The organism is Terriglobus albidus (genome assembly GCF_025685425.1).
Classification (GTDB): domain Bacteria; phylum Acidobacteriota; class Terriglobia; order Terriglobales; family Acidobacteriaceae; genus Terriglobus; species Terriglobus albidus.
The window spans coordinates 1-40879 of record NZ_JAGTAS010000035.1 but is presented as its reverse complement, the minus strand read 5'-3'; the positions used below and the strand labels follow the sequence as shown (position 1 = coordinate 40879).

Annotated in this window: 43 protein-coding genes, 1 tRNA gene and 1 pseudogene; 25 read left to right on the top strand and 20 right to left on the bottom strand. The window is 59.0% G+C overall.

Annotation, left to right across the window (positions count from 1 at the left end; genetic code table 11):
• The 7 genes from OHL21_RS07285 to OHL21_RS07255 all read left to right on the top strand — a co-directional run.
• On the top strand, positions 1-212 hold a 212-nt coding region (locus tag OHL21_RS07285), incomplete at its 5' end, for an EF-Tu C-terminal domain-related protein (RefSeq protein WP_449649502.1).
• A gap of 371 nt (positions 213-583) precedes the next feature.
• Positions 584-733 carry a 50S ribosomal protein L33 gene (gene rpmG / locus OHL21_RS07280; protein WP_147649427.1) on the top strand — a complete coding sequence of 50 codons (150 nt, stop codon included), beginning with the start codon at positions 584-586 and terminating at the stop codon, positions 731-733.
• A gap of 57 nt (positions 734-790) precedes the next feature.
• Positions 791-866, top strand: a tRNA-Trp gene (locus OHL21_RS07275).
• 21 nt (positions 867-887) lie between these two features.
• Positions 888-1148 carry a preprotein translocase subunit SecE gene (gene secE, locus OHL21_RS07270; protein WP_263416591.1) on the top strand — a complete coding sequence of 87 codons (261 nt, stop codon included), beginning with the start codon at positions 888-890 and terminating at the stop codon, positions 1146-1148.
• Between the two features lie 29 nt (positions 1149-1177).
• Entirely contained in the window at positions 1178-1795 is a 618-nt protein-coding gene (gene nusG, locus OHL21_RS07265) for a transcription termination/antitermination protein NusG (RefSeq protein WP_263416590.1), read from the top strand.
• Between the two features lie 126 nt (positions 1796-1921).
• Entirely contained in the window at positions 1922-2356 is a 435-nt protein-coding gene (gene rplK / locus OHL21_RS07260; RefSeq protein ID WP_147649430.1) for a 50S ribosomal protein L11, read from the top strand.
• A 56-nt stretch (positions 2357-2412) separates the two neighbouring features.
• Positions 2413-3405 (top strand): SDR family NAD(P)-dependent oxidoreductase, encoded by a 993-nt coding sequence (locus tag OHL21_RS07255; RefSeq protein WP_263416589.1) that lies wholly within the window; start codon positions 2413-2415, stop codon positions 3403-3405.
• Between the two features lie 24 nt (positions 3406-3429).
• On the opposite strand, the gene OHL21_RS07250 is transcribed toward OHL21_RS07255, so the two are convergent.
• Both OHL21_RS07250 and OHL21_RS07245 read right to left on the bottom strand, forming a co-directional pair.
• The gene (locus OHL21_RS07250) at positions 3430-4293 is read right to left on the bottom strand and encodes an SDR family oxidoreductase (RefSeq protein ID WP_263416588.1); all 864 of its coding nucleotides are present in this window, start codon (positions 4291-4293) and stop codon (positions 3430-3432) included.
• A 763-nt stretch (positions 4294-5056) separates the two neighbouring features.
• The gene (locus OHL21_RS07245; protein WP_263416587.1) at positions 5057-5623 is read right to left on the bottom strand and encodes a TetR/AcrR family transcriptional regulator; all 567 of its coding nucleotides are present in this window, start codon (positions 5621-5623) and stop codon (positions 5057-5059) included.
• A 185-nt stretch (positions 5624-5808) separates the two neighbouring features.
• Between OHL21_RS07245 and OHL21_RS07240 the strand changes: the two genes are divergently transcribed.
• Genes OHL21_RS07240 through OHL21_RS07230 form a run of 3 tightly spaced genes read left to right on the top strand, consistent with a single transcriptional unit; the run spans position 5809 to position 6922 of the window.
• Positions 5809-6372, top strand: coding sequence for an RNA polymerase sigma factor (locus OHL21_RS07240; RefSeq protein ID WP_263416586.1), 564 nt, complete (start codon positions 5809-5811; stop codon positions 6370-6372).
• 3 nt (positions 6373-6375) lie between these two features.
• Positions 6376-6759 (top strand): periplasmic heavy metal sensor, encoded by a 384-nt coding sequence (locus OHL21_RS07235; protein ID WP_263416585.1) that lies wholly within the window; start codon positions 6376-6378, stop codon positions 6757-6759.
• A complete protein-coding gene (locus tag OHL21_RS07230; RefSeq protein WP_263416584.1) occupies positions 6752-6922 on the top strand; it encodes a hypothetical protein in 171 nt (56 codons plus the stop codon). Before OHL21_RS07235 ends, OHL21_RS07230 begins: the two co-directional genes overlap by 8 nt.
• A gap of 383 nt (positions 6923-7305) precedes the next feature.
• On the opposite strand, the gene OHL21_RS07225 is transcribed toward OHL21_RS07230, so the two are convergent.
• Complete coding sequence (locus tag OHL21_RS07225) at positions 7306-7923, bottom strand: HD domain-containing protein (RefSeq protein ID WP_263416583.1); 618 nt, start codon at positions 7921-7923, stop codon at positions 7306-7308.
• Between the two features lie 402 nt (positions 7924-8325).
• Between OHL21_RS07225 and OHL21_RS07220 the strand changes: the two genes are divergently transcribed.
• Positions 8326-8859 carry a helix-turn-helix domain-containing protein gene (locus OHL21_RS07220; protein WP_263416582.1) on the top strand — a complete coding sequence of 178 codons (534 nt, stop codon included), beginning with the start codon at positions 8326-8328 and terminating at the stop codon, positions 8857-8859.
• A gap of 94 nt (positions 8860-8953) precedes the next feature.
• On the opposite strand, the gene OHL21_RS07215 is transcribed toward OHL21_RS07220, so the two are convergent.
• The 3 genes and pseudogenes from OHL21_RS07215 to OHL21_RS07205 all read right to left on the bottom strand — a co-directional run bounded on the left by OHL21_RS07215 (position 8954) and on the right by OHL21_RS07205 (position 11299).
• Positions 8954-9541, bottom strand: a complete 588-nt coding sequence (locus OHL21_RS07215; protein ID WP_263416581.1) for a DJ-1/PfpI family protein — start codon at positions 9539-9541, stop codon at positions 8954-8956.
• Between the two features lie 8 nt (positions 9542-9549).
• Positions 9550-10911: pseudogene (locus OHL21_RS07210) on the bottom strand (NAD(P)/FAD-dependent oxidoreductase); the annotation flags it as partial.
• Positions 10912-11098: 187 nt separating this feature from the next.
• A complete protein-coding gene (locus tag OHL21_RS07205) occupies positions 11099-11299 on the bottom strand; it encodes an allantoinase (RefSeq protein WP_263416579.1) in 201 nt (66 codons plus the stop codon).
• Positions 11300-11386: 87 nt separating this feature from the next.
• Here OHL21_RS07205 and trxB point away from each other — a divergent pair, with 87 nt between their 5' ends.
• The 3 genes from trxB to OHL21_RS07190 all read left to right on the top strand — a co-directional run bounded on the left by trxB (position 11387) and on the right by OHL21_RS07190 (position 13618).
• Entirely contained in the window at positions 11387-12340 is a 954-nt protein-coding gene (gene trxB, locus OHL21_RS07200) for a thioredoxin-disulfide reductase (RefSeq protein WP_263416578.1), read from the top strand.
• Between the two features lie 391 nt (positions 12341-12731).
• Complete coding sequence (locus OHL21_RS07195) at positions 12732-13145, top strand: VOC family protein (RefSeq protein ID WP_263416577.1); 414 nt, start codon at positions 12732-12734, stop codon at positions 13143-13145.
• A 2-nt stretch (positions 13146-13147) separates the two neighbouring features.
• Positions 13148-13618, top strand: coding sequence for a DUF4188 domain-containing protein (locus OHL21_RS07190; RefSeq protein WP_263416576.1), 471 nt, complete (start codon positions 13148-13150; stop codon positions 13616-13618).
• 368 nt (positions 13619-13986) lie between these two features.
• Here OHL21_RS07190 and OHL21_RS07185 read toward each other — a convergent pair whose 3' ends face one another.
• Positions 13987-14256: a hypothetical protein gene (locus OHL21_RS07185; protein ID WP_263416575.1), complete on the bottom strand. Its 270-nt coding sequence runs from the start codon at positions 14254-14256 to the stop codon at positions 13987-13989.
• A 165-nt stretch (positions 14257-14421) separates the two neighbouring features.
• Entirely contained in the window at positions 14422-14751 is a 330-nt protein-coding gene (locus OHL21_RS07180; protein WP_263416574.1) for a DMT family protein, read from the bottom strand.
• Positions 14752-14778: 27 nt separating this feature from the next.
• On the opposite strand from OHL21_RS07180, the gene OHL21_RS07175 reads away from it, so the two are divergent.
• The 3 genes from OHL21_RS07175 (at position 14779) to OHL21_RS07165 (ending at position 16443) form a co-directional block, all read left to right on the top strand.
• On the top strand, positions 14779-15471 hold the full coding sequence (locus tag OHL21_RS07175) for a YggS family pyridoxal phosphate-dependent enzyme (RefSeq protein WP_263416573.1): 693 nt from the start codon (positions 14779-14781) through the stop codon (positions 15469-15471).
• Positions 15468-15770 (top strand): DUF167 domain-containing protein, encoded by a 303-nt coding sequence (locus tag OHL21_RS07170; RefSeq protein WP_263416572.1) that lies wholly within the window; start codon positions 15468-15470, stop codon positions 15768-15770. The genes OHL21_RS07175 and OHL21_RS07170 overlap by 4 nt, the downstream gene beginning before the upstream one ends.
• Before the next feature lie 67 nt (positions 15771-15837).
• A complete protein-coding gene (locus OHL21_RS07165) occupies positions 15838-16443 on the top strand; it encodes a DUF882 domain-containing protein (RefSeq protein ID WP_263416571.1) in 606 nt (201 codons plus the stop codon).
• 249 nt (positions 16444-16692) lie between these two features.
• Here the strand turns inward: OHL21_RS07165 and OHL21_RS07160 are convergent, their stop codons facing one another.
• On the bottom strand, positions 16693-18420 hold the full coding sequence (locus OHL21_RS07160) for a L,D-transpeptidase family protein (RefSeq protein ID WP_263416570.1): 1728 nt from the start codon (positions 18418-18420) through the stop codon (positions 16693-16695).
• A gap of 153 nt (positions 18421-18573) precedes the next feature.
• Between OHL21_RS07160 and OHL21_RS07155 the strand changes: the two genes are divergently transcribed.
• From OHL21_RS07155 to OHL21_RS07140, 4 genes are all read left to right on the top strand, one after another.
• Positions 18574-20004 carry a sodium:solute symporter family protein gene (locus tag OHL21_RS07155; protein ID WP_263416592.1) on the top strand — a complete coding sequence of 477 codons (1431 nt, stop codon included), beginning with the start codon at positions 18574-18576 and terminating at the stop codon, positions 20002-20004.
• 100 nt (positions 20005-20104) lie between these two features.
• Complete coding sequence (locus OHL21_RS07150; RefSeq protein ID WP_263416569.1) at positions 20105-20431, top strand: hypothetical protein; 327 nt, start codon at positions 20105-20107, stop codon at positions 20429-20431.
• Between the two features lie 18 nt (positions 20432-20449).
• Entirely contained in the window at positions 20450-20908 is a 459-nt protein-coding gene (locus tag OHL21_RS07145; RefSeq protein WP_263416568.1) for a DUF1440 domain-containing protein, read from the top strand.
• A gap of 1 nt (position 20909) precedes the next feature.
• Complete coding sequence (locus tag OHL21_RS07140; RefSeq protein ID WP_263416567.1) at positions 20910-21206, top strand: DUF503 domain-containing protein; 297 nt, start codon at positions 20910-20912, stop codon at positions 21204-21206.
• A gap of 242 nt (positions 21207-21448) precedes the next feature.
• On the opposite strand, the gene OHL21_RS07135 is transcribed toward OHL21_RS07140, so the two are convergent.
• The 5 genes from OHL21_RS07135 to OHL21_RS07115 form a co-directional block, all read right to left on the bottom strand.
• A complete protein-coding gene (locus OHL21_RS07135) occupies positions 21449-21934 on the bottom strand; it encodes a Rid family hydrolase (RefSeq protein WP_263416566.1) in 486 nt (161 codons plus the stop codon).
• A 68-nt stretch (positions 21935-22002) separates the two neighbouring features.
• Complete coding sequence (locus OHL21_RS07130) at positions 22003-23595, bottom strand: flavin monoamine oxidase family protein (protein WP_263416565.1); 1593 nt, start codon at positions 23593-23595, stop codon at positions 22003-22005.
• Between the two features lie 201 nt (positions 23596-23796).
• A complete protein-coding gene (locus OHL21_RS07125; RefSeq protein ID WP_263416564.1) occupies positions 23797-24171 on the bottom strand; it encodes a four helix bundle protein in 375 nt (124 codons plus the stop codon).
• A gap of 41 nt (positions 24172-24212) precedes the next feature.
• Positions 24213-25118, bottom strand: a complete 906-nt coding sequence (locus tag OHL21_RS07120) for an Fpg/Nei family DNA glycosylase (RefSeq protein ID WP_263416563.1) — start codon at positions 25116-25118, stop codon at positions 24213-24215.
• An 18-nt stretch (positions 25119-25136) separates the two neighbouring features.
• Complete coding sequence (locus OHL21_RS07115; protein WP_263416562.1) at positions 25137-29813, bottom strand: DEAD/DEAH box helicase; 4677 nt, start codon at positions 29811-29813, stop codon at positions 25137-25139.
• A 213-nt stretch (positions 29814-30026) separates the two neighbouring features.
• Between OHL21_RS07115 and cdd the strand changes: the two genes are divergently transcribed.
• From cdd to OHL21_RS07100, 3 genes are all read left to right on the top strand, one after another.
• Positions 30027-30467: a cytidine deaminase gene (gene cdd / locus OHL21_RS07110; protein WP_263416561.1), complete on the top strand. Its 441-nt coding sequence runs from the start codon at positions 30027-30029 to the stop codon at positions 30465-30467.
• Between the two features lie 165 nt (positions 30468-30632).
• Positions 30633-31973, top strand: a complete 1341-nt coding sequence (locus OHL21_RS07105) for a thymidine phosphorylase (protein WP_263416560.1) — start codon at positions 30633-30635, stop codon at positions 31971-31973.
• Positions 31974-32038: 65 nt separating this feature from the next.
• On the top strand, positions 32039-33268 hold the full coding sequence (locus OHL21_RS07100; RefSeq protein WP_263416559.1) for a NupC/NupG family nucleoside CNT transporter: 1230 nt from the start codon (positions 32039-32041) through the stop codon (positions 33266-33268).
• Positions 33269-33400: 132 nt separating this feature from the next.
• Here OHL21_RS07100 and OHL21_RS07095 read toward each other — a convergent pair whose 3' ends face one another.
• Complete coding sequence (locus OHL21_RS07095) at positions 33401-33865, bottom strand: CcdC family protein (protein ID WP_263416558.1); 465 nt, start codon at positions 33863-33865, stop codon at positions 33401-33403.
• 96 nt (positions 33866-33961) lie between these two features.
• A complete protein-coding gene (locus OHL21_RS07090; protein WP_263416557.1) occupies positions 33962-35257 on the bottom strand; it encodes a glycerate kinase type-2 family protein in 1296 nt (431 codons plus the stop codon).
• 375 nt (positions 35258-35632) lie between these two features.
• On the opposite strand from OHL21_RS07090, the gene OHL21_RS07085 reads away from it, so the two are divergent.
• Positions 35633-36190: a PCC domain-containing protein gene (locus OHL21_RS07085; RefSeq protein ID WP_263416556.1), complete on the top strand. Its 558-nt coding sequence runs from the start codon at positions 35633-35635 to the stop codon at positions 36188-36190.
• Here OHL21_RS07085 and OHL21_RS07080 read toward each other — a convergent pair.
• The 4 genes from OHL21_RS07080 to OHL21_RS07065 all read right to left on the bottom strand — a co-directional run bounded on the left by OHL21_RS07080 (position 36180) and on the right by OHL21_RS07065 (position 40475).
• Positions 36180-37181, bottom strand: coding sequence for an LLM class flavin-dependent oxidoreductase (locus OHL21_RS07080; RefSeq protein WP_263416555.1), 1002 nt, complete (start codon positions 37179-37181; stop codon positions 36180-36182). The genes OHL21_RS07085 and OHL21_RS07080 overlap by 11 nt on opposite strands.
• Positions 37182-37416: 235 nt before the next feature.
• Positions 37417-38655, bottom strand: a complete 1239-nt coding sequence (locus OHL21_RS07075; RefSeq protein ID WP_263416554.1) for a spinster family MFS transporter — start codon at positions 38653-38655, stop codon at positions 37417-37419.
• A gap of 62 nt (positions 38656-38717) precedes the next feature.
• Positions 38718-39119 (bottom strand): preQ(1) synthase, encoded by a 402-nt coding sequence (gene queF, locus OHL21_RS07070; protein WP_263416553.1) that lies wholly within the window; start codon positions 39117-39119, stop codon positions 38718-38720.
• Between the two features lie 180 nt (positions 39120-39299).
• Positions 39300-40475 (bottom strand): M48 family metalloprotease, encoded by a 1176-nt coding sequence (locus tag OHL21_RS07065; protein ID WP_263416552.1) that lies wholly within the window; start codon positions 40473-40475, stop codon positions 39300-39302.
• Between the last annotated feature and the right edge of the window lie 404 nt (positions 40476-40879).

Genomic DNA, 40879 nt, shown 5'->3' with positions numbered 1-40879 from the left:
CCAACTATCGTCCTCAGTTCTACTTCCGTACGACCGACGTTACGGGCACGGTCAAGCTGCCTGAGGGCCGCGAGATGGTGATGCCTGGCGACAATGTCAGCCTGGAAGTAACGCTGCACACACCGGTTGCGATGGAGAAGGGTCTCCGCTTCGCCATCCGTGAGGGCGGCCGCACCGTCGGTGCAGGCGCCATCGCTGAGATCGTCAAGTAAGTCTAAGCGGACGGCGGGAGACGCGCTTCGCGCGTAAATGCCTGACGCAATGATTAACAAAAGCGGCGAGCTTCAGCTCGCCGCTTTTGTTTTGCTTCGAGAGACTTAGCAGCATACGAAACTTCCACAGAAGATTGCGTTTTCGATCAGCAATCTCGGCTTCCGCCCTTCCCCTCACAGCAGCTTTCGTGGATAATAGTCCAAGGCGAATGCGTGGCCTGACCGCTTCGCTTCCAGGAACAAAACTCAGGATTTTGGTAGCAGGGGCCATACGCCCTGCGTCGCGGCGTGTCGGGAGGGCGGTAAAACGTCCGATGAAGGACATCGCTGCTTGCCAGCCGAGGTGGCTGGCCAAGTGAAGGAGAGCAATTATGCGCGAGATCGTTACCCTGCAGTGCCCGGAGTGCAAGAACCGGAACTACTCGACCACCAAGAACAAGAAGACGACCACGGGCCGTCTGGAATTCTCGAAGTTCTGCAAGTTCTGCCGGAAGCATACCGCGCATAAGGAAACCAAGTAAGAGACTTCCCCGTCCAGAGAGACAGGCTGAAGCCGGTCTGGCGGGGTAAGTCATCACAGGGGCGTAAGCTCAACGGTTAAACTGTCGGTCTCCAAAACCGAACTTGGGGGTTCGAATCCCTCCGCCCCTGCCAAAGATTCGAGAAGGTACATTTATGGCCAAGGCGGTCGCAGTGGCAGAAGAGCAAAGCCAGGGAATACAGGTTTGGAAGTCGCAGCCGGCAAAGCTGAGCGGCTTTCTCAAGGACGTGCGCAACGAGTTGAAGAAGGTAGTAGCGCCCTCACCGACCGAGGTTCGCTCGACTACGATCGTCGTGATCGTAACCGTGTTTGTCTTTGCCTTCTACTTCTGGATTGTGGACAACGTCATTGGCAGGGCCATTGAAGTCGTCCTGGATAAGCTGACCTCGCACTAATATTTCCCCGCACTCTGAAGAAGGCATCCATGTCAGAAGAACTGAACCCGGCAGGCAGCAGCAACGACGGTGGTGAGCAGGTTCCCCCCGCTGAGCTGGCGCCTCCGTCGAATGAAAACTTCAAGTGGTACATCATCCACGCCTACTCCGGCTTTGAGCGCAAAGTGCGCGAGTCCATTGAGAGCCGTGTGCAGGCCTTTGGTCTGCAGAACAAGATCGGCCGCGTGATGATTCCTACGGAGCCGGTCACTGAGCTCCGCAACGGTAAGAAATACACTATCGAGCGCGTCTTCCTGCCTGGCTATGTGCTGGTGGAGATGGATCTCGATAACGACCTGTGGCACATCATCAAGAACACGCCGCGGGTTACGGGCTTTCTGGGCACCGGCGATAAGCCAGTAGCGCTGAGCGAAGAAGAAGTCAGCTCGATTCTGTTCCGTGCCGATGTCTCCAAGGAGAAGCCCAAGCTCAAGGTCAAGTTCGACAAGGGCGAGCAGGTACGCATCACCGAAGGGCCGTTTGCGAACTTCAACGGCACGGTGGACGACGTCAACGACGACAAACAGACGCTCAAGGTCATGGTTTCGATCTTCGGCCGCGCAACTCCGGTCGAGATCGAGTTCTCCAAGGTCGACAAGATCGTCTAGTACGAAGGGTTTTGCCTGGTGTCTTCTACCACTGGGCCGCGCTGACGGCGGGATGCTTCACCTGCGGCAGTCAGCATGGAAGTGAAATTTACGTCTGCGCCCGCGCAGACACGAAGGACAAGCAACATGGCACCGAAAAAGGTTCAAGGATACGTCAAGCTGCAGGTTGAGGCCGGTAAGGCCAACCCGGCGCCGCCGATCGGCCCCGCCCTCGGTCAGGCGCAGGTTAACATCATGGAGTTCTGCAAGCAGTTCAACGCTCGCACGCAGAACAAAGAACTCGCCGGAATGACTATTCCGGTCGTAATCACGGTGTACGCCGACCGTTCGTTCACCTTCGAGACCAAGACGCCCCCCGCCGCCAATCTTCTGAAGAAGGCTGCTGGTATTCAGAAGGGCGCCGGCGCCCCGAACAAGGACAAGGTTGGTAAGGTGACCGAGGCCCAGGTTCGGGAGATCGCTATCCAGAAGATGCCTGACCTGAACGCAGCTTCCGTAGAAACCGCGATCAAGTCGATCAAGGGTACCGCCCGCTCGATGGGTATCGAAGTCGTCGGCTAAGAGATTTTCTTGCACTCTCGCAGGCACGGAGCGCCTATGGCGCTCCGTTTCTCTTTGTGCGGCCAAACCCGGTACAGCGTTCCACTGTAGGTGCAGTGCAGGGCTTCCGCATCTATGAGCAGATGAAAACGCCGCTGGATGCCTTTCCGGGATACCAGCAACAGAGAAAATGCTCTAAGCTGGGCGGCATGTCCCGCAGATCGATTGTCGTCACCGGGGCCTCCAGCGGCATTGGCCTGGCCACCGTACGAGTCCTCACCAGCCATGGATTTCATGTCTTCGGCATGGTCCGCCGGCAGGAAGATTTCCACAAACTGCCATCAGAGTGCACTCCCCTGTTGATGGACGTCACCGATGAGGCCTCCATCCAGCGTGCCTTTCAGGAGGTTAGCTCCGTACTCGGCACAGAAACACTGGCGGGACTGGTCAATAACGCCGGCATTGCCGTCCATGGTCCACTGGCCTATCTGCCGATCGATGACTTCCGGCGTCAGCTCGAGGTGAACCTGGTGGCCCCGGTTCGTCTGAGCCAGGTCTTTGCTCCCCTGTTGGGTGCGGATCGCAGCCGTACTGGGCCATCGGGACGCATTGTGAATATCAGCTCCGTCTCCGGAAAGTTGGCTTCGCCCTTCCTGGGCGCCTATGCTGCGTCTAAGTTTGGTCTGGAGGCTGTCTCAGAATCGATGCGGCGGGAGCTGTTGCTGCATGGCATCGACGTGATCGTCGTGGCGCCGGGAGCTGTCGTAACACCCATCTGGGACAAGGCCGAGGCCACTGGGATCGAGCAGTTCCGCCAAACGGAATATGCCACGGCGCTGGAGCGTTTTGGACAGATTTTCCTCACCGGAGGCAGACAGGGATTTCCTCCTGAGCGGGTGGGCGAAGTGATCCATTTGGCGCTTACAGTCGCTAGGCCAAAGGCCAGGTACGCTGTGGTGCCTCATAAATTTCGGGGCTGGATACTCCCAAAGATCGTGCCCGCGCGCATGGTGGACCGCTACGTTGGCAAACTGCTTGGGTTGACAAGAACTTCCGGGCAGGGCCGCTAAGCGGCCCCTGCCTACTCGAAGCTGTTACCGCGTCTGAAGCTCCGCAAAAGGTACCGTTCCCTCAAAGACGGTGGAATGCGTCAGCTCCCGGAAACGCTCCGCCTCCTGATGACGCGCATCTTCCGCCGTTTTGACCCGCATCTCGGCGTCGACCCCGAGGATCAGGCGCATGGGCACCTCCTCACTGTCGGCCAGCTTCACGATCAGAGCGGCTATCTTCTTCGGGTCTCCTTCCTGGTGGCCTTCGTATTTGTCTCGTAGGGCGATGAGCTGGCCAACCGAAGGCTCATACTCCGGCAGCAGGTTGGGGAGACCTGCGCCGGCGCGTCGAAGCCAGTTGGTGCGGATACCGCCGGGTTCCAGAGTGCAAACCTTTACACCGAAGGGTGCAACCTCGAGTGCAACCGAGTCGCTGAAGCCTCCCACGGCCCACTTGGCGGCGTGATACGGCGCGTTCCCCGGCATAGCGATGCGACCGCCGATGGAAGAGACCTGGAAAATCAATCCGCTACGCTGCTTGCGCATCTGCGGCAAGGCTGCGCGGGTGGTGTAGACCACACCGTAAAAGCAGGTGTCGATAATGCCCTTGAAGTCATCCGGGGAGATCTGCTCGAAGGGAGCAAACAGCCCGTAGCCGGCGTTGTTGACCAGCACATCCAGGCGGCCGAAGGTATCGATGGCTGTTTGCACAGCTGCCTTCGTGGCCTCTTCGTCGCGAACATCCAGCTTCACCGGCTTGATGAGGTCTCCGTACTGGGTTAGCAGCGGTTCAAGTTCTTCGAGACGCCGCGCACCGGCGACCACTGAATCTCCGGCTGCGAGGGCAGCCTCCACGATATCCCGTCCGAGACCGTTGCCGCTTCCTGTTACCAACCAGACCTTACTCATCTTGAAAATTCCTCCTGCAGGATCAGACTCCATAATGAGTGAGTAGTTGCTCATTTATTTTTGAAGAACATTCAGTCCATTCCATGGATGTAAAGAGAGTGGAGGCAGATACGGGATCGGATGCACTACGCTCGGGGAATCAGAACAGGTAAAAGAAGCCACGACCTTCGAACAAGCCGCAGACAGAGCGCTGAAGGCGCGCTCCATATCAGCCTGGGGCAACGCCCCAGGTCACGAATCCCATTGATGGTCGAAGGGCTGAAGGCCCGCTCCATCGTGGCGCATTTATGCGCAAATAAATTTGTCCGCATCGCTACGAAATAACGATCAAAAGAAGATTGAGCTTCACGCGATACCTTCGAGGAGAGAACTAGGTGTATCACTTGATTTCAGTGCAGGACTGATTTCAGTGCAGGACTATAGAGCGGGCCTTCAGCCCTTTCTGCACTTAGGAGAAACCTATCCTGGGGCGTTGCCCCAGGCTGATATGGAGCGCGCCTTCAGCGCTTTTGAGCAGCGGCTTGTTCGAAGGTAGTGGCTTCCTTGCCCACCTTAGAGCAGTTCTCCTAAAACTGTAGCGTTGGCTAAAACTGTAGCGTTGGATAGATCTGTAAATGCCCTTTTCTTCGAAGAAAAACGGAGCAAACTGCCAAAACTCCGCTCTACACCTTTAGGAGAAATGCTTTAGCTCCGCGAGGATGGGCACCCCGGCCTGAATTCCTGACGATAAAAACCGAATTGGATGACCGCTCCTGCGCCGCTGCTACTGCAAAGCACGCCAGAAGAGATCGAACGTCTTCTCTTTCAGACTTTCGCGCTGGCGAGGCTTTTTGGCAATGTACTCCATGGCTGCATCCTGCATCGCGCCCATCATGGAGCTGGCAAAGCCCTTCGGCAATCCTTTCGCAGTGATGCGTTCTTCTACCCCGGCAAGCGCACTGTCTACCTCTCCTCGCATGGAGGCACTCTTCGCCCTGGTCTCTTCCGTCAGCACTTCGGAGAGATTCAGGCGCATGGAGACGGATCTCTTTTCAGGATAGGCAATCGCCCAGTCCAGGCTGACCGACCAGACATGCCAGGCGCGGTCCCGCAGCGATCCCTTTACGGGGAAACCGTTGTGGATGGCGCCATAGATTTCCACCTTTAGTTCAAGATAGAGTTCGTTGAGAAGCTGTTCCTTGGTCGCGAAGTAGGTAAACAGGGTTCCTTCGGCTACTCCGGCGCGTTTCGCGATCCGCGCGGTGGAGACGGAAAGTCCTGAGGCTGCAATTTCATGAATCGCCGCCTGCAGCAGGGCGGAGCGTTTTTCCGGACTGAGGGGCCGCGCCATCTCTACCGAGTATTAGAGCATTTCCCTGTTGCTGGGTACCCCGGAAGAGCAGTGCAGCCGGCGTTTTCATCGCGGAAAATGCCCATGGATGCGGAAGCCCTACTCTACTCCTACGGGGAAAATACTCTACAAGAAAATCTGCAATATGTTTTGAGTTGCTTCGTTCTACAGAGTGAGCGAAGCGCATGACGCACGAGATGAGCCTCGACGAACAGGACCGGTTCCTTACCGAGACGATGGAGCGTGATAAACCACGTCTACGCAGCTTCATTCTCCGGCGTGTGAAGGATGCCGATCAAGCCGAGGACATTCTGCAGGAGGTTTTCTACGAGCTGGTAGAGACCTATCGGATGATGAGGCCTGTGGAACAGGCCACCGGCTGGATGTTTACCGTGGCCCGCAACCGGATCACGGATATGTTCCGGAAGAAGACTCCGGAGTCATTGCAGCAGCCGGTGGTGGACGACAGCGCACTGACGCTTGAGGATCTGCTACCGTCGCGCGATGCAGGCCCGGAAGCGGCGTATGCGCGAGAGGTATTGATGGACCTGATCGAAGAAGCTCTGGATGAATTGCCGGAGGCACAGCGCGAGGTGTTTATCGCGCATGAGATCGACGGGCTGAGCTTCAAAGAAATATCCGCCGCGACCGGCGTCGGTGTAAGCACACTGCTTTCGCGCAAACGATATGCCGTGCTGCATCTGCGGGAGCGGCTGGAAGAGATGAAAGATGTATTCGAAAGCAGGTAGGCGATGAGAAAGCCATTCAAAGTTGTGAAGGTGTTGCTGATCGTTGTGGTGGCTGCAACGGTCGTTGGATTTGCGGTCATGCTGTTGTGGAATGCGCTGATGCCGGCGATCTTCGCCCTGCCCCGCATTACCTACTGGCAAGCACTGGGGCTCTTTGTTCTTGGCAAGCTGCTCTTTGGCGGTTTCCACGGCCGCAGGCATCATGACGGCCATCGCTGGGGACGCCATATGCGTGAGCGCTGGGAACAGATGTCTCCGGAGCAGCGGGAGAAGTTACGCGAGGGTTTACGCGGCAGCCGCTGCTGGCCAGGACACCCCGGACACCGCGGCGGGCCGTGGGGACGCGGCGATGAGATCCCGAAGAAAGAGGAGGCGAACCGTGGATGAACAGACATTGAGAACCGACCTGCTGATGCCGCGGTTGGCAGAGTTGGAAGCAGAGAATGAACGGCTGCGGCAGATGCTGGCGGAATTGTTGTTGACGAATCAGATGTTGCGGCAGGGGCGGGGCTCTGCGGAGCGTGAGACGAAATCGTTATTGAGGGCGTAAGCCAAGGATCGGGTGCCCCATATATGCGCAGCATCTGTGGGAGATCGAGCGAAGCTCGATACGTGTTTTGATTTGTCATTTCGTAGCGTGGCGGAGAAATCTGCTGTTATTCGTTCCCCCAGGCGGTTGAACTATAGAGCGGGCCTTCAGCCCTTTGGACGCTTGTTGGTCGTAAACCTGGGGCGTTGCCCCAGGCTGGTATTGGGCGCGCCTTCAGCGCTCTGTTCCTCGGCTTGTTTGAAATTCGCGCCTTCCTGGCCCACCCTAGCTCCGCGAGGGGTGGGGCACCCGGGCGCTCGAACATGTGGATGGTTCGCGCGTAGCGCGAACACCCATATCCCTAAAGGGGACACCGGAATATGGGGCACCCCGTGTATGGGTAACTAAGCGGCGGTTCCTTTCAATCCCAGATCTTCGGCACGAGCCTGCAAAGCAGTCAAGCAGTTGCTGATGTGATCGTCGATAGGAATCCCCAGCAGCTCTGCCCCCTGTGTCATGTCCTCTCGCTTTACGGCGCGGGCGAAGGCTTTGTCTTTCATCTTCTTCTTTACGCCTGCTACTTCGACTTCGAAGATCGATTTGCTAGGTTTCACCAAGGCACATGCCGTCAGAAAGCCTGCGAGCTCGTCACAGGCGAAGAGAGAGCGCTCCAGATGGGTTTCTCGCGGTACGCCGCTGTAATCTGCGTGGGACAAGATGGCGCGGCGGATCTCTTCGGGCCAGCCCTGCTCGGCGAGCACTTTTTCACCGACGAAGGGATGTTCTTCGAGCGAAGGATGCCGGTCATAGTCGAAGTCGTGCAGCAGGCCGGCGATAGCATACTTCTCAATGAATGCCGCGGCCTCGTCTCCGCTCAAGCCCAATCGTTCTGCCTCGCGGGCGCCGTAGAACGCAGTGCAGGCCTCCACGGCGAGTGCATGCTTGATCAGGCTGGCCGACTCAGTCCACTCCTTCAATACTTCCCATGCGCGATCGCGGGTATATGGATTCATGTGAGACATGGTAATGAAATTTGCCTCCCATCTGAAAAGCAGACATCGTTACGGCTAGAGCATTTTCCCTGTTGCTGGTATCCCGGAATGGGAGTGCCGTGGCGTTTCATTGCGGAAAACGCCCATAGATGCGGAATCCCTACACTACACCCACAGGGAAAATGCTCTGCGCCTTCACTCGGGGATGACAGCGTAGGAAAACTACCCTCTTTTCCTCAGGTGCTTACTCCGCCTGTAGAAACAAGTTACTTTCTTGGTTCTTTTTCGGGTTTTCTCCCTGTTTTAGCTAATAATCACCGGGATTCCCCTTGACTAAGCAGTAACCGGGTGTCAATCTAGGCACATCCATTCCGTCCAGGCATTGACGGGTGGGCGGGTCCCTTGCTCTGGCGACTTCGCGACAAATTGAATATGGCAACCATGATGGCTCCCGTCGAACAGCGGGAAGTTCTTCGTTGCGATCACTGCAGTCTGGTTCAGTTCCGGACGGCAAATGCGCTGTGCCGCCGCTGCCACAAGCCGCTTGAGGCTGATGAGCCCGAGGTAGCACCAGCACCCCTTGCAATCGTTCCGCCGCAGCCGGCCCAGGAAGGCTCGTTGCAGGTAGCGACCGCTGTGCGTGATCTGCGCCGCGTCCGCAACCTGTCGCAGCGCCAGTTGGCGACGCGCATGAACGTGCCGCGCACCTACATCTCAAAGATTGAGAATGGCAAGGCGATGCCGACACTCGGTTCGCTGGAGCGTCTCGCTACCGCACTGCAGGTCGATATCTCGGCGTTGCTGCGCGACTCGCGCTCGCGCCGCAGCGATGAGGCTGCCGTGCTGATGTCTGACCCGTTCCTGGCGGAGATCGCCGGCTACGTCAGCCAGTTGGACAGCCTGCAGCGCTCAATCTTTATGAATCACGTCCGTGAGCTCGCGAGCGGACGCCGGAAGATGGCGTAAGCAAAGCAGTACCTGCTTTCTCTCTCCAAAGCTCCCGCGGAGGATGTTCCGGCATCCTCCGCGGACCCGCTCTGCTGTGACAACGCTTTGATCTTTACGACCTGGAAGCAAGATAGGTCTGCAGTACACGTTCGAAGTTTGAGAGCCATGCCGGATGCGCCGGCCATGCGGGAGCTGTCACCAGCTTTCCATCCACAACCGCCTCGGTCATCCCAATCGACTGATACGATCCGCCTGCCAGCTTGACCTCTGGAGCACATGCCGGGTACGCACTGATCTTTTTGCCCTGCAGCACACCCGCCGCAGCAAGAAGCTGCGGACCATGACAGACAGCCGCAACCGGCTTGCCAGCGTCGAAGAAGTGGCACACCGTCTTCAGCACGGCTTCATCCGTCCGTAGGTACTCCGGCGACCGGCCACCGGGAATCACCAGGCCGTCATAGTTCGCAGCGTCCACGTCGGCGAAGGTTGCATTCAGCACGAAGTTGTGGCCGCGCTTCTCGCTGTACGTTTGGTCCCCTTCGAAGTCGTGGATCGCGGTGCGGACAAACTCGCCCTTGTTCTTCTTCGGGCAGACGGCATCGACGGTATGTCCCAGCACCTGGAGGGTCTGGAAGGGGACCATGACTTCATAGTCCTCAACGTAGTCGCCAACCAGCATGAGCAGCTTCGCGTGGGCCATGACTTCTCCTATCGTTTTGCGGTGAGCTCCGGAGCATTGAGGTCGAGCTTCTCTTCGACCTGCTGCTCATTCCATCCTGGCAGGTTCTGTGAACCGACTATCAGCCGTGCACCATCTTTGAAGAAGAGATAGGTGTACGCCCACTGGCGGAAGACCGAAAGCCGGCTGCGGAAGTTGATAAGGAAGCTGATGTGGATCACCAGCCAGACGATCCAGGCAGGAAAGCCGGACATGTGGGCCTTGAAGGGCCAGATCACCTTGGCGATGGCCGCCTTGCGGCCGATGGTGGCCATATCGCCCTTATCGAAGTAGTGGAACGGGGTACGCTTCTCCCCGTTGAGATCGGCGAGGATCAGCTTTGCGGCATGGATGCCCATCTGCATGGCCGGCTGTGCCGTGCCGGGAACCTGGCGACCGTCCTGCTCCACATGCGCCAGATCGCCGCAGATGAAGATCTCCGGATGGTTCTTCGGGTTGAGGAATTGGTCGACCAGGACGCAGCCGCGCCGGTCGATCTCTACCCCAAGCAGTCTTCCAAGCGGTGAGGCCTGCACGCCAGCGGCCCATAGGGTCACGACGGTGTCGATCCGCTTTGCGTTTGGTCCGGTACCCAGAATCACGTACCCGGGTTGAACGTCGGTGACGTGTTGCCCGGTCAGCACCTGGACTCCAAGGTGGTTGAGCTGCTGGACGGCGCTTTCGCGGAGATCCTCCGGGTATGCCGCCAGAATGCTGGGCGAGCCCTCCAAAATCAGCACCTTCGCTTGCGATGGATCGATATGGCGGAAGTCACGCCGCATGTATAACTTAGCGATGTCCGAAATGGCTCCGGCAAGCTCTACCCCGGTGGGTCCGCCGCCGATGATGGCGAAGTTCAGCTCCGGGTGTGTGCCTTTTTCGAGCATCTCGCGCTCGGCGAGCTCGAAAGCGAGCAACACGCGCCGACGGATCTCCACAGCGTCTTCGATGGTCTTCAGGCCGGGAGCCAGCTTGCACCATTCGTCACGCCCGAAGTAGGAGTGCGTCGATCCGGTGGCGACGATCAGATAGTCGTAGGTGAGCTGTGCACCCGAACGAAGATCAACCCGCCTGCGGTCGAGATCGAAGCTAATGGCTTCGTCCATCAGCACCTCGACATTGGAATTGTGGCGGAAGACTGCACGGATCGGCTGTGCAATATCGGAGGGATTCAGCACAGCCAGAGCCACCTGATACAGCAGCGGCTGGAAGGTATGGTGATTACGACGATCGACGATCGTGATATCCATCGCCTGTTTCGCCAGGGTCTGCGCTGCGCGTAGACCGGCAAATCCCGCTCCCAGAATAACCACCCGTTTGCGTTCGGCCATCTGTACCCCCTGGAGCATTTTCCCCGTGGGTGTGTAGGGCTTCGGCTTCTCATCCTATGGGCGTTTCCGCGAGGAAACGCCGCTGCACGCTCTTCCGCAATACCCAGCAACAGAGAAATGCTCTAACCAATACGATGCAACAGGTTGTGCTACCGGCTCACCCAATTCCTATTCGGCCCCAGATCAAAAGTAGCAGCCGGCGGAGCTCCTAAATTTCAGGATAGAAATCGAAGAAAGCATCCAGGCTTTGCTTCAACTGGGCCTCGATCTGTTCGCGGGAGCCCTCCAGCAGATGCATGGTCACTCGGGCCGCATTGCCGTTCTTCAGCTCGATGGGGGCATCGCCGACGGAGGAGATCTCATCAGCGGGCAGAAGTCGCATTCCATAGACAAGTACAAGATTCGCCATGGATCTATTGTCGCTCCGAATCCGCGCCGCGGCGGAGCGTGGGCTGGTTTGAATCTTCCGGACGCCGTTTACAATCAAACCTTAGCCATGTCCGACCATACAACCCGCGATACAGTCATCCTCGGTTCCGGCTGCTCCGGCCTGACGGCTGCCATCTACACCGCCCGCGCCAACCTGAAGCCTCTCGTTCTGGAGGGTCATGAGCCCGGCGGACAGCTTTCCATCACCACGCTGGTCGAAAACTTCCCTGGCTGGCCCGAGGGCATACAGGGGCCTGAGCTGATTGAGAACATGAAGCAGCAGGCGACGCGCTTCGGTGCGGAGCTCAAGATGGCTCACCTGGTCTCGGTCGATCTGTCCAAGCGCCCATTCGAGCTGAACCTGGGCAAGGAGACGATTCACACCCGCACGCTGATCATCGCCTCCGGAGCTTCGGCCCGCTGGTTGGGGATTCCCAGCGAACAGGCCCTGATCGGTCACGGAGTCTCGAGCTGCGCTACCTGCGATGGCTTCTTCTTCTCCGGCAAGGAGATCGCGGTGGTGGGCGGCGGCGACTCGGCCATGGAAGAGGCTCTCTTTCTCACCCGTTTTGCGACCAAGGTGACGCTGATCAACCGCAGCGAAAACTTCCGTGCCAGCAAAATCATGCTGGAGCGCGCGATGGCTCATCCGAACATCGTCTTCCGCACCAGCACGGTGGTGGACGAAGTTCTGGGCGTAGAAGAGAAGGACGTCAAAGGCCTGAAGCTGCGGAACATCAAGACCAATGTCGTAGATCACCTGCCATTGTCGGGTCTCTTTCTGGGCATCGGTCATGAGCCCAACGCGAAGATGTTCCGCCACCAGATCGATCTGGACGACGACGGTTACATCAAGACGGTGAATAACGTCTTCTGCACCCTGAATGGGCAGGTTGTTCCCGGCGTCTTCGCCTCCGGCGATGTGCAGGACCGCCGTTACCGCCAGGCCATCACGGCCGCCGGCACCGGCTGCATGGCCGCGCTGGAAGTCGAGAAGTTCCTCGAAGAGCACGGACGGTAATTCATAAGGCCGCGATATCCTGTCGGCACCTTTAGAGCATTTTCCCTGTTGCCGGGTATCCCGGAAGAGGAGTGCGGCGGGGTTTTCATTGCGGAAAACGCCCATAGATGCGGATGCCCTACTCTGCACCTGCAGGGAAAATGCTTTAATCGCATTTTCCCTGTTGCTGGGTATCCCGGAAGAGGAGTGCAGCGGCGTTTTCATCGCGGAAAACGCCCATCGATGCGGAAACCCTACTCTGCACCTGCAGGGAAAATGCTTTAATCGCATTTTCCCTGTTGCTGGGTATCCCGGAAGAGGAGTGCAGTGGCGTTTTCATCGCGGAAAACGCCCATAGATGCGGAAACCCTACTCTGCACCTGCAGGGAAAATGCTTTACGGAGGTCCCTTCATGGAGATTCGCGGCCTTTGTCCGCTTCTGGGAGTCTTCGATATGCCGCGGTCGGTGCGGTTCTACTGCGACAACCTCGGCTTTGAGATCCATCAGCGTTCCGCGACCTATGCTGTTGAAAACGGCACAGAGCGCTTTCACTGGGCGTGGCTCAAGCGCGACGACGCGGATTTGATGTTGAACACGGCTTATGACGAAGGCCAGCGTCCCGACCTGGAAAATCCCATGCGCCTGGCAGCTCACCAGGACACGACACTTTATCTTGGCTGTCCGGATGTGGATGGCGCCTACGAGGAGCTAAAGGCAAAGGGCGTGTCCTGTAAGCCTCCGCAGACGGCCTGGTACGGCATGCGACAGCTGGAAATGCGTGATCCGGATGGATTCGGCGTGGTACTTCAATGGAGGGCAGAGTAGCTATGGCGGTACATACGGGACGCTACACCGCACAGATCGAGGGAGATTTCGTCGTCTTCCTGATCGGCATGCGCATCAACTCGCTATGGGCCGTACACAAATGGATGCCGGTCACACAGACGATGCCGCGCATGCTGAAGGAGCTCTATCGCCAGCCGGAGCTTGGCTTTCTTCGGCACGAGATCTTCCTAGGCTGGCGGACGGTGATGACGGTACAGTACTGGCGGAGCTTCGACAAGCTTCATGCCTATGCACATGCGCGCGATCATGAACATCTGCCGGCGTGGGCCGAGTTCAACCGGCGCGTGGTGAAGAGCGCGGCTGTCGGTGTCTTTCACGAGACCTACCTGGTAAAGGCCGGACAGTATGAAGCGATCTATTCCCACATGCCACGCTTCGGTCTGGCCAGTGCGGCACAGCATGTGCCTGCGATCGGACGGTTGAATACGGCGCGGGAGCGGTTGCAGCAGTAAACCAGATCGTAAAACGGCAGGTGCGCTGACGCAGGCGCAAAAGCATGGCTGAAACTGGTGGGAGCAGCGGGCTTCCAGCCCGCTGATAAAGGCCTAAAAGTAGGCGGACTTTTAGCCCTGGGCCTCCTCTGTCCGTGAGGAAAAGCCCAGGGCTGAAGCCCATTTCTATATGGCCGATAGACCGTGGGCTGAAAGCCTGGCTTCAGCCCACGGCTCCCACCCGATTCGAGCTTCGCCCAAACATTCACCCATCGCGATGCGATGGATGGGGGGCACCACTGTATAGCGGCAGGTAGATAGAGGCGGATCGAGCTGAGCTCGATCCGCCTCTGTTTTTCAACCAGCAACCAGGAACTAGCGACCAGCAACTACTTCGGTGGCATTTCTGCTTCCGTTGCCTTCCTATCGGCCTTGTCCTGGGCCTTGTCGGCTTTCTTCTGTTCGCTGGAATTCAGCTGCTTCTGCTTGGCCTTATCTGCCTTTGCCTGGGCCTTCTCAGCCTTGGCTTCTTTCTTGAGCTGCTTCTGGGTCTGTTTGTTGGCTTCCTGGCGGGTTTGCTCGCTGGTTTCCTGAGCAAAACCAGTCAGGCCCAGGCTCAAGGCACATCCCAGCACCGCAGCGCGTGTCATGTAGGTCATCTTTCACCTCCGTGCGTCCAGATAAGACGCCTTCGGCACATTTTGTGCTGCCCGCTAGAACTTTTTCACTGTGGTGTGGTGCGGGGATTCCGTATCTATGGGCGTTTTCCGCAATGAAAAGCCGCTGCACCGTCTTCCGGGATACCCGGCAACAGTGAAAATGTTTTAGAACTTGTGAAACATGAAAAAGGCGGCGCCTACCAGGCAACCAAAGGCGGCGAAGTAGTTCCAGCGCAGCTTCTCGCCGAAATACAGAACGGCAAAGACTCCGAAGACTGACATGGTAATGACCTCCTGCAGCACCTTGAGCTGTTCAGGAGAGAATTTGCTGGCGCCGAGGCGGTTGGCCGGAACCTGCAAACAGTACTCAAAAAAAGCAATTCCCCAGCTTACGAAAATCACCGTCCACAGCGCGGCGTCGCGGTGCTTCAGATGTCCATACCAGGCGATAGTCATAAAGATGTTCGAACCAATGAGAAGCAGAATCGTCCACATATCTTCCTCAGATGCAAAACTAGAGATATGTCCATCGTAGAAAACCTGGAGCGCGTCCGCGAACAGATTGCCGCTGCCTGCACAAAGGCCGGCAGGAACGAAGCCGATGTCGCGCTGATGGCCGTCTCGAAGACACATCCCGCATCGGCGATTGAAGAGGCCTACGCTGGGGGACAGAGGCTCTTCGGCGAGAACCGCGTGCAGGAGTGGGAGGCAAAGTCCGCGCAACTCTCTCTGCCCGACATGGAGATGCACCTCATCGGTCCGCTGCAATCGAACAAGACCAACAAGGCCGCGGGACTCTTTCATACGATTGAAGCCGTTGACTCGCTACGCATTGCGCAGCGGCTCGACACGGCTGCGCAAGCCCTTGGACGCAAGCTTCCGATCCTGCTTGAGATCAAGCTCTCGCATGAAGACTCAAAGCACGGCATGGCTCCGGAGGAGCTTCCGGCTTTGCTGGAGGCGCTGCCTGCGCTGAGCCATGTAATTCCTGTGGGTTTGATGACCGTCCCTCCTCTGGATGCACAGGGCGAGGAAGCACGTCCTTACTTCCGCCATCTGCGTGAGCTGCGCGATCGGGCACAGAGCAGCATCGCTACCCTGACCCAGCTCTCCATGGGGATGTCGCACGATTACACTGTCGCCATCGAAGAAGGCTCCACCTGCGTGCGTGTGGGAACAGCCATCTTTGGCCAACGGGAGTACTCGCAGCCATGAGCCTGCGACTGCAGCAGAGCGGCGAGGATTGCCTGCTCCCAGTCCGTCTGCATCCGGGAGCCCGGCGCACTGCCATTACCGGCGAGCACGATGGAGCTCTCAAGATCGCACTGACGGCTCCTCCTGTCGAGGGCAAAGCCAACGTCGCGTTGTTGCGTTATCTTGCTGAAATACTGGGGCTTTCGCAAAGCCGAGTAATCCTGAAGAGCGGCCAGACCAGCCGATCCAAAATGATTTTGATCACATGCATCCGGGCCGAGGAGGTCGCCGCAAAGCTGGACCCGGCAACGTATACTTAAAGGAAGAGCAAGCCCAAATCCCGATTGCGATTTACGAATCGTCATTCCTCATTCGGAGACTTTTTTCATGCAGTTTCGCCGTCTGGCTTGCGGCGCCGTATTCAGCGCCCTCCTCCTGATCCTCTTTGGCTCCCGCACGGCGGCACACGCCAACGACCTCCCCACTGGTATGAAGCCGGCGCCAAGCCGTCCGCTCGAGCAATACCGCCTGCGTCTGCATCACCTGCATACTGGCGAGGACATCGATGTGGTTTATAAGATCGGCAACGAGTATGTGCCCTCGGGTATTGCGAAGCTGAACAGCTTTCTGAGGGACCATCGCACGGGTGATGTTGCCCACTACGACCCGAAAGAGTTTGACGTGCTGCACACACTGCTTGCCCGGCTTGGACGGCCCAACAACGTGATTGATATCGTTTGTGGCTATCGCACGCCGTGGAGCAACAACTTCCTGCGCGGCCGCAGCGCGGATACGGGCGTAGCGAAGAACTCGCAACATGTGCTGGCCAAGGCGATCGATATCCGTGTGCCGGGAGTCACGACGGCGAAGCTGCGTCAGGCTGCGTTGAGCCTGCATGCCGGCGGTGTGGGGTATTATCCGGTGTCACAGTTTGTGCACGTGGATGTCGGGCCGGTGCGGCAGTGGACGTACGGTACGGCGCATAACGATTAATGAGTTGGAGCGCTGAAGGCGCGTTCTATACCAGCCTGGGGCAACGCCCCAGGAGCTGACTTCAGCGGTTGAGCTTCCGACAAGCCATCGGTAGAGAAGCGGATTTCTCCGCTATCGCTACGAAATGACAAACAAAAGGCGGTTCGAGCGAAGCTCGAATGTCCCGCCCATCGCGTTCTCACCCCAGCGAACGAGTTCGCTGGGGACCCCGATACGCGATGGATGGGGCACCCAGTGTATTGGGGGGTACTAAACTGTCTCGCCTGGGGCGGTTTTGGGTTTTACTTCTTCTTTGAACCAGGGGTAGGGATAACCCTTGCGCAGGACGTCTTCCAGCTGTTTGTCGTACTCGTAGACATCGTCGTAGAAGTGGATATCTCCATCCTCCGCCACCTGGGCTGTAGCGTAGAAGATCACTACCGGAAGCGGTTGTTTCAGCACAACCGTCTTATTGTCCGGCCCGTTGTTCATGGCGTCGTGGATCTTCTCTTCGGGCCATTCCGGTTGATCTTTCAATACCCAGTCAGCGAGCTTCTCCGGCTCCTGCAGGCGGATACAACCGTGTGAGAAGTCACGCTTGGAGTTGGCAAAGAGCTGCGTCGCGGGCGTGGAGTGCATGTAGATGTCGTACTGGTTGGGGAACATGAACTTCACCAGACCGAGAGAGTTCTTTGGCCCCGGTTTCTCGCGGACAATCACGCGGCCTTGTGCGATCGAATCAGCGTTATAGCTTGTCACCGGCTGGCCCTGCGCGTTCACCGCTTCAAAGTTCTTCTTTGCCAGATATCCAGGATCTTTCGCGACGTGTGGAGCGATCTCCTTGCGGGCGATGTTGGTCGTCACCGTCCAGTAGGGACGGAAGACGATGTACTTCATCTTCTGTGTGAAGACCGGCGTCTGATGCTGGCCGATAAACTGCCCCACCACGACACGCATGCTGAAGTCGAGCTTATGGGTAACGGGATCATGCACGCGCAGAACAAACTCCGGCAGGTTGACCTGCAGCGGCGCCTTCAGGAACTCGTCCGGAAGCCAGCGCCAGCGCTCCAGGGTGTCCTGGAACTGGTGAATTCGTGATGCGGGAGAGATGTTCAGCGCTGCAATTGTCTGCGGCCCCAGCTTCCCGTTCTCTTCCAGGCCGTGGCGGTGCTGGAAGTGCTTTACAACCTCCGCAACCTGCGGGGTATAGGCATTTCCGGTAGGTGCCTCTCCCTGGGTATCGCCCAGGATGGTAAACCGCTGCCACATGGCTTGCAGCCCGGGATACTCGCCGCCGGGCAGGATCGGCTTGGCTACAGCCGGCAGCGGATCCCACTGCGGATTCGCCTTTGCCATGTCGATGTATTTGCCGAGCGCATCTTCGGTCGCGCGGTACTGGTCGCTGTTGGGCTCAACCGATGCGATCTGCGAAGCAACATCTTCGGAGTCGACAACGTTTTCCGCGAGGAAGGTCGGCAGATCGTAGCGCTTTCCGAGGGCATTGACATCAAAGTCGAAGTGCTGAGGGTTCACACGGCCAATGTGCAGGTCGCTAACGAGGCGCATGGTACAGACCGTCATCGCGATATCGAACTTTGCCAGCTCATCATCTGACGCAGAAGACAGCCCGGCGAGGCGCTGCGGCCAACGGTCGGCATCATAGTCTTCCGGGTTCAGCCCCTTGCGATCGATCGTCTGGAAGAGATGGATGATATCCGTGGTTGCCTTTACCGGCTTCTTATCACGTGTCCACGCCAGTCGATATTCGCGCATGGCATAGAAGTTCTGCACATAGTTCTTGTAGTCGGTGTAGTTGGGCCAACGCAGCATGGGCAGATTGCCGGTGGCGTCCAACTGCTGCAGCTGATTGGAGTAGTCCGGGGAGAAGGTTTCGAGCGTCTTGCCGACACCGTGCTTTCGCTTACAACCACCTGCTGCTATCAGAACCGCGATCATTGCCGCGGCAAACACACGACCACCCAGGACTCTACCGTTCACACAGCCTCCGTGCTGCATCTGTTCCCTACGATGCCATAAGTCACCCCATTGTCAGCCAGAGAAAACGGAACGGCCCTTCCAGGTCCCTGCGGAGGCAAGAAAAGACCATTCGATCCACAGCGCTTCCGCTACACTGTCGTGACACTGCTTGCTATGAACCTGTACGCCATCGTCCTGAGCATTATCGTCGCGACCTTGTTAACCGTCTCTTTCACTCGGCTTTCCAAGGTGAAGACAAAGGCGGACTACCTGGTTGCAGGCCGTTCCCTTCCCGCCTTCGTTCTGGTTTTCACTCTGCTCTCGTCGTGGATCGGCTCAGGTTCCCTTCTTGGCGGCGCGGAGAATGCCTACAAGCACGGCTTTGTTGCCCTGTGGCAGGGCGGTGGGGGATGGGCAGGGCTGCTGCTGATCTACTTCATCGCTCCCCGCGCACGAAAGTTCGCGCAGTTCACCATTCCCGACCTTCTGGAGGCACGCTACAACCAGACGGCCCGCGTGCTGGGAGTGATCGCGATCCTGTTCGCCTTTACCGCCATTACCAGCTACCAGTTCATTGGCGGCGGCGACATTCTCTCGCTTATCTTTCCCGGCGTCATCTCGCCAATGCTGGGCCGGTACATCATTGCCGCGTTCGTGATCTTCTTCACCGCGATTGCGGGCATGTCTTCGGTGGCTTACACCGATCTGGTCATTGGCTTGCTTGCAACCTTCTCACTGGTGATCTCCTTCCCGCTTCTGGTCCATGCGGCAGGCGGATGGGGCGCCGTGCATGCGGCGCTGCCGGCGAGCTACTTCACGCCTCTGGGAGATTTTTCTCTGATCCAGGCGCTGGAGATCTTTCTGCCGACCTGTCTGCTGATGCTGGGCAACCAGTCGATGTATCAGAAGTTCTTTTCGGCCAAGAGTGAGAAGGATGCCAGGGTTGCAGTGGTGGGCTGGATCATCGGCACCGTCATCCTTGAGACGGTGATCGTGGCGCTGGCAATCGTGGGGAATGTCCTGGCGAAGCAGAACGGTTCTCAGCCCTATCCGCGCGAGATTCTGGCCTTTACTGCCCTGCACTCATTGCCGAGTCTGCTGGGGGCGGTGATGATGGGCGCGATCTTTGCCAAGGTGATCTCCACGGCAAACAGCTTTCTGTTCTCCCCCGCCACTAACCTGATCAATGACATCTATGTACGCTATCTTTCTCCGGATGCGTCTGATAAGAAAGTGTTGATTGTCTCGCGGCTGACGGTAGTTTTGCTGGGCGGATGGGCTCTTTGGCAGGCGGTAGGAATAACCAGCGTCCTGGCCAAGACACTTTATGCCTATACCATTTACTCAGCGGCGCTGACGCCGGTGATTCTGGCGGCATTTTTCTGGCAGCGTGCGACCGGTGCCGCGGCCGTCGCATCCATTGCAGCGGGTACAGTCGTGACCGTCTCGTGGGATACGGCCTGGGTGAAACATCTGCTTCCACAGGCCATTGCGGCACGGGATGCAATTTTTCCTGCATTACTGGTTTCACTCCTGTGCCTGATCGTTGTAAGCTACCTGACGCCGCCACCGGATAAGGAACACTTAGCCCGGTTATCGGCCTAAAATTTTCGTGTGGGAGTCACATCCCGTATTGTTTTCTCAGCGTCTATTCGTGCATTCACAAAACGAACCCGAACCTAACCCCATCCCAAAAGGACGAATCATGGAACTGAACGAAAACCTCCTGATGCAACCCGCCACCCACGACTTCGTACCCGAAGGCCTGCTGGCCCTCAACGCCGCCGAGATGTGGCTGGCCTCCCCTGTGAGCGATGACGATGAGGATGAGGATTACGACGACGAGGATGAGGACGACGCCGACGACGAGGATGGCGATTACGAGGACGAAGAAGACGAAGACTTCGACGACGAAGAAGATGAAGACGACGAAGACGAGGACGAGTACGACGAGGACGCCGAGGACGAGCCCGAGTACGAGGACTACGACGACGATGATGAGGATGAAGAGGACGACGACGACTACGAATAGAGCATCCAACGAATTGCCATGTCGAACGCAAAACCGAATCTACTGAAGGGCCTGCTGGCGGGTGTCGCCGCAGGCCTTGTCGCTACCGCTGCCAAGGGCCTCGTCGAGAAGTTCTATCCCCCGCACACGCATGGCGAATTGGAGCCGTCGGAGATTCTGACGGAGAAGCTTGCCGGCCACCTCCCCCCTTCCACCAAAGCCGCTGCGGCACAGACGATCCACTGGGGCTTCGGCGCAGCGGCCGGCGGAGCCTACGGAATGCTCGCGGAGCTCTACCCTGCTGCCACAGCGCGTAACGGAGCACAGTTTGGTGTCGTGCTCGCCACCCTGACGCATGAAAGCGTATATCCGAAGCTGGGTCTGGCAGCCGAGCCGAAAGATCAGGATGTGCGCGAGCGGAGCAGCGAGATGATCTCCCACGTTGTGTACGGCGTAGTGACAGAGACGGTACGTTCCGTGATACGCCGCGTTCTCTAAGATGCCTATTGGCCGCCTGACGATCGAGCTTCACATCGAACATGCGCAGTCCCTGAAAGACCGCCGCCAGGCCGTGCGCTCGCTCAAAGACAAATTGCGCCACGGCTTCAATATTTCCGTCGCAGAAATGGACGATGCCAGCCTGTGGAACCGCGCGACCATCGGCGTCGTTGCGATCTCAGCTTCGCGCGATTACGTGCTTGGCCTGTTGCAGCAGGTGGAAGACGCGGCACACCGGTTAGCGCCGGGGTTAGGTGCTGAGATTTTGGATGCGTCGGCGGATTTGATGGAGGAGTAGGTGTTGATTTCCGAAGTGCGTCCACCAAATTGTATGAACGGAAAGGGTGGGAGCGGGTTTCAGCGCTGACTGAAGATCTGGAATGAATGGGCTTCAACCCTGGGTCGTTTCCGAGAATCGAAAAACTAAGGCCCAGGGCTAAAAGCCCATTTCGTTTTAGCTGAGAAACCGTGGGCTGAAGCCCACGGCTCCACTACTTCGAGCTTCGCTCGAAGTACTAGCCCACACCTCTTGTACGAAATTTACTTCTTGCTCTTCACAGCGATGACTTCAATCTCCAGAGCAGCGCCAGGAGCGACCAGGGCCGCCACCTGCACGGCCGAGCGAGCCGGTTTGTTCGGCTGATCTTTGGTTCCGAAGTACTTTACGAACTCAGAGTTCATCGCGGCAAACTCCAGCTTGCCGGTCTTGGGATCGGCAGCCAGGAAGACGGTCGCCTTCACCACATCGCCCATAGTCAGGCCCTGGGCCTTCAACTGCGCATCGATCTTGGCCAGCACTGACGCAGCCTGCGTTTTGGTGTCGCCGTAGTCGGCCGGAGTGCCCTTGGCCGGGTCGGCCGGAGTGACGGGCGAAGGAAGCTGCCCGGACAGATAGTAGGTGTCGCCGGCCCAGACGCCGGTGGCGATGAAGCCCTTGTCGTCCTGGATGTGCTTGACTGTGGTCTGCGCGTGGGCGGTGGTGGCGGCAGCGGCGGCCAGGGCGAGAGCGAGGATGGTCTTCTTCATGCGAGGTCTCCTGAAAATTCGTTCACAAGGAAAACGGGGCGAGCCTGACTGGCCCGCCCCTGGTTATCTTAGGCGCTTACCGTGTCGGAGTGCTTTCCGCCGAGGCGGGCTGCCTTCACGTGATCGCTGATCATCTGGATGGCACGGCGTCCGCTTCCGGCGGCGCCCTCCTGCCAACCCACGACGTGCGAAGTGTGGTCACCGGCGAAATAGATGGGACCATCATTCTGCGTGATGGTGGCGTAGTCGGCCTTGGTGATGGCGCCGATCCACGAACCCTCGTTCCACTTCACGTGCTTCCAGCCACAGAAGACGGGCTTGGAGAGCAGCTTGCCGTAGCCGGGGTGCATCTTTTCGATGGACTGACGCGAGGCAGCAAACTTCTCCTCCATCGACAGCTTGTTGAAGCCGTCGATCGCCTCGTCCTGGTAGCCGGCACAGATCATGCTTGGGCCCTCGGCGAAGAGATTGTTCGAGGGATACCAGATGGGCTGCGGTCCCTTAGCAAGGAAGCTGAGGCCGCCGTAGATGTTGAAGTCCTTCTCCCAGAAGCGGGTCGAGGCTTCCCACGGCACCTTGTAGGAACCACGGTAGGAGTCAGCAGCGCGAGAGACCGTGGCCTTCACCTCGGGCGACAGGTCCGCCTTGATCTTGTTCAGGATCGTCAGCGGCATGGCGCAGACGCAGTAATCGGCCTGGATGGTGTGCTGCACGCCTGCCTTCTCGTAGACAACCTTCACACCCTTGTCGGTCTTGGTGATCTCGGTGACCGGACAGTTGAAGTTGACGATGGGGCCGAGCGACTTGGCCAAGGCATTCGAGATCTGCTGCATGCCGTTGACCGGCTGCATCATGGTCGCCTGCCAGTCCCACTGCTCTTCGTACAGCTCAGCGTTCCAGAAGTTGCCATCGAGAAGCGCGTGCATCGGGATGGGCTCGCGGTTGACGATCATCTCCTGCGGGCCGGCGCCGGGGTACTGGGTAACATCGGCACGGTCAGAACCGGTGTACTTGTTCTTGCCGTCCAGCGGTCCCCACAGGTGCATGATGTCGGCCAGGCGCTCGCGGTCCTGCTTGGTGAGCTCGGAGTCGAGAGCTCCGCCGTTCAGAGCCTTGGTCAACAGCTCAGCAACTTCGCCGCGGGTATCGTTGATGACCTTGCGCTGGGTGTAGGGCTTGCCGCCGTTGACCTTGTCGTTCTGCAGTAGCGTGGAGCGGGAGGTGTTGACGCAGACCTCCATCGGCACCTTGAGCTCGCGCACATAGTGCAGGATGGTGCCGTGCACGGAGGGGATACGGGCGGGACCCATGTTCCAGTACAGGCCGGGAGCCCAGGTGATGTTCTGCTTGGTGCCGTCGACAAACTCAAGAACGTCTCCGCCGCGGGCCGAATAGGCACGGCCGCCGGGACGATGGCGGGCTTCCAGAACGGTGACGTTGTACCCGAGTTTACGGGCCTCGTAGGCGGTCACCAAACCGGCGACGCCTCCGCCGAGGACGACGATGCTGACACCTTTCCCTGCACCGGTTGTGGCCTTAACCTGCTCAGCCTCAACTTCTTTCATCGGCATCAGGCCGAGAGCTTGCATGGTGACAACTGCAGCGCTGAAACCGCCAGCCTGCCCTACGCGCGTAAGGAAATCGCGCCGTGTAATACCCATGGGAAAAACACTCCTTTAGTTGCGACTGACCTTGGAGATGAAGCTGGTCCCCACGCAGATGGACGAATCCCCCGACGCGGAAAACCAAGAACTGTAGCCCGATGGTTCCTATCCTATAGCAGGGAAGAATGATTGAATGATTGAATAATTGAATCAGCAAGCCCGGAGGGCTTGCAGTTGCTAGTTGCTGGTTCCTGGTTGCTAGTTCTTCGAGCATGGTGTATTCAACAGATAAGCTTCCAAGGCAGTCAACATCTTTCCTATCTCACTCGAAAGAAGCGCCGATCCCTTTCGCATCTCTGGATCCCCAAAACCAAGCCGCTCGGCGAGGATGAGTTGTGTATTCAGTTCATCATTTGAACCTCGAGCGATCACAATAAACTGGCGGAAATCTTTCCTAGTCGTTCGTCCGGAGCCTTCAGCAATATTTGATGGGATAGAGACGCTCGCTCGACGCATCTGAGCCGAAAGCCCAAAGACTTCTTCGCGCGGAAAGGTTTTCGTTAGCTTGTAAATAAGCTCGGCCAAATCGATGCTGCGTTGCCAGACCTTTAGGTCTCGATAAGATGTCGGCATTCCGGGATTGTATCCGGCAACTAGCAACCAGGAACCAGCAACTAGCAACTGCTTTTGCGGCTTCGCCGCAAAAGCGCCCACCCTTCCGGAGCTGCCCCGCTTCCCTTCCATGGCTGGCAGTTCGGGCACCAGTAGGTCGGCCTTGCCTGCGTACCTTGTTTGCGCGAGAGGATGGTTGTGCCGCAGCGGCGGCAGGGTTCTCCGGCTCGGCCGTAGACCCAGAGGCGCTCTTCGCGGTCGATGCGGCGGGTGGTACGGCGGGGGCCGGTATAGGTAACGATGCTGCCGCTGGTGCCTTCCTGCACATTTGCCTGCATGTAGCGCTGAGCGTGATCGGCAAGGTGCAGCATCTCCTCGTCAGTGAGCGTACTCATCCTGCGGAAGGGATGTACCTGCGCGGTGAAGCACACCTCTGACTTGTAGACATTGCCGAGACCCGCCATCACCTGTTGGTTCAGGAGAACGACTGCTATCTCGTCTTCCGGGTGTGAGGCGGCTCGTGCTTTGAGACGCTCCAGACCGGTCTGTGGTGTGAAGCTGGCGTCAAGCACATCCGGGCCAAGTTTCGGTAGCACTGTGTGCCGCGCAAGCGAACGTGCGGTGTGGAACTCAGCGACAGGGACATTGAAGGCCACCGCATCGAACCCATCCACTCCGAGAATGAGACGCATGTCCCTGCGAGGACGCCACCAGCGTTCTCCGGTTCTATAGATGTGCCAGGAGCCGTTCATCATCATGTGTGTGAGCAGAACCAGATCGCCGGAGAGATAGATCAACAGCCACTTGCCGCGCGCCTCCACCTTTTCTACGGTGCGGCCGGTGATGGGCGTATCGTCATGGACACGCTGCAAGAGCGCCAGGGCCGTCTCAAAGCGCGTGACCGTCTTGCCGGTCAGCGCTTTGGTTAGAGCTCGTGCAGCACGGAAGATGGTATCGCCTTCAGGCATACAGTCAGAGATCCAAACTCAGGTGAATTGCTGAACGGGAGCGAGCTGCTTTCTCAAATTGAAGCCCATCGGTGCAGCGATGAATCCTGCTTCCAGCAAAGCCTTTGCCATTGGGCTCTCGGCCACTGGAATGCCATTGACCGTCGCGATCAGCATGCCTGCACGCGAGCGCTGTTCATCGCCCTCTTCTTTACGGCCAACAACCTGGGCGAAGAATTGCGCGAGAGATCGAGCCATCTGTGTGCGCGCGGGTTCTTCTTCCGGAAGAAAGACCTGTACGTTTGGATTGCCGCGGCGAAGGTAGGCCGCCAGCGCTCCATCGCAAAGGACCACGCGGCCACCGACGGAACGTGTCAGAGTACTTGACGCATCAGGAGCCGCAGGCCAGCGCAGCAATGAGCCGTAGGGATTGGCCGGATCTGTGGCGGCCAGCAGCAGCATCTCCGGTTCGTCCTGCTGCACTTTGTTACGCAGGGTTCGTAGTAGATCCAAGCCAGCCGGCAATGCGAACTGCACCGCCCCCAGATCGGCAGCGAAGTAGCCGCGGCGGATTCTGCCGGACTCCTCCATTGCCTTCAATACGTCATAGATTGCCGAGAAACCTCCGGGCAGATTCTCCGCATGCGCTGTCTCGCGAAAGACGATGCCGTATCGCGCGAGAAGCTGCTGCGCCATGGCATGCGACCACTGCGTGGCACGCTCTGCCGGATCGGCAAAAGCAACCGCATTCAACGCCCATCGCCCCTGCCCTGTTGGAGGTGTTGTCCGTCGCGAACGGAAACCAGAAGCAGCCTGCTGATTATGAATGCGGCGTGCGGGCACGCGCGAGGTCGTCGGTCGGTCGCTGTATGCACGCAGCGCATGCAGCGAATCGTTCGTTACCAGTCCCTTCCAGACTAACGACCATAATGCATCGAGAAGATCACCGGGATATCCTCCTCCGGTCCCTTCCAGCAGTTGCGCGAAGAAGGTCGCTCCGCGCTGCTGCAGATATTCCACGACCTGCAGTTCCTTGCCCGCTGTTTCCGGCATGGGTCGTGGCGTCCACAGCAGCGGCAGCTTGTCGGCGAGGTACAGTCCGACGCGCCCGTCTCGTTCTCCTAACGGTTCGAGACCGGTCCAGATCACCTCGCCCGCTGCGATCAGCGTATCGAGATCGGCAGGCTTGTACGTCGCGATGCGTGCGGGCAGAATCTCACTCTCCAGCAGCGATGCAGGAACAGGCGAGCCCTGCAGATTTTCGACCGCGTCCAGCACAGCATCGAGACCGCGACGCGGTGTGACTACTCCCTGCCAATTGGTGAAGAAGCGCGCCAACACCCGTTGCTCTACTGGCTCCACTTCCTTGCGCAGCTTCGCCAGCGATTTACGGCGGATGGTGCGCAGCACCTCGACATCGCACCACTCACGATGTGATCCCTCGGGCCGGAAACCGCCCTCCACAACACGCCCGGTCTGCACCAGCCGCTGGAGTGTCGCTTCGACCTGCGGCGCCGGCAAAGCGAATCGCCGTGCCGCTTCCGCAGTCGTGAAGGGTCCATGTGTGCGGGCATAGCGGCGGACCAGATCCGTCAGTGCATCCTGCGTCTTCTCTAAGAACGCCGCGGGGAGTCCCGGCGGTAATGGAATGCCGAGCGCATCGCGATATCGCGCCGCATCCTCCACCGCAATGAGCCGCTTGTCGCCGGCAATGCTGATCTCCAAAACGCGTCTGGACTTCTTCAAACGATCGACGGTCAGCGCCACTTCGGGCGAGACCACGCGCTCCAGCAGCTCTGACGGACGCAGGTCACCGAGACGCAGCAGCAGATCATGCACACCGTCGGCGTTGCGCGCGCGATATCCTTCGGCGCGGAGCTGAAGCTGCTCTTCGGTCTCTGCAATCGCAGCGCCATCCAGAAGCTCGCGAAGATCGGCATCGCCCATCAGCTCGCGAAGCTGTTCCTGGTCGATCGACAGTGCCTGTGCACGGCGCTCCGCCAGAGGCGCGTCGCCGTCGTAGATGTAATTCGCCACATAGCTGAAGAGCAGCGCCGAAGCAAAAGGTGAGGGCGTGCGTGAATCCACCGTGTGCACGCGCAGATCGCGGCGTGCGATGAGTCCGAGGATCTCTCGCAACGCGGGCAGATCGAAGACATCGCGCAGGCACTCGCGGTATGTCTCCAGCAGCATGGGAAACTCCGCATAACGCGATGCGACCGCTAGCAGATCGTAAGCCCGCTTCCGCTGCTGCCACAGAGGAGCCCGTCCATCGGCACGGCGGCGCGGCAGCAGTAATGCCCGTGCGGCGGCTTCGCGGAACTTCGCCGCAAACAACGCTGTCGCCCCAAGCTGGCGCATCACCAGTTGCACGGCCTCGTCCGGCTCCGGCAGGAGCTGCTCCACTGCAGGAGGCTCATCAGTCTCCGGAAAGCGGAGCACGAAGCCGTCCTCAGACCACATGGTCTCAACATCGCCGCCGCTGGCTGCCTTCACACGCGCGGTCGCCGCCATCGCCCAGGGCGCGTGGATGCGCGACCCGAAGGGAGTGAGCACACAGACGCGCCAGTCACCCAGCTCATCACGCACACGTTCGATGACGAGATTGCGATCGTCCGGAACAATGCGTGTCGCTATCTCCTGGTCAGCGAGATAGCGCAGTACATTCTCCGCCGCCATGGGATCAAGGTCATGTTCGCGTGTCAGCTTGGTCACCGCGGCCGGCCGCGGCATATCGCGCAACTCGCGCACAAGCTGACCGATCCTGCGGCCGAACTCCAGCGGACGCCCCGCTCCATCGCCATGCCAGAAGGGCATCTTGCCAGGTTCTCCCGGAGCAGGCGAGACCAGCACACGGTCGTGTGTGATCTCATCGATCCGCCACGTCGATGCTCCCAGGACAAAGGTGTCTCCGGTACGCGACTCGAAGACCATCTCTTCATCCAGTTCACCGACGCGGACCGGCTTGGCCCGCTCACCGGAGAGGAAGACACCGTAGAGCCCGCGATCTGGAATCGTGCCTGCATTGAGGATCGCGATGCGCTTCACACCCTCGCGCGGCAGCAGCCAGTTGGCGGTACGGTCCCAGGTCACACGCGGACGCAGTTCGGCGAACTCATCCGAGGGATATCGGCCTGCCAGCATGTCGAGTACGCCGTCAAAGCTAGTGCGCGAAAGGCCGGCAAAGTTCGCGCAGCCCCGCACCAGGTCGAAGAGAGCGTCATACCCCATTCCCGGCGACTCCTCCTGTCGGCGCGTGCGCCAGCTTTCCGCCGTCTCTGCATCCATCGGCGGCTGCGAGACGATAGCGACGATCTGCTGCGCCAGCACATCCAGCGGATTCCGCAGGAAGCGGGTCGCCTCCACATGGCCCTCATGCATGGCGCGTGTCACAGCAGCGCAGGCAACCAGATCGGCCCGGTACTTGGGAAAGATCACGCCCGACGACGGAGCACCCACGGTATGTCCGGCGCGTCCGATCCGCTGCAGGCCGCTCGCGACCGATGGCGGAGCCTCGATCTGGATCACCAGATCCACAGCTCCCATATCGATGCCAAGCTCAAGGGATGAGGTCGCCACCAGGGCTTTCAGGCGGCCTTCCTTCAACATCTCCTCGATCTCAGAACGCTGTGATGCTGCCAGGCTACCGTGATGCGCGCGCGCGATCTGTTCGCCGGCAAGATCATTGATCGCTCCAGCAAGACGCTCGGCGATGCGCCGCGCATTGACAAACAAGATGGTGGACTCGTGCTGACGGATGATCTCCAGCAGCCGTGGATGGATGGACTGCCAGATGCTGGTACGTTTTGGGCCCTGTGATGCCGGGCCACTGGGAAGGTCTTCCACCTCGCCCAGGCGGGCCATATCCTCGACCGGTACTTCGACCCGAAGCTCCAGCCGTTTACGCGCTCCAGCATTAACGATCGTTACGGGGCGGAAGCGTACGCCCGCCGCAGCTTCGTCGGGCTCATCGCCACCCGGTTGAGATTGCGTCTCTTCTACCGGCGGGCGGCTCTCTGCTCCTCCCAGGAACCGCGCCACCTCTTCCAGCGGCCGCTGCGTCGCGCTGAGGCCAATGCGCTGTAGCGGTCGCCCGCAGAGAGCCTCCAGCCGCTCCAGGGACATGGCCATGTGCGCTCCACGCTTCGTGGGAACAAGCGCATGAATCTCATCGATGATGACCGTCTCGACCGAACGCAGAGCCTCTCCCGCCTCGCTGGTCAATAGCAGATAGAGCGACTCCGGTGTCGTGATCAGAATGTCGCCGGGATGGCGGCGAAAGCGCGCCCGCTCCAGTTGGCTGGTATCGCCGGTGCGGACGGAGATGACGGGCTCATAGAACTCCGTCTCCATCTGCTGCGCTTGATTGGCGATGCCCGCCAGCGGCGAGCGCAGATTGCGCTCGACATCCACCGCAAGAGCCTTAAGCGGAGACAGATACAGGACCTTGACGCCTGTTCCCTGCTTTTCCGGTGGAGTCTGCAGCATTAGCTTATCGAGGCACCAGAGGAATGCGGTCAACGTCTTGCCGGTACCGGTCGGCGCCAGGATCAGTGTCGATTCACCACGTGCGATGGCCGGCCAGCCCTCCACCTGGGGCGGCGTTGGGCCTTCAAAGACGGCACGGAACCAGCCAGCCGTCACCGGGTGGAAGAGCTCCAGCACATCGGCTGCAGAGGTGGCGGTGCTGGAGACGTCTTTCGTCGTGCGGGCCATGCGTTGCGTCTATTAGATGCCTGCCGGGGCCTTATGGCCAGCGATGGGTTAGAGCAGTTCTCCTAACACTGTAGGTGTTGGATAAAACCGTGAATGCCGTTTTCTTCGAAGGAAAACGGCGCAAAGTGCCAAAACTCCGCTCTACACCTTTAGGAGAACTGCTCTAGCCGCCACCAAACGCGAACCTTGCCTTTGGTATGATCGTTTTCCACGATGACGACAGCCCCAAAACCACACGCCTCCGGCCTGGACCATGAACTGATTGAGCAGCTCCACACGCTCGCCCAGCGCGTTGCACGGAACTCTTACTCTCCGTACTCCAAGTTCAAGGTGGGAGCGGCGGTGCTTCTCTCCGACGGCTCCATCCATGTGGGCTGCAATGTGGAGAATGCGTCGTACCGGCTGACTTGCTGCGCTGAACAGAGCGCCATCTCCGCGGCGGTGTCACACAAGGGGCCAGGGATCAAGATCCGCGCCGTCTCCGTAACGAATCTGAACGGTGCGGCCAGCATGCCCTGTGGCGCGTGCCGCCAAACGCTGCTGGAGTTCGGTGACACTGAGACCTGGATCTTCTTCCCCGGCCTGGATGGAGTGGCTGCCTCCGCGCCGTTATCTGCCCTGATACCGTTCGGCTTCAAACTGGCACACGACTAGAGCATTTTCCCTGTTGCCGGGCATCCCGGAAGAGGAGTGCAGCGGCGTTTTCATTGCGGAAACGCCCATAGATGTGGAAACCCTGCACTACACCTACAGGAAAAATGCTCTAGCCGCCTGTGAGCCGGTATGCTGTCGTGATGCACGCGAAGGACCTGCAGCACCATGTCTGAACATCTTCATCCCATTGACATCATCCTTGCCAAGCGCGATGGCAAGGAACTGAGCGGCGAACAGATCGAAAACTTCATCGCCGACGTCGTCTCCGGTGAGGTCACTGACGCCCGCCTCGCCGCCTTCCTGATGGCCGTCTTTCAGCGCGGCCTTACCCGCACCGAACTCGCCTATCTGACCAGCGCCATGCGCTTTTCCGGGGAGGTCTTCGATGCCGCGATCTCACGCGGGACCAATGTCGACAAACACTCCACGGGTGGTATCGGAGACAAGACATCGCTTCTGCTGGCGCCCATTGCGGCCGCCGCCGGCCTGTGTGTCCCGATGATCTCGGGCCGCTCCCTGGGTCATTCCGGTGGAACCCTGGACAAACTCGAGACCATTCCCGGCTACAACACGCAGCTCACCATGGAACAGTTCGGTGAGGTCATCCGCAAGGCCGGATGCTCCATCATCGGGCAGACCGAACGCCTGGTTCCCGCCGACCGCATCCTGTACGCCATGCGCGACCACACCGGCACGGTAGAGTCACCTTACCTGATCTGCGCCAGCATTATGAGCAAGAAGCTCGCCGCTGGCCTCAATGCATTGGTACTGGATGTGAAGACCGGCTCCGGCGCCTTCATGAAGAAGGTGGAAGATGCGGAGTTTCTGGCGAGCCTTCTGGTCTCGACCGGCGAGCTTGCGGGCACCAGGACTGGAGCTCTGCTCACCACCGTCGATCAGCCGCTGGGCCGCTTCAGCGGCAACTGGGTCGAGGTGTGGGAGTGTGTCGACATTATGAAGGGGATCCGCCATCCATTCAGCGAAGATCTCATTGAGTTGACGATTGGCCTCGCCGGGCAGATGCTCTTCCTCGGCGGCAAGGCAGATTCCGCCGAAGAGGGGGAACGCCTCAGCAAAGAACTGCTCAACAACGGCAAGGCCTGGGAGCACTGGCTGCGAATGGTGGAGGCCCACGGTGGCGATGTCCGCATCTTCGATGACCCGGCGGCCTTCCATAAGCCCGCCGCAACCCGGACATTGACCGCGAAGCGCAGCGGCTACCTGGCATCGATGGATTGTACCCAGGTCGGCTGGGCGATCCAGCGGCTTGGCGCTGGGCGCGAGCGTCCTGGCGACCCGGTAAGCGCCGACGCCGGCCTGACGATGCACGCCAAACTTGGCGATTATCTGAAGGAGGGCGATCCCCTGGTGACGATCTTCGCAGCCAGTTCTTCGAAGATCGATGAACCGGCGGAGATGCTGCTCGAAACCATGGAGATCAGCGACGCGAAGCCTCAGGTGCGGCCGCTCATTCTGAAACCGATTAGCGCGGCAGATGTGAAGTAGCACTGGTGTAGCGGCGCGGGGGCCGTTACACTCCGTGTACACCGTCCATCGCTTGGAGTATTGATTTGGGTCGATTTACCGGATTGCTTGGCCTGGTGACGCTGCTTGGCGTCGCATATGTTCTATCGACCAACCGCAAAGCGATTCGCTGGCGCACCGTGGGCTGGGGCCTCGGGCTGCAATTGCTCTTCGCCTTTCTGGTCATCAAGTGGACGGTTGGTCAGCACATCCTGGCCACATGCTCTTCGTTCATCACCAGCTTCCTGGGGCATTCGGTCGATGGCTCATCGATGGTCTTTGGTCCGCTGGGCGATCCGAAAAGCCCGCTCAACATCTTCGCCTTCGCTGTGCTGCCAACGATCATCTTCGTCTCCGCTTTCTTCGCCGTGCTCTATCACCTTGGCATCATGCAGTGGGTGATCCGCGGCATGGCGTGGGTGATGCAGCGGACGATGGGAACCTCCGGCGCGGAGAGCACGAACGTTGCCGCCAGCATCTTCATGGGACAGACCGAGGCGCCACTGACCATTCGCCCATTTCTGAATGGAGCCACACGGTCGGAGTTGATGACCATCATGACCTCGGGCATGGCCCACGTCTCCGGCGGCATCATGGCTGCCTATATCTCTTTCGGCATCCACGCGAAAGACCTGCTTTCGGCAGTCATCATGACCGCGCCCGGCACCATCCTGCTCTCAAAGATGCTGGTGCCGGAGACGGAAGTCCCTGCTACTGCCGGGACGGTTCACATGCCGCCGCAGGATGGTGAGCACTCGAAAGAGAACCTGATCGGCGCGATCGCCCGCGGCACCATCGATGGCGGACAGCTCGCCTTCAATGTGGCCATCATGCTGATCAGCTTCCTGGCGCTGGTGGGGCTGGCAAACGGCATCATGAGCGGCATCGCGAAACATATTCCCTTTCCGCCTTCGCTGAATGCAGTCCTCGGGTTTCTCTGCGCTCCAGTGGCGTGGCTGATCGGAATCCCCTGGCATGAGGCCCGCACCGTGGGCGACCTGCTCGGAACCCGCGCCATTCTGAATGAGTTCATCGCCTACAAGAACCTCGGCGACCTGGCAAACGCGCACGGAATCTCCGCGCGATCGCTCTCGATTGCCACCTTTGCCCTGTGCGGATTTGCCAACTTAGGTTCCATCGGCATGCAGATCGGCGGTATCGGAGCCCTGGCCCCAAGTCGCCGCAACGATCTTGCCCGGCTAGGCCTGCGCGCCATGCTGGCCGGAACGATGGCTAACCTGGTCTCAGCCTCCATCGTCAGCATGCTGATCAGCTAGCTGTGAAGTTTCAGGACGTTGTCCCATCGTTCATCTTGCGTGTCTCTCTAGCGCCTCTAGGCCAAGATATTCCTAGGAGTGCGATTTTCTTATCCGTACCTCAACGTGGCTTGGCCAAAGTCGCCCTTGATTCTATGTTGAGAGAAGTCGCTTGTACTCGAAGAACATGGCGGTGCGCCAGGCGACGATCATGCCGAAAGCCAAAATAAAGAACAAGCCGGCGGTCTGCTGCACGGAAATGATCTTACCGACATAGTCGCGCGCCAGATAACGGATGGCGAAGAGGATCAGCACGACCAGGAAGAAGAACTTGGATCGGTGCATCATGACCGTGTCCCGCTCAAGGACCAGCCGCGAGGTGCGGATGAGCGGGTATGAGAGCACCAGGGCGCCGATGAGGAAAGCTCCGATCGCCCAGGCGAGAGGAACACGGAAGCCCGAGACGATGAACATCGAGAACCCAGTCGCCATTCCCAGAGGCGGGAAGATGATGGTCTTGAGCGTGACCGGCCGGCTTCCCTCGCGAAGCCGCCACACCAGCACACCCAACAAACCCAGCACAGCAACTACTAACGAGGAGCCTGGAGCGAATAACATCTCTTCCATTTTAACGGTGGGGACATGGCCCCGGTCGTGAGGCAGGGGGGAAAAACTGTTGTGGCTCGTCCAAATTCATCAATGCGGCGAAGTAGGCTAGTCCTCTGCCAGCAATATCCGTAGGTCACGCAGGTTATTCCCAGTTGGCCCGGTGACAATGGCGTCTCCCATGGCGGCAAAGACGGTTCCGGAGTCGAATCGCTCCAGCGCTCCGGCGGGATCCACGGCGTGTTCCCATGTTGCAGTGTCGACCACAGCTCCGGCCGCAGGGCTGTTGCCGTCCAGGCCGTCACTGCCGGCACTCAACACGGCAGTATTCGCCATGCCGTCGATGAGTTGCGCAGCATAAAGCGCGAAGTGCTGGTTGCGTCCTCCCGTACCTGCCGGTCCGCTAACGGGTACAGAAACCTCTCCCGCAGAGATCAACGCGATTCGCTTGCCCGGTTGCCGTAGACGGGCAAGCTTGTAGAGCAGATAGACTGCTGCCTTGTCATAAGCCCATTCATCGCATCCGTTGTCGACGACAGCCTCGAATCCGAGATCCCGCGCAGCGACGGCGGCTTCCGTGCAAAGCGTGGACGACGAAAGCACTTCGAGATAGAAGGCCCTGGCAAAAGCAGGATCGTTCTGCTTTGGCGTCTCCGGCAGCTCGGGACTCGCGAACAGTTCAGCGATCGCTGCAGGCAACGGTTCCGTCAAGCGGGACAGCAATACCCGGCAGTAGTTGATCGTACTCCCATCCGGAATGGTAGGCCCGGAGGCAATCACATCCAGGCGTCCCTCCGGTACATCGCTCACCAATAGGGTCACCTGCGTCGCAGCATTGGTTGCCGCAACAGCCAGGCGGCCTCCCTTGACCGCGGATACGTGCTTGCGCAATGCATTCATCTCGGCGATGTTCAGGCCCGAATGCACCAGCATGCGATGAAACGCGGCCATCTCATCCATTGAGACCTCAGGAACCAACGGCATCTCCATCATGGCGGAAGCTCCTCCGCTGATGAGCCATAACACCAGCGTCTCGTCGTCTGCTTCGCGCGCCAGCTCGAGAGCCAGCTCAGCGGCACGGCGCGAGCTCTCGTCCGGAAAGGGATGCGATCCACGCAGGAACGTAAGCTCTGCCGGAGCTCCCGAGTTTTCCGGAGCCAGCACCAGCCCGGTGAATGGCAGGTACCCCCGCAGCAAATCCGCGCTGTATGCGGCCATGGGGACTGCCGCTTTGCCGAGTGCAATGATGACGGCGCGCCGATAGTGTTCAAGTGGAAAACTGTGTTCTCCGACCTGAAGGACACCGTCGGCCCACCGCACCTTCTCCGCAAGATGCGTATCGAGCCTGGCTGCTTCGAGAGTCCGCAGATAGATCTGTCTTGCCTGTTCCTTGAGCGTCGCCACGGTTAGAGCATTTTCCCTGTAGGTGTAGTGTAGGGCTTCCGCATCTATGGGCGTTTTCCGCAATGAAAACGCCGCTGCACGCCTCTTCCGGGATACCCAGCAACAGGGAAAGTGCGATTAGAGCATTTTCCTGTAGCTGTAGTGTAGGGCTTCCGCATCTAAGGGCGTTTTCCGCAATGAAAACGCCGCTGCACTCCTCTTCCGGGAGACCCAGCAACAGGGAAATTGCGATTAGAGCATTTTCCCTGTAGGTGTAGTGTAGGGCTTCCGCCTCCTGCGCGTTTTCCGCCGCAATGAAAACGCCAGCTGCACGCTTTTCCGGGATACCCCAAAACAGGGAAAATGCTCTTGATGTATTCACGATACTCTTTCGCCATGCGACCGTTTGTGATCTCTCTGGCACTCTCCGTCTGTCTCGCTTTCACGCACGCCTATGCACAGGAGCAAACTATCCTGCCCACACGTCCCATTCCGCCGGGCAAAGCGCCTCATATGCAGGTCAAGCTGGTGAAAGATACGCCCGAAGAAAAGGTGTATGCCGTGATCTTCCTGAAGGGCGATGAAGCGCTGAGCGGTATGGTCGACTTCGCGAACAAGTACCACGCGAACGATGCCCACTTCACGGCCATCGGAGCGATCAGCAGCGCCACTCTCGGCTGGCTGGATCTCTCCCGCAAGATCTATGTCGCCGTCCCGGTGCAGGAGCAGGTCGAGGTCGTCTCCCTGACCGGAGATATTGCGACCTTTCAGGACAAGCCTGTCGTACACATGCACGCTGTCCTGAGCAAACGCAATGGCTCCACGGTCGGCGGTCACGTGTGGGAACTGAATGTTAATCCAACGCTTGAATTCTTCGTGACAGTGAACAACACACCATTGAAGAAGCGGCCGGACGATCCTTCCGGCATGAAGCTGATCGACCCTACACAGTAGGAACGGGGCGCACAGCCTCTGCCAGCAGCTCATAGCTGCGCAGACGGTCGTCGAAGTCGTAAGTGTCAGTGACTGCAATGATCTCTTTGGCGCCGGTGTCGCGGGCGAGCTTCTCGATGCCGGCGCGCACCGTCTCCGAACTACCGACAATCGCGGCGCCCAGCTTGCTCTCCACCGCAGCCTGCTCATAGTCGGCCCAGAGGCCGTCCATGGAGTCCACCGGCGGCAACAGTTCCACGGGTTGATTGCGAATCAACCGCAGGAAACGCTGTTGCGGCGTCGTAAACAGACGCTTCGCCTCCGCATCTGTCGGTGCGGCGATCACCTGTACGCCGACCATCATGTACGGCTCCTGCAATACACCCGGGCGGAACATCTCGCGATAGAGCCGAGCCGCGGCATAAAGATACTCAGGCGCGAAATGCGCCGCGAAGGCGTACGGCAGGCCGAGCATGCCGGCAAGCTGTGCGCCGAAGGCGCTGGAGCCCAGCAACAAAACGGGGACACGGCTTCCCTCGCCGGGAAACGCATGGACTACCTGATCCGGTCTGGGATCGCCAAGATATGTCCGCAGCTCTTCCAGAAGCGCAGGGAAGTCGTCGCCGGTCTGCTTCAGATCGCGGCGCAAGGCACGCATGGTGTGGAAGTCTCCACCGGGAGCACGTCCCAGACCAAGATCGATACGTCCGGGATACAGCGCCTCCAGCGTACCGAACTGTTCCGCCACTACAAGCGGCGCGTGGTTCGGAAGCATGATGCCCGCTGAACCAACACGGATCGATTTCGTCGCGCCCGCAATGTGTCCGATCAGTACGGCTGTTGCAGAGCTGGCGATGCCGGCGATGGAGTGATGCTCGGCCAGCAGAAAGCGCTGATAGCCGAGCCTTTCCACATGCTGCGCCAGAGCCACCGAACGGGCAATGCCCTCCGATGCCTCTTCTCCGGGCCGCAGCCCCACCAGGTCCAGAACGCTTAGGCGAAGTTCGCTCATGGTGATTGGATGACGTCACTCCAGTAAACGCTTCGAGCGATGTCGAAGTTATGCAGCTAAGAAGCGCTGTTATGCAGCTGAGAAACGCTGTTATGCAGCTGAGAAACGCTGTTATGCAGCTGAGAAACGCTGTTATGCAGCTGAGAAACGCTGTTATGCAGCCGAGAAACTCTGTATGCAGCCGAGAAACTCTGTATGCAGCTGAGAAACGCTGTTGTGCGGCTGTAAACGCCGGTTATGCAGCTACAGGATTCCGTTTGACGAATCGGCCGCCGGCAAGAAGGATGACTCCCGCAACGGCCAGAGCGAGAGTGGTGACGCCCATACCGAGCCGCAGGTTGGAGTGATCGCTCACCAGGCCAATCAGCAGAGGCGAGGGCATATCGCCCAGCAGATGGATGAGCAGAAGCTGTCCGGCCAATGCTGAGGCCCGGTTAGCGGCGGTCACTGCATTGACCGTGGCGGCATTGATCGGTCCGGTACCCAGAAACAGGCAGATCTCCGCCCCCGCGAGCGAGGGCAAAGTGGCCCACGATGGGCCGAAGAAGGTCAGTAAAGCAAACGGAATGGAGGCGAGACAGCCGAACGCGGAAACCAGGTACAGCGCACTGGAATTACGTTTCAGCAACCGGCTCGCGATCCAGCCGCCGGTGGCTGTGCCGACAATGCCGGTGACAGCGGTGATGGCTCCGATGGTGAATCCAGCTTGTCCCAAGGAATAGCCGTTTACCCGGTGCAAGAACGACGGCATCCACCAGGAGAGGCCGCCCATGCAGAAGGTAATAAACGCATAGCCAAAAATGGAGCTTAGATAGGCTCGGTTGGTGACCAGCGCCAGCAGGTCGGCCTTGCCGATCTTGGTCTTCTCCACCTCGCTGGCGCCGCGCTCCGGCTCGCGCATCATGAAGAGGATCATCAGCGCAAAGAGAATGCCCGGAACCGCCGAGACGTAGAACGGAGCGCGCCAACCGTAATGGCTGCCGACGGTACCTCCGATCAGATAGCCGAGCGCGGCTCCGACGGGAATGGCCAGGTTGAAGATGGTCATCACCCGGTTGCGCTCCTGCGCCGGAAAGAAGTCCGAAAGAATGGCAGGAGCAAAGATGCCAAAGCTGGCCTCTCCCAATCCCAAAGCCGCATGCCGTAGATTGAGCGCACCGAAAGTGTGGACCGTAGCCGAGAGCAGGTTCATGCTGCTCCAGAAGATTGCGCCGAAGACGACCAGCGGCTTACGCGGAAAACGGTCGCCCAGCCAACCAGTAATCGGCGCGGCGCAGATATACGCCAGCATGAACCACGTGGTCAGCGAACCAATCTCCGCGTCCGAGGCATGGAACTCGCCCTTCACCATCTCCTGCACACCAGGCAGGATGTAGCGGTCAATGTAATTGACGAAGTTCAGAGCGGTGAGAAGGATGAGGGCGGTCGTAGCCCCGGCGACACGCCTGGTCGTCAGCTTGGTGGAGGTCGTCATTCGTGAGGAGAATATCAGCTTGTAGAGATTGCCTTCTCCATAAGCGCCTTCAGCGCTTAAAGCTACTTCTTCGGCCGCGGCCAGCGGGCGGTAACAATCGTCGAGATACCACCGCGTGGGCGGAAGTCGCCCTTCACCTCAGCCCAGACCGGATCAGTGGCCTTCACCACGTCCTCCAGCACCTGGTTGCAGATGTTCTCCTGGAAGATGCCTAGGTTGCGATAGGTGAACAGATATTCCTTCAGGCTCTTCAGCTCGAGGCAGCGCTTCTTCGGCATGTAGCGAATCTGCAGCACGCCGAAATCGGGCAGACCGGTCTTGGGGCAGACGGAGGTAAACTCCGGATCATCAATCAGAATCTCGTAGGCCGGAAACTGGTTTGCCCAGGTTTCAATCTCAGGGAACTTGGTATCGAGCCCGGCGGCGGCGTGCTCGTCGGTGTAACGCGCTTGCTTCTTTGCCATTGTTTTATTTTAGTGCGGTTTGGGGACCGTGGAGCCTTCAGCCTCCGCGGGGGGGTCTCGTTGAATAGTTGAATCGTTGAATCGTTGAAAATGAAGCGCCCGCTGTTCGCGGGTTTTAGTAAAGGCAAAATGATGCCGCCCGGAGTTCCGGACGGCATCGTGTGGAGAGAGGTTTGAGGGCTACTCGCGGCGGCCGAGGGTCGGGCGATCATCGTCCGACTTGCCATTGCCGTTCGAATCCGGATCGTTGTTGCCGCCGGCGGTGCGGCGCAGGGTGGGCTTGTTGCCCTCCTTCGTGTCGTTCAGCTTCCGCTTGTTTTCGAGCCGCGCGAGGCGGGCCTTCACATCGTCGAACTCCGAGGTCGTGACCACGTAGTCCGGCTTTGCAGGCAGGATGGTGGCGATCTCGTCCTCGCTGCGCTCAATGCGATCCGGCGTCTGCGGGTGGGAGCTGAAGGCCTTGGAGATCATGCCCGGCTTGTGCTTCTGCAGGGCGTCGATCTTTTCGAAGAACTGGATGAACGCCTGCGGATCGTAGCCGGAGCGGTACATGTACTGCAGTCCGAGCCAGTCAGCCTGAGCCTCAAAGTTACGGGAGAACTGCAGGAAGGTCAGCGGCAGGGCGAGCTGACTGGCCTGGTAGATGCCGTATCCAGTCCACGTTCCCGAGGTGAAGATGATCAGCGGCACCTGGCCGATCTGCATGTAATTCATGCGGGTCATCTCACGGGCTGCGTGGTGCGCCGCCACGTGGGCGATCTCGTGGGCCATGACGCCGGCCAACTCAGCTTCCTCGTCACAGGCCAGGATCAGGCCACTGTTCACGTAGAAGAAGCCGCCCGGCAGGGCCATGGCGTTGACCTCGTCGGTATCCAGCACTTTGATGGTGAATGGAACCTTCGAATCGGAATTTTTTACGATGTTCTGGCCGATGCGGTTGATGTACTCATTGACGACCGGGTCAGTGACCAGGCGGGCGCTGCGCTCGATCTCCATGGCGTAGCCCTTGCCGTTCCGGATCTCCCAATCGGTGGAGTACCAGTTGCCCATACCGCGGCCGCCGATATCGCGGGTTCCGGCAGCCTCGACATCGTCGTCGCTGCCCTTCTTAATGTTTTTGTTCAGCTTTTCGCCCGGCTGTGGAATGGAGTCGGCCTTCTTCGCAGCCTCTTCCTTCGCCTTCTGGATCTCTTCGGGCGTGGATTTGCTGGCGTCGGTCGGCACGGGGGAGCCGGTCGGTGACTGGGGAGACTTGCTGCTGTCCTTATCGCTGGGCTGCGACTGTGCGTAGACCGTGCCTGGGACGGCCAATCCGGCCATTGCCAACGCGAGTATGGCTGTCTGTAACCGACGCATTGCGACACCTCATCCGCCGGGGGACACACCCCGGCACATTCTTAGACGTAGTATGCGCCCGCAGGGTAACAGATGGCCACTTTGGCCAGGGTCTGGAACCTTACAGACGGGTTCAAATCGGGTCCTCTGGGGATGCCCCAAACCGGTTCTCCTCTGGAATATAGCCAATGGAGCGTACACACTGGGTGCCCCATCCATCGCAACGCGATGGGTGGGGCACCCAATGTGATGGCTGGACAACGCATTGATCCACACCGATGAGGCGGGTCCTTCGCTCCGCTCAGCGACTGTCTGGATTGTCAAGGAAAGGTTGTTGGAAAAGGCGGAAAACGGTGAAGCTGTTTCCCTCTTTCCCACAACCACGGCTGCGGGCGAGTTTGGCTCAAGTAGTCACGAGGACGGGA

Bases quoted from the DNA above. Each gene is read 5' to 3' on its own strand.
- OHL21_RS07085 (WP_263416556.1), top strand. From the start codon at position 35,633: ATGCGACCGTTTGTGATCTCTCTGGCACTCTCCGTCTGTCTCGCTTTC.
- secE (WP_263416591.1), top strand. From the start codon at position 888: ATGGCCAAGGCGGTCGCAGTGGCAGAAGAGCAAAGCCAGGGAATACAG.
- OHL21_RS07125 (WP_263416564.1), bottom strand. From the start codon at position 24,171: ATGCCGACATCTTATCGAGACCTAAAGGTCTGGCAACGCAGCATCGAT.
- OHL21_RS07180 (WP_263416574.1), bottom strand. From the start codon at position 14,751: ATGTGGACGATTCTGCTTCTCATTGGTTCGAACATCTTTATGACTATC.
- OHL21_RS07130 (WP_263416565.1), bottom strand. From the start codon at position 23,595: ATGGGTATTACACGGCGCGATTTCCTTACGCGCGTAGGGCAGGCTGGC.
- OHL21_RS07220 (WP_263416582.1), top strand. From the start codon at position 8,326: ATGGCAACCATGATGGCTCCCGTCGAACAGCGGGAAGTTCTTCGTTGC.
- OHL21_RS07185 (WP_263416575.1), bottom strand. From the start codon at position 14,256: ATGACCTACATGACACGCGCTGCGGTGCTGGGATGTGCCTTGAGCCTG.
- OHL21_RS07215 (WP_263416581.1), bottom strand. From the start codon at position 9,541: ATGGCCCACGCGAAGCTGCTCATGCTGGTTGGCGACTACGTTGAGGAC.
- OHL21_RS07205 (WP_263416579.1), bottom strand. From the start codon at position 11,299: ATGGCGAATCTTGTACTTGTCTATGGAATGCGACTTCTGCCCGCTGAT.
- OHL21_RS07245 (WP_263416587.1), bottom strand. From the start codon at position 5,623: ATGGCGCGGCCCCTCAGTCCGGAAAAACGCTCCGCCCTGCTGCAGGCG.
- trxB (WP_263416578.1), top strand. From the start codon at position 11,387: ATGTCCGACCATACAACCCGCGATACAGTCATCCTCGGTTCCGGCTGC.
- OHL21_RS07135 (WP_263416566.1), bottom strand. From the start codon at position 21,934: ATGAAGAAGACCATCCTCGCTCTCGCCCTGGCCGCCGCTGCCGCCACC.
- rplK (WP_147649430.1), top strand. From the start codon at position 1,922: ATGGCACCGAAAAAGGTTCAAGGATACGTCAAGCTGCAGGTTGAGGCC.
- OHL21_RS07235 (WP_263416585.1), top strand. From the start codon at position 6,376: ATGAGAAAGCCATTCAAAGTTGTGAAGGTGTTGCTGATCGTTGTGGTG.
- cdd (WP_263416561.1), top strand. From the start codon at position 30,027: ATGACGACAGCCCCAAAACCACACGCCTCCGGCCTGGACCATGAACTG.
- rpmG (WP_147649427.1), top strand. From the start codon at position 584: ATGCGCGAGATCGTTACCCTGCAGTGCCCGGAGTGCAAGAACCGGAAC.
- OHL21_RS07150 (WP_263416569.1), top strand. From the start codon at position 20,105: ATGGAACTGAACGAAAACCTCCTGATGCAACCCGCCACCCACGACTTC.
- OHL21_RS07155 (WP_263416592.1), top strand. From the start codon at position 18,574: ATGAACCTGTACGCCATCGTCCTGAGCATTATCGTCGCGACCTTGTTA.
- OHL21_RS07115 (WP_263416562.1), bottom strand. From the start codon at position 29,813: ATGGCCCGCACGACGAAAGACGTCTCCAGCACCGCCACCTCTGCAGCC.
- OHL21_RS07165 (WP_263416571.1), top strand. From the start codon at position 15,838: ATGCAGTTTCGCCGTCTGGCTTGCGGCGCCGTATTCAGCGCCCTCCTC.
- OHL21_RS07105 (WP_263416560.1), top strand. From the start codon at position 30,633: ATGTCTGAACATCTTCATCCCATTGACATCATCCTTGCCAAGCGCGAT.
- OHL21_RS07095 (WP_263416558.1), bottom strand. From the start codon at position 33,865: ATGTTATTCGCTCCAGGCTCCTCGTTAGTAGTTGCTGTGCTGGGTTTG.
- OHL21_RS07170 (WP_263416572.1), top strand. From the start codon at position 15,468: ATGAGCCTGCGACTGCAGCAGAGCGGCGAGGATTGCCTGCTCCCAGTC.
- OHL21_RS07240 (WP_263416586.1), top strand. From the start codon at position 5,809: ATGACGCACGAGATGAGCCTCGACGAACAGGACCGGTTCCTTACCGAG.
- OHL21_RS07190 (WP_263416576.1), top strand. From the start codon at position 13,148: ATGGCGGTACATACGGGACGCTACACCGCACAGATCGAGGGAGATTTC.
- OHL21_RS07065 (WP_263416552.1), bottom strand. From the start codon at position 40,475: ATGCGTCGGTTACAGACAGCCATACTCGCGTTGGCAATGGCCGGATTG.
- queF (WP_263416553.1), bottom strand. From the start codon at position 39,119: ATGGCAAAGAAGCAAGCGCGTTACACCGACGAGCACGCCGCCGCCGGG.
- nusG (WP_263416590.1), top strand. From the start codon at position 1,178: ATGTCAGAAGAACTGAACCCGGCAGGCAGCAGCAACGACGGTGGTGAG.
- OHL21_RS07195 (WP_263416577.1), top strand. From the start codon at position 12,732: ATGGAGATTCGCGGCCTTTGTCCGCTTCTGGGAGTCTTCGATATGCCG.
- OHL21_RS07120 (WP_263416563.1), bottom strand. From the start codon at position 25,118: ATGCCTGAAGGCGATACCATCTTCCGTGCTGCACGAGCTCTAACCAAA.
- OHL21_RS07080 (WP_263416555.1), bottom strand. From the start codon at position 37,181: ATGAGCGAACTTCGCCTAAGCGTTCTGGACCTGGTGGGGCTGCGGCCC.
- OHL21_RS07140 (WP_263416567.1), top strand. From the start codon at position 20,910: ATGCCTATTGGCCGCCTGACGATCGAGCTTCACATCGAACATGCGCAG.
- OHL21_RS07250 (WP_263416588.1), bottom strand. From the start codon at position 4,293: ATGAGTAAGGTCTGGTTGGTAACAGGAAGCGGCAACGGTCTCGGACGG.
- OHL21_RS07175 (WP_263416573.1), top strand. From the start codon at position 14,779: ATGTCCATCGTAGAAAACCTGGAGCGCGTCCGCGAACAGATTGCCGCT.
- OHL21_RS07145 (WP_263416568.1), top strand. From the start codon at position 20,450: ATGTCGAACGCAAAACCGAATCTACTGAAGGGCCTGCTGGCGGGTGTC.
- OHL21_RS07225 (WP_263416583.1), bottom strand. From the start codon at position 7,923: ATGTCTCACATGAATCCATATACCCGCGATCGCGCATGGGAAGTATTG.
- OHL21_RS07075 (WP_263416554.1), bottom strand. From the start codon at position 38,655: ATGACGACCTCCACCAAGCTGACGACCAGGCGTGTCGCCGGGGCTACG.